General features: G+C 71.2%; 49 protein-coding genes, 1 tRNA gene, 2 pseudogenes and 1 riboswitch (2 of these 53 only partly in view). Of the genes and pseudogenes, 42 read left to right on the top strand and 10 right to left on the bottom strand.

Annotation, left to right across the window (positions count from 1 at the left end; genetic code table 11):
- The 10 genes from AB4Y78_RS01065 to proB form a co-directional block, all read left to right on the top strand.
- Positions 1–1,364: the end of an FAD-binding and (Fe-S)-binding domain-containing protein gene (locus AB4Y78_RS01065; protein ID WP_306514443.1), read on the top strand. 1,492 nt of this gene lie to the left of the window's left edge; only the last 1,364 of its 2,856 coding nucleotides appear in the window; its start codon lies beyond the left edge, outside the window; its stop codon occupies positions 1,362–1,364.
- Positions 1,365–1,375: 11 nt separating this feature from the next.
- A complete protein-coding gene (locus AB4Y78_RS01070; protein ID WP_441713788.1) occupies positions 1,376–2,107 on the top strand; it encodes a TIGR03936 family radical SAM-associated protein in 732 nt (243 codons plus the stop codon).
- A 162-nt stretch (positions 2,108–2,269) separates the two neighbouring features.
- The gene (locus tag AB4Y78_RS01075; RefSeq protein WP_441713787.1) at positions 2,270–5,089 is read left to right on the top strand and encodes an Rne/Rng family ribonuclease; all 2,820 of its coding nucleotides are present in this window, start codon (positions 2,270–2,272) and stop codon (positions 5,087–5,089) included.
- Between the two features lie 104 nt (positions 5,090–5,193).
- Positions 5,194–6,681: a WXG100 family type VII secretion target gene (locus tag AB4Y78_RS01080; RefSeq protein ID WP_441713786.1), complete on the top strand. Its 1,488-nt coding sequence runs from the start codon at positions 5,194–5,196 to the stop codon at positions 6,679–6,681.
- Between the two features lie 10 nt (positions 6,682–6,691).
- Positions 6,692–7,279 carry a hypothetical protein gene (locus AB4Y78_RS01085; RefSeq protein WP_441713785.1) on the top strand — a complete coding sequence of 196 codons (588 nt, stop codon included), beginning with the start codon at positions 6,692–6,694 and terminating at the stop codon, positions 7,277–7,279.
- Positions 7,276–7,854: a hypothetical protein gene (locus AB4Y78_RS01090; protein WP_441713784.1), complete on the top strand. Its 579-nt coding sequence runs from the start codon at positions 7,276–7,278 to the stop codon at positions 7,852–7,854. The genes AB4Y78_RS01085 and AB4Y78_RS01090 overlap by 4 nt, the downstream gene beginning before the upstream one ends.
- 149 nt (positions 7,855–8,003) lie before the next feature.
- The gene (rplU, locus tag AB4Y78_RS01095; RefSeq protein WP_007925089.1) at positions 8,004–8,312 is read left to right on the top strand and encodes a 50S ribosomal protein L21; all 309 of its coding nucleotides are present in this window, start codon (positions 8,004–8,006) and stop codon (positions 8,310–8,312) included.
- 30 nt (positions 8,313–8,342) lie between these two features.
- Complete coding sequence (gene rpmA / locus AB4Y78_RS01100; protein WP_040880683.1) at positions 8,343–8,606, top strand: 50S ribosomal protein L27; 264 nt, start codon at positions 8,343–8,345, stop codon at positions 8,604–8,606.
- A 93-nt stretch (positions 8,607–8,699) separates the two neighbouring features.
- Entirely contained in the window at positions 8,700–10,208 is a 1,509-nt protein-coding gene (gene obgE / locus AB4Y78_RS01105) for a GTPase ObgE (RefSeq protein ID WP_282069940.1), read from the top strand.
- A complete protein-coding gene (gene proB, locus AB4Y78_RS01110) occupies positions 10,208–11,326 on the top strand; it encodes a glutamate 5-kinase (protein WP_282069942.1) in 1,119 nt (372 codons plus the stop codon). The genes obgE and proB overlap by 1 nt, the downstream gene beginning before the upstream one ends.
- Positions 11,327–11,366: 40 nt before the next feature.
- Here the strand turns inward: proB and pdxY are convergent, their stop codons facing one another.
- Positions 11,367–12,221 carry a pyridoxal kinase PdxY gene (pdxY, locus tag AB4Y78_RS01115; RefSeq protein ID WP_441713783.1) on the bottom strand — a complete coding sequence of 285 codons (855 nt, stop codon included), beginning with the start codon at positions 12,219–12,221 and terminating at the stop codon, positions 11,367–11,369.
- Between the two features lie 20 nt (positions 12,222–12,241).
- Here pdxY and AB4Y78_RS01120 point away from each other — a divergent pair.
- The 8 genes and pseudogenes from AB4Y78_RS01120 to AB4Y78_RS01155 all read left to right on the top strand — a co-directional run.
- Positions 12,242–13,540 (top strand): annotated as a pseudogene (locus tag AB4Y78_RS01120) (glutamate-5-semialdehyde dehydrogenase); the annotation flags it as partial.
- 442 nt (positions 13,541–13,982) lie between these two features.
- A complete protein-coding gene (locus tag AB4Y78_RS01125) occupies positions 13,983–14,195 on the top strand; it encodes a hypothetical protein (RefSeq protein ID WP_259909009.1) in 213 nt (70 codons plus the stop codon).
- A 14-nt stretch (positions 14,196–14,209) separates the two neighbouring features.
- The gene (gene nadD / locus AB4Y78_RS01130; protein ID WP_259909008.1) at positions 14,210–14,785 is read left to right on the top strand and encodes a nicotinate-nucleotide adenylyltransferase; all 576 of its coding nucleotides are present in this window, start codon (positions 14,210–14,212) and stop codon (positions 14,783–14,785) included.
- The gene (gene rsfS, locus AB4Y78_RS01135; protein WP_441713782.1) at positions 14,782–15,183 is read left to right on the top strand and encodes a ribosome silencing factor; all 402 of its coding nucleotides are present in this window, start codon (positions 14,782–14,784) and stop codon (positions 15,181–15,183) included. The genes nadD and rsfS overlap by 4 nt, the downstream gene beginning before the upstream one ends.
- On the top strand, positions 15,180–15,854 hold the full coding sequence (locus AB4Y78_RS01140; RefSeq protein WP_441713781.1) for a histidine phosphatase family protein: 675 nt from the start codon (positions 15,180–15,182) through the stop codon (positions 15,852–15,854). Before rsfS ends, AB4Y78_RS01140 begins: the two co-directional genes overlap by 4 nt.
- A gap of 80 nt (positions 15,855–15,934) precedes the next feature.
- Positions 15,935–16,010: transfer RNA gene (locus tag AB4Y78_RS01145), tRNA-Ala, on the top strand.
- A gap of 62 nt (positions 16,011–16,072) precedes the next feature.
- Positions 16,073–16,904 (top strand): annotated as a pseudogene (locus tag AB4Y78_RS01150) (benzoate/H(+) symporter BenE family transporter).
- Positions 16,905–16,911: 7 nt separating this feature from the next.
- Positions 16,912–17,460 (top strand): DUF488 domain-containing protein, encoded by a 549-nt coding sequence (locus AB4Y78_RS01155; protein WP_007925414.1) that lies wholly within the window; start codon positions 16,912–16,914, stop codon positions 17,458–17,460.
- 3 nt (positions 17,461–17,463) lie between these two features.
- On the opposite strand, the gene AB4Y78_RS01160 is transcribed toward AB4Y78_RS01155, so the two are convergent.
- Complete coding sequence (locus AB4Y78_RS01160; RefSeq protein WP_441713780.1) at positions 17,464–17,661, bottom strand: hypothetical protein; 198 nt, start codon at positions 17,659–17,661, stop codon at positions 17,464–17,466.
- A gap of 67 nt (positions 17,662–17,728) precedes the next feature.
- Between AB4Y78_RS01160 and AB4Y78_RS01165 the strand changes: the two genes are divergently transcribed.
- Positions 17,729–18,061 (top strand): cupin domain-containing protein, encoded by a 333-nt coding sequence (locus tag AB4Y78_RS01165; protein WP_441713779.1) that lies wholly within the window; start codon positions 17,729–17,731, stop codon positions 18,059–18,061.
- Positions 18,058–18,489: a hypothetical protein gene (locus AB4Y78_RS01170; RefSeq protein WP_007925411.1), complete on the top strand. Its 432-nt coding sequence runs from the start codon at positions 18,058–18,060 to the stop codon at positions 18,487–18,489. Before AB4Y78_RS01165 ends, AB4Y78_RS01170 begins: the two co-directional genes overlap by 4 nt.
- Positions 18,490–18,507: 18 nt before the next feature.
- Here AB4Y78_RS01170 and AB4Y78_RS01175 read toward each other — a convergent pair whose 3' ends face one another.
- Positions 18,508–19,353 carry an amidohydrolase family protein gene (locus AB4Y78_RS01175; RefSeq protein ID WP_441713778.1) on the bottom strand — a complete coding sequence of 282 codons (846 nt, stop codon included), beginning with the start codon at positions 19,351–19,353 and terminating at the stop codon, positions 18,508–18,510.
- A 29-nt stretch (positions 19,354–19,382) separates the two neighbouring features.
- Between AB4Y78_RS01175 and AB4Y78_RS01180 the strand changes: the two genes are divergently transcribed.
- From AB4Y78_RS01180 to AB4Y78_RS01200, 5 genes are all read left to right on the top strand, one after another.
- A complete protein-coding gene (locus AB4Y78_RS01180; protein WP_282069959.1) occupies positions 19,383–20,060 on the top strand; it encodes a SanA/YdcF family protein in 678 nt (225 codons plus the stop codon).
- Positions 20,061–20,099: 39 nt separating this feature from the next.
- Positions 20,100–22,994: a leucine--tRNA ligase gene (leuS, locus tag AB4Y78_RS01185; RefSeq protein ID WP_441713777.1), complete on the top strand. Its 2,895-nt coding sequence runs from the start codon at positions 20,100–20,102 to the stop codon at positions 22,992–22,994.
- Between the two features lie 35 nt (positions 22,995–23,029).
- Positions 23,030–23,884: a DegV family protein gene (locus tag AB4Y78_RS01190; RefSeq protein WP_441713776.1), complete on the top strand. Its 855-nt coding sequence runs from the start codon at positions 23,030–23,032 to the stop codon at positions 23,882–23,884.
- A gap of 119 nt (positions 23,885–24,003) precedes the next feature.
- Complete coding sequence (locus AB4Y78_RS01195) at positions 24,004–24,834, top strand: helix-hairpin-helix domain-containing protein (RefSeq protein WP_441713775.1); 831 nt, start codon at positions 24,004–24,006, stop codon at positions 24,832–24,834.
- Complete coding sequence (locus AB4Y78_RS01200) at positions 24,831–27,305, top strand: ComEC/Rec2 family competence protein (RefSeq protein ID WP_441713774.1); 2,475 nt, start codon at positions 24,831–24,833, stop codon at positions 27,303–27,305. The genes AB4Y78_RS01195 and AB4Y78_RS01200 overlap by 4 nt, the downstream gene beginning before the upstream one ends.
- Before the next feature lie 39 nt (positions 27,306–27,344).
- Here the strand turns inward: AB4Y78_RS01200 and AB4Y78_RS01205 are convergent, their stop codons facing one another.
- A complete protein-coding gene (locus AB4Y78_RS01205) occupies positions 27,345–28,268 on the bottom strand; it encodes a LysR family transcriptional regulator (RefSeq protein WP_282069968.1) in 924 nt (307 codons plus the stop codon).
- A 46-nt stretch (positions 28,269–28,314) separates the two neighbouring features.
- On the opposite strand from AB4Y78_RS01205, the gene AB4Y78_RS01210 reads away from it, so the two are divergent.
- Complete coding sequence (locus tag AB4Y78_RS01210; protein ID WP_441713773.1) at positions 28,315–29,160, top strand: NAD-dependent protein deacetylase; 846 nt, start codon at positions 28,315–28,317, stop codon at positions 29,158–29,160.
- Here AB4Y78_RS01210 and lexA read toward each other — a convergent pair.
- Positions 29,135–29,890, bottom strand: coding sequence for a transcriptional repressor LexA (gene lexA / locus AB4Y78_RS01215; protein WP_282069970.1), 756 nt, complete (start codon positions 29,888–29,890; stop codon positions 29,135–29,137). The genes AB4Y78_RS01210 and lexA overlap by 26 nt on opposite strands.
- A 220-nt stretch (positions 29,891–30,110) precedes the next feature.
- On the opposite strand from lexA, the gene AB4Y78_RS01220 reads away from it, so the two are divergent.
- The 3 genes from AB4Y78_RS01220 to AB4Y78_RS01230 all read left to right on the top strand — a co-directional run bounded on the left by AB4Y78_RS01220 (position 30,111) and on the right by AB4Y78_RS01230 (position 34,277).
- Entirely contained in the window at positions 30,111–30,485 is a 375-nt protein-coding gene (locus tag AB4Y78_RS01220) for a LysM peptidoglycan-binding domain-containing protein (protein WP_441713772.1), read from the top strand.
- 306 nt (positions 30,486–30,791) lie between these two features.
- The gene (gene nrdR, locus AB4Y78_RS01225; RefSeq protein ID WP_282069974.1) at positions 30,792–31,256 is read left to right on the top strand and encodes a transcriptional regulator NrdR; all 465 of its coding nucleotides are present in this window, start codon (positions 30,792–30,794) and stop codon (positions 31,254–31,256) included.
- A gap of 111 nt (positions 31,257–31,367) precedes the next feature.
- Positions 31,368–34,277: a vitamin B12-dependent ribonucleotide reductase gene (locus AB4Y78_RS01230; RefSeq protein WP_441713771.1), complete on the top strand. Its 2,910-nt coding sequence runs from the start codon at positions 31,368–31,370 to the stop codon at positions 34,275–34,277.
- An 83-nt stretch (positions 34,278–34,360) separates the two neighbouring features.
- On the opposite strand, the gene AB4Y78_RS01235 is transcribed toward AB4Y78_RS01230, so the two are convergent.
- Both AB4Y78_RS01235 and AB4Y78_RS01240 read right to left on the bottom strand, forming a co-directional pair.
- Positions 34,361–37,294 (bottom strand): DEAD/DEAH box helicase, encoded by a 2,934-nt coding sequence (locus AB4Y78_RS01235; RefSeq protein ID WP_441713770.1) that lies wholly within the window; start codon positions 37,292–37,294, stop codon positions 34,361–34,363.
- 98 nt (positions 37,295–37,392) lie between these two features.
- Positions 37,393–37,788, bottom strand: coding sequence for a (deoxy)nucleoside triphosphate pyrophosphohydrolase (locus AB4Y78_RS01240; protein ID WP_441713769.1), 396 nt, complete (start codon positions 37,786–37,788; stop codon positions 37,393–37,395).
- 132 nt (positions 37,789–37,920) lie between these two features.
- Here AB4Y78_RS01240 and AB4Y78_RS01245 point away from each other — a divergent pair, with 132 nt between their 5' ends.
- The 4 genes from AB4Y78_RS01245 to AB4Y78_RS01260 all read left to right on the top strand — a co-directional run bounded on the left by AB4Y78_RS01245 (position 37,921) and on the right by AB4Y78_RS01260 (position 43,387).
- On the top strand, positions 37,921–39,594 hold the full coding sequence (locus AB4Y78_RS01245) for an HNH endonuclease signature motif containing protein (protein ID WP_441713768.1): 1,674 nt from the start codon (positions 37,921–37,923) through the stop codon (positions 39,592–39,594).
- Between the two features lie 67 nt (positions 39,595–39,661).
- Positions 39,662–41,356 (top strand): NERD domain-containing protein, encoded by a 1,695-nt coding sequence (locus AB4Y78_RS01250; RefSeq protein ID WP_441713767.1) that lies wholly within the window; start codon positions 39,662–39,664, stop codon positions 41,354–41,356.
- Positions 41,353–41,934 carry a DUF2510 domain-containing protein gene (locus AB4Y78_RS01255; RefSeq protein ID WP_282069983.1) on the top strand — a complete coding sequence of 194 codons (582 nt, stop codon included), beginning with the start codon at positions 41,353–41,355 and terminating at the stop codon, positions 41,932–41,934. Before AB4Y78_RS01250 ends, AB4Y78_RS01255 begins: the two co-directional genes overlap by 4 nt.
- A 109-nt stretch (positions 41,935–42,043) precedes the next feature.
- Complete coding sequence (locus AB4Y78_RS01260) at positions 42,044–43,387, top strand: DUF2510 domain-containing protein (protein WP_441713766.1); 1,344 nt, start codon at positions 42,044–42,046, stop codon at positions 43,385–43,387.
- Positions 43,388–43,459: 72 nt separating this feature from the next.
- On the opposite strand, the gene AB4Y78_RS01265 is transcribed toward AB4Y78_RS01260, so the two are convergent.
- Positions 43,460–44,833 (bottom strand): L-serine ammonia-lyase, encoded by a 1,374-nt coding sequence (locus AB4Y78_RS01265; RefSeq protein ID WP_441713765.1) that lies wholly within the window; start codon positions 44,831–44,833, stop codon positions 43,460–43,462.
- Positions 44,834–44,992: 159 nt separating this feature from the next.
- Between AB4Y78_RS01265 and AB4Y78_RS01270 the strand changes: the two genes are divergently transcribed.
- Positions 44,993–45,430, top strand: coding sequence for a hypothetical protein (locus AB4Y78_RS01270; RefSeq protein ID WP_265231606.1), 438 nt, complete (start codon positions 44,993–44,995; stop codon positions 45,428–45,430).
- A 16-nt stretch (positions 45,431–45,446) separates the two neighbouring features.
- On the opposite strand, the gene AB4Y78_RS01275 is transcribed toward AB4Y78_RS01270, so the two are convergent.
- Positions 45,447–46,931 carry a carboxyl transferase domain-containing protein gene (locus tag AB4Y78_RS01275; RefSeq protein WP_441713764.1) on the bottom strand — a complete coding sequence of 495 codons (1,485 nt, stop codon included), beginning with the start codon at positions 46,929–46,931 and terminating at the stop codon, positions 45,447–45,449.
- A 42-nt stretch (positions 46,932–46,973) separates the two neighbouring features.
- Here AB4Y78_RS01275 and AB4Y78_RS01280 point away from each other — a divergent pair, with 42 nt between their 5' ends.
- The 8 genes from AB4Y78_RS01280 (at position 46,974) to AB4Y78_RS01315 (ending at position 57,122) form a co-directional block, all read left to right on the top strand.
- Positions 46,974–47,342, top strand: a complete 369-nt coding sequence (locus tag AB4Y78_RS01280) for a hypothetical protein (RefSeq protein WP_040880715.1) — start codon at positions 46,974–46,976, stop codon at positions 47,340–47,342.
- Entirely contained in the window at positions 47,329–47,730 is a 402-nt protein-coding gene (locus tag AB4Y78_RS01285) for a hypothetical protein (protein ID WP_007925370.1), read from the top strand. Before AB4Y78_RS01280 ends, AB4Y78_RS01285 begins: the two co-directional genes overlap by 14 nt.
- Before the next feature lie 48 nt (positions 47,731–47,778).
- Positions 47,779–47,891: riboswitch (SAM riboswitch) on the top strand.
- Between the two features lie 15 nt (positions 47,892–47,906).
- Positions 47,907–49,223, top strand: coding sequence for a bifunctional o-acetylhomoserine/o-acetylserine sulfhydrylase (locus tag AB4Y78_RS01290; protein ID WP_259908988.1), 1,317 nt, complete (start codon positions 47,907–47,909; stop codon positions 49,221–49,223).
- A 169-nt stretch (positions 49,224–49,392) separates the two neighbouring features.
- Positions 49,393–49,695, top strand: a complete 303-nt coding sequence (locus tag AB4Y78_RS01295; RefSeq protein WP_128276843.1) for a hypothetical protein — start codon at positions 49,393–49,395, stop codon at positions 49,693–49,695.
- Positions 49,695–50,945, top strand: a complete 1,251-nt coding sequence (locus tag AB4Y78_RS01300; RefSeq protein WP_441713763.1) for a hypothetical protein — start codon at positions 49,695–49,697, stop codon at positions 50,943–50,945. Before AB4Y78_RS01295 ends, AB4Y78_RS01300 begins: the two co-directional genes overlap by 1 nt.
- 55 nt (positions 50,946–51,000) lie before the next feature.
- Positions 51,001–52,269, top strand: a complete 1,269-nt coding sequence (locus AB4Y78_RS01305; RefSeq protein ID WP_441713762.1) for a GNAT family N-acetyltransferase — start codon at positions 51,001–51,003, stop codon at positions 52,267–52,269.
- Between the two features lie 91 nt (positions 52,270–52,360).
- Complete coding sequence (gene hrpA / locus AB4Y78_RS01310; protein ID WP_441713761.1) at positions 52,361–56,143, top strand: ATP-dependent RNA helicase HrpA; 3,783 nt, start codon at positions 52,361–52,363, stop codon at positions 56,141–56,143.
- Between the two features lie 67 nt (positions 56,144–56,210).
- Positions 56,211–57,122: a proteasome assembly chaperone family protein gene (locus AB4Y78_RS01315; protein ID WP_007925347.1), complete on the top strand. Its 912-nt coding sequence runs from the start codon at positions 56,211–56,213 to the stop codon at positions 57,120–57,122.
- A gap of 4 nt (positions 57,123–57,126) precedes the next feature.
- Here the strand turns inward: AB4Y78_RS01315 and AB4Y78_RS01320 are convergent, their stop codons facing one another.
- A protein-coding gene (locus AB4Y78_RS01320) for a DNA polymerase (RefSeq protein WP_441713760.1) crosses the window boundary here: on the bottom strand, positions 57,127–57,671 show its 3' portion. It continues 1,129 nt past the right edge of the window; 545 of the gene's 1,674 nt are visible here — the last part of the coding sequence; the start codon falls outside the window, past its right edge; it ends in the stop codon at positions 57,127–57,129.

The following is a 57,671-nucleotide window of genomic DNA, read 5'->3' on the forward strand; positions in this document are numbered from 1 at the left end:
TGCTCAACCCGGGTGTCCTCGTCGACGCTGCGCCCGTCGACGCCGACATCCGCATCCCCGCAGCCCGCAAGGTGAGCCTGCCGCTTGCCTTCGCCTACCCCGAGGACGACGGCGACTTCAGCCAGGCCGTCCACCGCTGCACCGGCGTCGGCAAGTGCCGGGCCGCTGGCACGTCGAGCACCGTCATGTGCCCGAGCTATCTCGCGACGGGGGAGGAAAAGGACTCCACCCGAGGCCGCGCCCGCGCGCTGCAGGAGATGCTCAACGGGTCGACGATCACCGATGGCTGGCGCTCGCCCGAGGTGCACGACGCCCTCGACCTGTGCCTGTCGTGCAAGGGCTGCGCCAGCGACTGCCCCACGGGCATCGACATGGCGACGTACAAGTCGGAGACCCTCCACCAGACGTACAAGGGCCGGGTGCGACCGCGCAGCCACTACTCGCTCGGCCGGCTGCCGCAGCTCGCCCGGGTCGCCGCCAGGCTGCCGCGGGTGACCAATGCGATGACCTCCCTGCCCGGCATCAAGCGGCTCACCCTGCCCGCGGCGGGCGTCGACCCGCGCCGGAGCATCCCGACCTTCGCCCGGCAGACCTTCCGCACCTGGGCGCAGGGCGAGGGGCTCGTCGCCTCCGCGGCCCAGGCCGCCGGCACCGCCCACCCAGTCGCGATCTTCGTCGACTCCTTCACCGACCACTTCTCGCCCCAGGTCGGCCGGTCGACCGTGGCGCTGCTGCAGCAGGCGGGGTTCACCCCCTTCGTCCCGGCGGAGGCGCTGTGCTGCGGGCTGACCTTCATCTCCACCGGTCAGCTCGACGCTGCGAAGAAGACCCTGACCGATGCCGCGCGCGTCCTCGCGCCGGTCGTCGCGGCGGGCATCCCCGTCGTCGGCATGGAGCCGAGCTGCACCGCCGCGCTGCGCCACGACCTGCCGCGGCTCGTCGACTCGCCGGCCGCCCGTGAGGTCGCCGGGGGAGTGCGCACGGTCGCCGAGGTGCTCACCACCGCCATCGACGCAGGGCGCTGGGCCGCCCCCGACCTCTCCGGCACCGAGATCGTGGCCCAGCCGCACTGCCACCACCACGCGGTGATGAGCTGGGCGGCCGACGAGGCGCTGCTCGCCCGCACGGGCGCGACGGTGACGCGGCTGGGCGGCTGCTGCGGGCTGGCGGGCAACTTCGGCGTCGAGCTCGGCCACTACGAGGTGTCGGTCAAGGTCGCCGAGCAGCAGCTGCTGCCGGCGATCGAGGGGGCCGGCCGCGACACGGTCGTCCTCGCCGACGGCTTCAGCTGCCAGACCCAGATCGCCGACCTCACCGAGCGGACCGGCGTGCACCTGGTCGAGCTGCTCGCGCGCGGCGCCTAGGCTTGACCCCCATGTCCTCGCAACGCACCCCCGACGGCCCGCCCCCACCCCCGGCGGTCCAGAAGTTGCGCATCCAGTACGCCCGCCGCGGGCGGCTGCGCTACTCCTCGACCCGTGACTTCGGCCGTGCGCTCGAGCGCGCGCTGCGACGCTCGGGGGTGCCGATGGCCTACTCGGCCGGCTTCCACCCGCACCCGAAGATCTCCTACGCCAACGGCGCTGCGACTGGGGCGGCGAGCGAAGCGGAGTACTTCGAGATCTCGGTGACCGAGCGGGTCGACCCCGATGCGCTGGCCACGGCCCTCGACGCGGCCCTGCCGGACGGGCTCGACATCGTCTCGGTCGTCGAGGCCCAGCCGGGTGCGCTGGCCGACCGCCTGCAGGCGAGCCGGTGGTTGCTGGAGTTCCCCGGTGTCGAGCTGGCCGACCTCGAGCAGGCCGTCGCCGGCTTCCTCGCGCAGGAGCGGGTGGAGGTCAGCAGGATGTTCAAGAAGGGCGTGAAGTCCTACGACGCGCGCGAGCCCGTCATCCGGGCGGAGACCGGTCTGTCGGACGAGGGCTGTGCGATACTGACGATGGTCGTGCGGCACACCACACCTGCCGTTCGCCCCGACGACGTCCTCAGCGCGATCACCGCTGCCACCTCGTTCGCGCCGCCGCGCTCGCCCAAGGCGACCCGACTGGCGCAGGGGATCTGGAGCAGCGAGACCGATAGCGTGGCCGATCCACTGGCCGCCGACTGAGACGCCGCCGGCCCCGACGGGGTGCCGCGCTGAGCGCGAGCCCGGCCGAGGCAACACGGACTCTTTCGCGGGCCAGGCGCCCGCCACGCCGCATGGCGGCCGGGTCGCACCCCTCTCAGGGGTGCCGGTGTCGGGACACGGCCGTGGTGCAGGAGGTGCCACATGGCCACCGACAACGACACGCCCGTCGACGAGTCGACGCAGGCAGCCCAGCCCGAGACGGACACGCCCGAGACGCAGGAGCCGCAGTCGGCGCCCGCAGCCGTCGTGCCGTCCTTCGGCCTCCTCTTCCAGCAGCCGACCCCGGTCGTCGCCCCGCCGCGCCGGCGCGAGCCGGAGCCGGAGGACGTCGCGGACGAGGACGACGAGAGCAGCGACCAGGACGAGTCGCGCGACGACTCCGGTGACGACGCCCAGGGCGAAGGGGGCGGCCGCCGCCGTCGTCGTCGCGGCGGGCGCGGTCGCAACAGCCGCTCCGGCGACGAGGGCGCCGACGAGTCGGGCGAGGCTCCCGCCGACTCCTCCGATGACGACACCTCGGACGACGACTCCTCGGACGACGACTCCTCCGGTGGTGGCCGCGGCCGCGGGCGCTCGCGCGGCCGGGGTGGCCGGCAGGCGCAGGGCGATGACGCATCCGACGACACCGACTCCTCGCACGACGGGTCCGACGACGACTCCGACGACTCGGGCTCGTCCGACGACTCCGGTGACGAGGGCTCCGGCAGCTCGCGTCGACGTCGCCGGCGCCGCCGTGGTGGTGGCGGTGGTGGTGGCAACGGTGGCCAGGAGGACCCGCCCGGCACCGTGACCAAGGTCCGCGAGTCGCGGCGCAACGAGCCGCAGGCGATCAAGGGCAGCACCCGTCTCGAGGCGAAGAAGCAGCGTCGCCGCGAGGGCCGTGAGGCCGGTCGTCGCCGCACGATCATCACCGAGGCGGAGTTCCTCGCCCGGCGCGAGAGCGTCGAGCGGGTCATGGTCGTGCGCCAGCACGGCGACCGCACCCAGATCGGCGTCCTCGAGGACGGCGTGCTCGCCGAGCACTACGTCTCCCGCGAGACGACGTCGACGCTCGTCGGCAACGTCTACCTCGGACGCGTGCAAAATGTGCTGCCGAGCATGGAGGCCGCCTTCATCGACATCGGCAAGGGCCGCAACGCGGTGCTCTACGCCGGTGAGGTCAACTGGGAGGCGCAGGGCGTCGGCAACGGCCAGGCGCGCCGGATCGAAAATGCGCTCTCCTCGGGTGACTCGGTCCTCGTCCAGGTGACCAAGGACCCGGTGGGTCACAAGGGTGCGCGCCTCACCTCGCAGATCTCGCTGCCCGGCCGCTACGTCGTCTACGTGCCCGAGGGCAGCATGACGGGCATCTCGCGCAAGCTGCCCGACACCGAGCGCTCCCGCCTCAAGGGGATCCTCAAGCAGGTCGTCCCGGACAGCGCGGGCGTCATCGTCCGGACCGCTGCCGAGGGTGCCTCGGAGGCCGAGCTGACCGCCGATGTCGAGCGGCTCACCAAGGCCTGGGACAAGATCAGCTCCAAGGCCGAGGCCAAGAAGGGCAAGAAGGGATCCGCCGGCGGCGCCCCGGTCCTCCTGCACGCCGAGCCGGACATGACCGTGCGGGTCATCCGCGACATCTTCAACGAGGACTTCGCCAAGATGGTCGTCTCGGGCGACGACGCTTGGCGCGAGATCAAGGGCTACGTCGACGACGTCGCACCGGACCTCTCCGACCGCCTGGAGAAGTACGCGGGCGAGGGCGACGTCTTCGCCGCGCACCGGATCGACGAGGCGATCGCCAAGGCGATGGACCGCAAGGTCTGGCTGCCTTCCGGCGGCTCGCTCGTCATCGACCGCACCGAGGCGATGACGGTCGTCGACGTCAACACCGGCAAGTTCACCGGCTCCGGGGGCAACCTCGAGGAGACGGTGACGAAGAACAACCTCGAGGCGGCCGAGGAGATCGTGCGTCAGCTGCGGCTGCGCGACATCGGCGGCATCATCGTCGTCGACTTCATCGACATGGTCCTCGAGTCCAACCGGGACCTCGTCGTCCGCCGTCTGCTCGAGTGCCTGGGCCGTGACCGCACCAAGCACCAGGTCGCCGAGGTCACCTCGCTCGGCCTGGTGCAGATGACCCGCAAGCGGGTCGGTGCCGGTCTCATCGAGGTCTTCTCGCAGGAGTGCGAGCACTGCCAGGGTCGGGGCATCATCGTCCACAGCGAGCCCGTCGCCCACGACCCCGGCGGTCACGCCGGCGGCAACCACGGCGGCAACGGTGGCGGTGGCGGCGGCAAGTCCCGTCGTGGCCGGTCGAAGGGGGACAAGGACTCCTCGGCGCAGCGCCAGGAGCCGGGCGAGGAGCAGACCGACGCCAACGGCCGGACCGCGGCCCAGATCGCGGCGGCGGCCCACGCCGCGGCGATCAAGAACATCGCCGGCGAGGCGAGCGAGGACGACGTCGCCGACCTCGAGACCACCGACTCCGCCGCCGACGCGCCCGAGGTGACGTCGGAGCCGGCGCCGGTCGAGGAGCCGGCGCAGGAGGCGCCGAAGCGTCGTCGCGGCGGTCGCCGGGCGGCCTCCACCGCCGGTGCCCCGGTGGCGCTCGAGCCGGTCGACCTGACCGGCGCGGGCGAGGAGTCGACCCCGCCGGCCCCGGCCGAGTCGGAGCAGCTGGCGCTGGAGCCCGCGGCCGATGTCGTGCCCGAGCCCGTCGAGAGCGCTGTCGAGCCCGAGCCGCTGGAGGCGCCGAGGCGTCGCCGCGGTGGCCGCCGTGCCGCGTCGAGCGCGGGTGCCCCGGTGGCGCTCGAGGCCGTCGACCTCACCGCGCCGGCCGAGCCCGCAGCGGCACCCCTGACCAAGGTCGCCGGTGAGTCCGGCGAGGCCCCGACGACACCTGTCGCCGACCCGGAGCCGGCCGCCCCGGCGCGACGCAAGCGCAAGCGCGTCACCTCGGAGGCCGGCCCGCCGAAGGCCTGACGCACCGAGCCGTACCGACCGACGGCCCATGGGGGAGCGCTCCCCATGGGCCGTCGGCGTGCACGTGGCTAGCCTTCACCTGACCAGCAGGGGGAAGGGACACCGTGGACCAGCTGACGCACGGCGCCGACAGCGACCGACTGCGCGCCATCGGCGACGCACTCGTGACGCTGGCGGGGCGCACCCGGACCGTCGAGGGCGACGGCACCGCGCAGGCGATGCTCCTGGCGATGCACTGGACCGGCGACGACGCCGACCGATTCGGCCAGTCGTGGGCCACCGCCCGCACCCGGCTGGCCGAGGCGGCCGAGCTGCTCGACACCTACGGCGGCCGCGCCCGGAGCCAGGCGGCCGAGCAAGAGGCCGGTAGCGCGGGTGCCACGGGCGGGGTCCCCCCTTCGTCAGCCGGACCGAGGCTCCCCATGACGCCGCCGTTGGCGGCGGCCGACCTCTACGACGAGCTCGAGGACATGACGCCGCAGGAGCGGGCCGACTACCTCGAGAGCGACGAGTTCCGCGACCTCGCGGTCGCGGACCCGGAGGGGACCAAGGAGGCGCTCGACCGGGCCTTCGACGACGGGCTCTTTGCCGACGACCCGGTCGCCTACGCGGACTACCTCGAGCAGTACTGGATCGACCAGGCCCTGCAGCAGGCGGGCATCGACCCGGCGGAGTGGGACCCGAGCCAGGGCTTCGACGGCAACCGCGACATCGTCTCGGCGGTGTACGAGTACTACGGCGAGCTCTACCTCGCCAACCCCGATCTCGAGTGGGCCGCGATGGCCAACATGATCGGCCCGAGCTTCGCCGGCGGCTTCGCCGACCTCGACCTCGCCCGCGACGTCGCCCAGGGTGTCCTCGCCGGCTCACCCCTGCTGCCACCGCCGCACGCGGGCAACCTCGCGGTGCTTGCCTCGCTGAGCGACGCCGACCTCGCCTTCTACGAGTCGACCCTGCTGTCGATGCAGCAGGAGATCTTCTTCGACCAGGGGTCGATGCATCAGGCCTACGTCGACGGGGGCATCGCCGAGATCGAGCGGATGCACGCGGCCGGCGTCATCGACGACAACGCGATGCAGGCCTGGTACGGGATCGACTCCGGCGACCCCACCCGGGTCGACGACGGCAACCACCGGCTGCTGTGGCGGGAGCAGAACCAGATCATCGTCGACGACTACCAGACGATGTACAACCACTTCCCGACGGGCCCCGCGGTCACCTACGGCATCACCCTCATCGGTGAGCCGACGATCCCCGGTGCGCAAACCTTCGGCGAGGTCTTCCCGGTGACCTTCGACGTGGAGACCCCGGGGCCGCACAACATCCCCTTCACCGGCATCGACAACCCGCTGCAGGGGACCGTCACCGTGACGACCCCGCTGCCGGAGGGCAATGTCGCCGACCAGTCCTCCCGCTGGGCACTCATCGAGCAGGACACGTGGCCGGCCTTCGCCGACCTGACCGACGAGGAGATCCGCGCGATCGTCGAGTCGGACTTCGACACCCGCCTCGACGAGGCCCGACCCGTCAACAACGTCGACCGCATCGTCGCGCGGATCCTGTCCGGGTTCGACGCCGACGTCCGACAGTAGGGTGCTGGACATGACCGACCGCTCGACCTTCTCGGCAGCCGGGGTGGACCGCATCCACGCGACCGGACGTGCCGTGATCGACCTCGCTGCCGGCTGGCCGACCCGCGACACGGTGCTCGGCGGCGAGGCCGGGCCGGTCTGGGACGTCGACGCGCCGCTCGACCGACCGATCACCGTCGACGTCGTGGGCCCGCTCGGCGCGCTGCGCGTCGAGGCGACGACGATCCGACTGCTGGTCGGCGGTGACGAGCTCGTCTCCGTCGTCGGGCTGACCCGCTCCTTCGACGACGGGCAGCGAGCCGCCGACGAGCTGCGCCGGACGGCCGAGGTCGTCGGCCTCGCTCCCGAGCCGACCACCGCGCTCGTCGACCGGGTCGTCGACGGTCCGGTCGAGCGCCGTCGCCGGCACGGGCTGCACGGGGGGCAGGCCCTGGGCATCCGCGGGGGCGTCACCCTCCACCGCCTGCCCGCCCGCGGGCAGGCCCCCGCCCTCGAGGTCCTCGAGTGGTCCTTCACGCCTCTGGGTGACCAGGGCCCACCGGCCGAGGGGCCGGCGTCGGCGGACCCGTCCGCGCAGGACACGTGGCTGCGGCTGTGAGGCGTGGCGCCGTCGCCGGGCTGCTCGCGCTCGCCCTCGCGGGGTGCACGTTCACCCGAGGGTCGGCGGAGGGGCCGACGACCGGCTCGGGGGACAACTCGTCCTTCAGCGAGGCCGGGGTCGAGCACATCGAGACCGAGCGCCGCGCGCTCATCGACCTGTCCACGGCGCTCACCGCGGACGACCTGGGGGCCGACGGCGGCATCCTGCGCGACGTCGACGTGCGCGGTGAGGACCCGATCGAGGTCGTCGTGCGCGGCACGGGTGGCGAGGTCGTCGTCCAGGCCGACGTCATCCGGGTGCTCGTCGCCCCGGGCGACCGGCAGGTGCAGAGCATCGCCCTCTTCGAGTCGCCGGACGATGCCGATGCCCTGGCGACCCGCCTCGAGGAGGTCGGGGGACAGGTGGGCCTGGACCGGGCGGGGGTCGACTCCGCCGCCTCCTCCGCGCGGGGTGGCAGCGTCGACACCTGGCTCAATGGCGGTGACCTCCTCGGCTTCACCGTCGGGCTGCACCCGGTGCTCGGACCGGGGCAGGCGCCCGTCCTCGAGCACCAGCTGACGCCGCCGGGCTGACCTCCCGTCGCCGGTTTGTCCGCCAGCGGGTCTCGCCGGTAGTCTTGGTCCTCGGTGCGCCCACCGAGCGGACGCTTCATGCCCCGGCATGAGGACTGTTGGCCGGTCAGACAGAGCGAGTGCACCTGAAGCGAAAGTGAGTTCCACTGATGTACGCGATCGTTCGCGCGGGTGGCCGCCAGGAGAAGGTCTCCGTCGGCGACACCATCCTCATCAACTCGATCAAGGGCGAGGCCGGCGACAGCGTCGACCTGCAGCCGATCCTCCTCGTCGACGGGTCCACCGTGACCAGCGACGCCGACAAGCTGGCCAAGGCCAGCGTCACGGCCGAGGTCGTCGGTGCCGCCAAGGGCCCCAAGATCACGATCATGAAGTACAAGAACAAGACCGGCTACCGCAAGCGCCAGGGTCACCGCCAGCCGCTCACGCAGCTGAAGATCACCGACATCAAGGCCTGAGCCTCCTTCAACAGTTAGGAACCTACTGACATGTCTTCCAAGAAGGGTGTGTCCTCGTCCAAGAACGGACGCGACTCCAATGCCCAGCGCCTGGGTGTCAAGCGGTACGGCGGCGAGCTCGTCGGCACCGGTCAGATCATCGTCCGCCAGCGCGGCACCCACTTCCACCCGGGCGACAACGTCGGCCGCGGTGGCGACGACACGCTGTTCGCCCTCGCGGACGGCGCCGTCACCTTCGGCTCCAAGCGCGGCCGCAAGACCGTGAGCGTCCTGCCGGTGGACTCCGCCAGCTGACGCGACACCATGCGTGTGCGAAGGGGGCGGGTCCGCTGACCTGCCCCCTTCGTCGTACCCGCTCCACCCCACACACCAAGGAGAGGTGAGGTCGTGACGACCTTCGTCGATCGCGTCACCCTGCACGTCGAGGCCGGCAAGGGTGGTCACGGCGTCGCCTCCGTGCACCGCGAGAAGTTCAAGCCGCTCGGCGGCCCGGACGGCGGCAACGGTGGCCACGGCGGTGACGTCGTCCTCGTCGTCGACCCGCAGGTCACGACCCTCCTCGACTACCACCGCAGCCCGCACCGCCGGGCGACCAACGGTGCCCCCGGCGCCGGCGACGAGAAGAACGGCGCCAACGGCGACGACCTCGTCCTGCCCGTGCCCGCCGGCACGGTGATCACCGATGCCTCGGGCGACGTGCTCGCCGACCTCGTCGCACCCGGTGCGACCTTCGTCGCGGCCCAGGGCGGGCGCGGTGGCCTGGGCAACAAGGCCCTGTCGAGCCAGCGTCGCAAGGCGCCCGGCTTCGCGCTGCTCGGCGAGCCGGGGGAGAGCCGGGACATCGTCCTGGAGCTGAAGTCGCTTGCCGACGTCGCCCTCATCGGCTTCCCGAGTGCTGGCAAGTCCTCGCTCGTCTCCGTGCTCTCCGCGGCCCGGCCCAAGATCGCCGACTACCCCTTCACGACGCTCGTGCCCAACCTCGGCGTCGTCACCGCCGGCGACATGCGCTACACCGTCGCCGACGTGCCCGGCCTCATCCCCGGTGCCAGCGAAGGGCGTGGGCTCGGCCTGGAGTTCCTCCGGCACGTCGAGCGCTGCTCCGTGCTCGTCCACGTCATCGACTGCGCCACGCTCGAGCCGGGCCGTGACCCGATGACCGACCTCGACGTCATCGAGGCCGAGCTGGCCGCCTACGTCGCCGACGACACCCTCGGTGGCAAGCCGCTGTCGGAGCGCACCCGCATCGTCGTGCTCAACAAGGCCGACGTGCCCGACGCCCTCGACCTCGCCGAGATGGTCAAGGCCGACCTCGAGGAGCGCGGCCTGGAGGTCTTCGTCGTCTCCGCCGTCGCGCACACCGGGCTCAAGGAGCTGACCTTTGCGATGGCCCGCCACGTCCAGGCTGCGCGTGCCGAGACGGAGGTCGAGATCGCGCCGCAGCGGGTCGTCCTGCGCCCCAAGGCGGTCGACGACGCCGGCTTCGTCGTGCGTCGCGAGGTGACGTCCGACGGCGAGGTCTTCCACGTCCTCGGCGACAAGATCACCCGGTGGGTCTTCCAGACCGACTTCGCCAACGACGAGGCCGTCGGCTACCTCGCCGACCGGCTCAATCGGGCGGGTGTCGAGGAGGAGCTGACCAAGGCCGGCGCGGTCGCGGGCTCCACGGTGCTCATCGGCCCGGAGGACAATGCGGTCGTCTTCGACTGGGAGCCGACCCTCGTCGGCGGCGCCGAGCTCCTCGGCCACCGCGGTCAGGACCTGCGCTTCGAGGACAACACGCGGCGCACGACCAAGGAGCGCCGCGAGGAGTTCCACGCCCGCAAGGACGCCCAGACCGCGGCCCGCGAGGGGCTGTGGACCGAGCGCCAGGCCGGGCACTGGACCGAGGACGACTGATGGCCGATGCACGACGGGCCATCTCGCGTGCCCGGCGCATCGTCGTCAAGGTCGGCTCGTCGTCGCTGACCAGCGCGGCCGGGGGAGAGCTCGACATCGCCCGCCTCACCGCGCTCGTCAACGCGCTGTCCGGTCGGCGCAGCGAGGGCACCGAGATCGTCCTCGTCTCCTCGGGCGCCATTGCGGCCGGCATCGGCCCGCTCGGCATGAGCACGCGTCCGAGCGACCTCGCGCGCCAGCAGGCCGCGGCGAGCGTCGGCCAGGGCGTGCTGCTGTCGGCCTACGACCGGGCCTTCGGTCGGCACGGCCACACCATCGGGCTCGTCCTGCTCACCGTCGACGACGTCACCCGACGCACCAGCTACACCAATGCCAAGCGCACCTTCGACTCCCTCCTCGACCTCGGGGTCGTGCCGATCGTCAACGAAAACGACACCGTGGCCACCCACGAGGTCCGCTTCGGCGACAACGACCGGCTCGCCGCGCTCGTGGCCCAGCTCGTCGGCGCCGACGGGCTCGTCCTGCTCACCGACGTCGATGCCCTCTACACCGCCAAGCCCGGTACCCCCGGCGCCGAGCGGGTGGCGGTCGTCACCGAGCCCGCCGAGCTCGAGGCGATCTCCATCGGCGGCACCGGGTCGGCGGTCGGCTCCGGCGGCATGACGACGAAGGTCGAGGCGGCGACCATCGCGGGCGCCGCCGGGATCCCCACCGTGCTCACCTCGGCCGACCAGATCGCCGGAGCCCTCGCCGGCGAGGACGTCGGCACCGTCTTCCACCCCCAGCGGCGCAGGCGCGGGTCGCGCGCGCTCTGGCTGGCCCACGCGACGACCCCGCGCGGGTCGGTGCAGATCGACGAAGGTGCGGTCACCGCCCTTCGCGATCGTGGCCGCTCGCTCCTGCCGGCTGGCATCACCGGGGTGACCGGCTCCTTCGTCGACGGCGATCCCGTCGACGTCGTCGGGCCCGACGGCGCGGTCATCGCCCGCGGGCTCGTCAACTACACCTCCGGCGAGCTGCCGCACCTCATGGGGCGCAGCACCAAGGAGCTTGCGGCCGAGATCGGGCCGCAGTACGAGCGTGAGGTCATCCACCGGGACCACCTCGCCCTGCTCTGAGCCGGGCTCGATTCGCTCCTGCGGTGCTCCCGTCCCGGTGTCAGCGCACCTGCGTGACCTCGAACTGCATCCGCGGGTGGGCGTAGGCCTCCTGCGCCTGGACCAGCTGCAGCTCACGCCGACCCGAGTCGAGCGTGAGCTGCAGCAGGTCGAAGACGGACGAGGCGGTGCGTCCCAGCGACTCCTGCAGCGACTGCGTGCGCAGCCAGTGGCTCGTGAAGAGCGCGGCGGTCACGTCGCCCGAGCCGTTGGCCTTGAGCGGCAGGTGCGGGGTGCGCACGATCCACGCCTCGTCGTCGTGGCAGGCGAGCATCTCGATCGTCCCCTCGGGACGGTCGGGGCGCAGGACCGAGGTGACGAGCACGGTGCTCGGCCCGATCTCGCGGGCGGCGTCGACCGAGGCGAGCGTCTCCTCGAGCGTCTGCGGCTCGGTGTCGGTGAGGAAGCCGAGCTCGAACTGGTTGGGCGTGATGAGGTCGGCCTGCGGGACGACCTTTTCCCGCAGCAGCACGGGGATCGACTCGTGGACGAAGCAGCCGGACTTGGCATTGCCCATCACCGGGTCGCAGGCGTAGATCGCGGCCGGGTTGACCGCCTTGACCGCGGCGACGGCGTCGAGGATCGTCGCGCCGATGCCCTCACCACCCTGGTAGCCCGAGAGGACCGCGTCGATCTCGGCGAAGGCCTCGCGCTCGCCGATGCCCGTGACGACGTCGGCGACGTCGGCCGGGTCCATGAGCGGGCCGCGCCACGCGCCGTAGCCGGTGTGGTTGGAGAAGTTGACCGTGTGCACCGGCCACACCTCCACACCGAGGCGCTGCATGGGGAAGACGGACGCGGAGTTGCCGACGTGTCCGTAGGCGACGTGGGACTGGATGGACAGGATCGTGGTCACCTCAGCATCATCGCACTGCCCGCCCGTACCCTGTGCGCATGACCGACACCCTGACCCTCGAGCCCACCGCCGTGGTGCGTGACCTGGCCGAGCGTGCGCGGGTCGCCTCGCGGCGCCTGGCCCTGCTGACGCGGGCGGAGAAGGACGCGGCGCTGCTCGCCCTGGCCGATGCGGTCGCCGCCGCGACCGACGAGGTCGTCGCCGCCAATGCGGAGGACCTGCGGCGCGGGCGCGAAGGGGGCATGGCCGCCGGTCTGCTCGACCGGCTGGCGCTCGACGCGGACCGGGTCGCCGCGGTGGCGCAGGCGCTGCGCGACCTCGCCGCGCTGCCCGACCCGGTCGGGGAGGTCGTGCGCGGCTCGACCCTGGCCAACGGCCTGCAGATCCGGCAGGTGCGGGTGCCGATGGGCGTCGTCGGGATGATCTACGAGGCCCGCCCCAATGTCACCGTCGACGCGGCGGGGCTCGGGCTGAAGTCCGGCAACGCGATGATCCTGCGCGGCGGCTCGGCCGCCGCGAGCACCAACCGGGCGCTCGTGGGGGCGCTGCGGTCCGCCCTTCGCCAGCACGGGCTGCCGGAGGACGCCGTGCAGCTACTCGAGGGCGGCCACGACGCGGTCCAGGCCCTCATGACCGCCCGCGGTCTCGTCGACCTGCTCATCCCGCGGGGAGGAGCTTCCCTCATCCAGGCCGTGGTGCTCGAGTCGACGGTGCCCGTCATCGAGACCGGCGTGGGCAACTGCCACGTCTACGTCGACGTGGCCGCCGACCGGGGCAAGGCCCTGGCCATCGCGCTCAACGCCAAGACCCACCGGCCGAGCGTGTGCAATGCCGCGGAGTCGCTCCTCGTCCACCGCGACCTCGCCGCGGACTTCCTGCCCGAGGTGCTGCGGGCGCTCGCCGAGGCGGGCGTCGTCCTGCACGGTGACGAGGCGACCCGCGCGGCCGCCCCCGAGGGCGTGCAGGTGGAGCCGGCCACGGACGAGGACTTCGACTGCGAGTACCTCGCCCTGGAGATGTCGGTCGCGGTCGTCGACGACGTCGACGCCGCCATGGAGCACGTGCGCCGGCACGGGAGCGGCCACACCGAGGCGATCGTCACCGAGGACCGCGCCGCGGCCCGCCGGTGGACCACCGAGGTCGACGCGGCCGCCGTGCTCGTCAACGCGTCGACGCGGTTCACCGACGGCGGGGAGTTCGGCTTCGGCGCGGAGATCGGCATCTCGACGCAAAAGCTGCACGCTCGCGGGCCGATGGCCCTGCCCGAGTTGACGACGACCAAGTGGGTCGTCGAGGGGGACGGTCAGATCCGGCGCTGAGCCGGAGCGCGGCACCGCCCGAGGAGGGCATCGCCACGAGACAGGTCGAGGGCCCTCTCCGTCGGGAGGGGGCCCTCGACCGCTGTCCGTGACACGGCCCGGAGGCCCTGCGGCGACGGCAGCGCGGCGACGGGCACGCAGGCGCGTCGTCGCGGGGTCACGTGGACCAGGAGGCGCCGACGCCGCCGAGTCGCCGGTGACACCACGGTGGCGCCGTGGGTCGTGCGTGCGTCGTTATCCCTGTGGTCCGGACGGCCGTCATGCGGCCGCGGTGTGAGGACTGTTCTACGCGTACTCCGGTGCTCGCTGCAACGGGTGAGCGGTCGCATCGCCGAGCGGACATCACCCACAGCGGTGTCCACAGGCAGCGGGCGTCATCCTCGCACCTGCACACAGGCCTGTGGATGAAGCCGGTGGACAACGGGCGGGTAGCATGGGGCGCATGCTGAGCACTCTTGCCTCCCTCGCCGCCGAGGCCGAGCACCACACCGAGCTCCCGGTCCCGCCCGTCGTCTACGGTCTCTTCGCGCTGCTGATCTTCGCGATGATGCTGGGCGTCCTCTTCGCCTTCCGCCAGGCGGCGACCAAGATCCCGGCCGCGCACAACACCGTGGCCCACGACGACCACGAGACGGCCGCCGGGGAGCACCACTGAGCAAGCGGCTCGGCGTGATGGGTGGGACCTTCGACCCCATCCACCACGGTCACCTCGTCGCTGCGAGCGAGGCCGCCTCCCGCTTCGGTCTCGACGAGGTCGTCTTCGTGCCGACCGGCGAGCCGTGGCAGAAGGCGGACACGCAGGTCAGCCCCGCCGAGCACCGCTACCTCATGACGGTCGTCGCGACGGCGTCCAACCCGAGCTTCACCGTGAGCCGGGTCGACGTCGAGCGTGACGGGCCGACCTACACCATCGACACGCTGCGCGACCTGCACCGGCTGCGCCCCGATGACGAGCTCTTCTTCATCACCGGCGCCGACGCGCTCGCGCAGATCCTGTCGTGGAAGGACGTCGACGAGCTGTGGGACCTCGCCCACTTCATCGGCGTCACGCGCCCCGGGTACACCCTGAGCGAGTCGGGCCTGCCCGAGGACAAGGTGACCCTCCAGGAGGTGCCGGCCATGGCGATCTCCTCCACCGACTGCCGCCAGCGCGTCAGCGACGGCGAACCGGTCTGGTACCTCGTGCCGGACGGCGTCGTGCAGTACATCAACAAGTACGAGCTCTACACCGACGACCGGGAGTGACCCAGACCGTGGCAGCAACCCAGCAGGCCATCGACCTCGCGACCATCGCCGCACGCGCGGCGGCCGACAAGCTCGCGACGACCATCACCGGGCTCGACGTGTCCGGTCAGATGCCCCTCACCGACATCTTCCTCGTCGTCTCCGCGGACAACGAGCGCCAGGTCCAGGCGATGTCCGAGGCGATCGAGGACACCCTGCGCGAGGAGGCCGGCATCAAGACGCTGCGCCGCGAGGGCCACGGCCCCGGCCGCTGGGTCCTGCTCGACTTCGGTGACATCGTCGTGCACGCGCAGCACGACGAGGAAAAGGACTTCTACGACCTCGAGCGCCTGTGGCGCGACTGCCCGCACCTCGACCTCGGGGTCGTGGGCTCGCGCCAGGACGAGTCCGGGGCGTGACCGAGACGACCCGACGCCTGTCCGCCGAGGCCGACGGCGGGTCGAAGGGGGAGCCCCGTCGCCTCATCGTGCTCCGGCACGGTCAGACCGGCTCCAACCTCAAGGGCATCTGGCAGGGCCAGCTCGACCACGAGCTGACCGACCTGGGTCGTGAGCAGGCGCGCGCCGCCGCGGCCGCGATCGCCTCCCTTCGTCCCACCCGAGTGGTCTCCTCCGACCTCGTGCGCGCCCGGGACACCGCAGAGGAGGTCGCCGCCGCGAGCGGTGGCCTCCCCGTGAGCACCGACGAGCGGTGGCGCGAGATCCACGCGGGCGGCTGGCAGGGCCTCACAGCCGCGCAGGTGTACTCGCAGTACCCGCAGGACGCCGACAAGCTGATCAGCGGCGAGGACTTCAAGCGCGGCGGCCACGGCGAGTCCCTCGCCGACGTCGGCGCGCGCACCCGCGCGGCCCTCGACGATCTCCTGGCGTCGATGGACCCGGGGGAGTGCGTCGTCATCGCCACCCACGGCGTCACCGGGCGCTCGCTCGTCGCCGAGCTCGTCGGCCTGGACCAGAGCACCGCCTGGCGGGTGCTCGGCGGCTTCGGCAACTGCCACTGGGCCAGCCTCGAGGAGGGCCGCGCAGGGTGGCGGATCACCCAGTGGAATGCCTCCGCGGAAGGCCTGTGAGCGCAGGGCCGTCGCCGATTTGGTGATGGAGGGGGGCATGTGGGTATGCTTCCGCAGTCCCCTTCACGGGGAACCCACTCGGGGCTGTAGCGCAGTTGGTAGCGCACCTCCATGGCATGGAGGGGGTCAGGGGTTCGAATCCCCTCAGCTCCACCAGTGGTACACGAAGGCCCGGACCGGTAGGTCCGGGCCTTCGTCGCACCGTCTAGCGTGTGCGCATGCCGCAGGAGAGCAGCCGCCCGGTCGCGGCCGGAGTCGTCACGGCCCTCGTCGGCTTCACCAGCGCCTTCGTCGTCGTCCTGCAGGGCCTGACCGCCGTCGGCGCCACCCCCGCCCAGGCCTCCAGCGGGCTGCTGGCCGTCACGATCCTCATGGGGCTGGGCTCGATCGTGCTGTCCGTGACGACCCGCCGGCCGATCACCGTCGCCTGGTCCACGCCGGGCGCCGCGCTGCTCGCCTCGAGCGGTGCCGTCGACGGCGGGTGGCCGGCCGCCGTGGGTGCCTTCGTCGTCACCGGCGCGCTCGTCGTCGCCACCGGGCTCGTCCCCGCCCTCGGCGCGCTCATCACCCGGATCCCGGCCTCTGTGGCGCAGGCGATGCTCGCCGGCATCGTGCTGCAGCTGTGCCTCGGTCCGGTGACCGGCATGGCCGCCAACCCGTGGGCGGTCACGGCATCAACCTCGCGGCGATCAGTGCTGCTCTCGCGGCCGGTCCGGAGGCCGGGGAGGACACCTCGCGTCGCTGGATCGCCAGCGTGACCTCTGGCGTGCTCCTCGTCCCGATCGGCATCGCCTCCGCGGCCTTCGCCACCCTTGTCTCCCTGGCCCCGAGGGTGTCGTCCCGGCCGTCGCCGGGCTGGCTCTCGTGGGGACGCTCGCGGTCTCGCTCAGGGCAGCCCTCGCCGAGCCCGCGGACCACGTCCCGGCTGTTACCACCTTCGTCATGGCCGCCTCGGGGATTGCCATCGCCGGCATCAGCGCCGCCTTCTGGGCCATCGTCGCCGGCCTGGTCGTCAGGGGTGTCTTGCGCTCGCACCGCGCGCGTACATGATGAGGGGGTGAGCACCGTCCACACGATCGGTCACTCGACCCGCCCCATCGACGAGTTCATCGCGCGGCTGCGCGGGCTCGGCATCACGCGTGTCGTGGACATCCGCACCGTGCCCAAGTCGCGGCACAACCCGCAGTACTGGCACGACGCGCTCGAGGCGTCCCTGGCGCAGGCGGGTCTCGGCTACACGTACGTCAAGGAGCTGGGCGGACTGCGCAAGCGCCGACCGGACTCGGTCAACACGCAGTGGCGCAACGCATCCTTCCAGGGCTACGCCGACCACATGGGCACCGAGGAGTTCGAGCGGGGTCTGACCCGGCTGCTGGAGATCGCCGAGGAGGAGTCGCCGGTCATCATGTGTGCCGAGGCAGTGCCGTGGCGCTGCCACCGCTCGCTCGTCGGTGACGCGCTGCTCGTGCGGGGCGTCACCGTCCTGGACATCATCGGGGACGGCGCGCCCAAGGAGCACACGCTGACCTCCTTCGCCGTCGTCGACGGCACCCGTCTGACCTACCCGGGCACCGCCGACGAAGGAGTGAGCCTCGACGAGGAGTGAGGCTCAGCGGGCCTGCGAGTGGTACTCGTGGTTGGGGACCATGCCCAGAGCGCTCGAGACGCGGTTGGTCATGTTGAACATCCCGATCACCTGGACCGCCTCCAGGATCTCGCGGTCGTCCAGACCGGCCTCGCGCATCGGCTCCAGGTCGGCGGCCTCGGGGACACGGAGGAAGGAGATCGCACGCTGTTGTTGACCCATGACGGCAACGTACCGGCTCCGTGAGGGTGCACGATGGGAGGGCACACCCCCCGTCGAAGGAGTCGTCATGGAATCGCTGTCGTTGACCGAGCTGGCGCAGGAGCACCTGGGCAAGGCGCGAGAGGGGTCCGCGGGGCGCAGCGCCGTGACGGTCCACGGGCACCATGACTTCGTGCTGCGCCAGACGCTCATCGCCCTGCTGCAGGACAAGGCCCTCGCCGAGCACGACAGTCCGCGGGAGGCGACGCTGCAGGTCTTGCAGGGTCGGGTGCGGCTGACCGCCGGGGAGGAGGCCTGGGAGGGCGGCGCGGGCGAGCTGCTCATCATCCCGCCAGCCCGTCACGACCTGCTGGCACTGGAGGACGCCGTCGTGCTGCTGAGCGTCGGCACCGGGGCGTGACTCCTGCTCGCACGCTCGTCGCCCTCGGCGCGCTGGGTGTCGTCCTCGGTGGACTCGTCGCGGCCGTCACCGGGCCGATGGACTGGGCGAAGGGGAGCTGGGCTGCGGCCTATCTCGTACTCGTCGTCGGTGTGGCCCAGTACGTCATGGGTCGGTTGCGAGCGGTCGACGCCACGAGTGACCGGGTCGGTTGGGTGCAGGTGGCCGGGTGGAACCTCGGCAGCCTCCTGGTCATCGGCGGCACCCTCGTCACGACTCCGCTGCTCGTCGACCTCGGGTCGGTGCTGCTCGTCGTCGCCCTGGTCCTCGCACTGCGAGCACGAGTCGCACGAGTGCCGGCAGCGGCCGCGCTGGCCTACCGCGCGATGCTGCTGGTGCTCGCTGTGAGTATCCCCGTCGGCATCGTGCTGTCCCACCTGCGCAGCTGAGCGACGCGCGGCAGACCGTCAGCGGATCCCGAAGAGCCGAGCAGCATTGTCGTGCAACACCTTGCGCTTCCAGTCCTCGCCCAGGCCAAGCCGGCGGACCGCGTCCACCGCGTGCTCGTAAGGGTAGGGGATGTTGGGGAAGTCGCTGCCGAAGAGCACCCGGTCGCCGAGCGCGACGAGGTCGTCCATGCGCTCGCGGGGGAAGGGTGACGTGGCCTGGGTGAAGTCCGTGAAGGCCATCGTCGTGTCGAGGTGCACATCGGGGTGCTCGGCGCAGATGTCGAGGAAGTCGCCGTAGTCGGGCATGCCCATGTGGGCGATGACGAGCACGAGACCCGGGTGGCGCTGCAGCAGGTCCCGGACGGACTCCGGCCCCGTGAAGCGGCCGGGTGCCGGGCCGTTGCCCGCGTGCATGACGATCGGGGTGCGGCTGCGCTCCAGCACCGGCCACACGTCGTCCAGGAGCGGGTCGGCCAGCGAATAGTCACCGACCTGCACGTGCGCCTTGAAGATCCGCGCACCCGCCTCGATCGCGGCCGCCGTGTAGTCCGCGGCACCGGGCTCGGGGTAGAAGGTCGCGGAGTGCAGGACGTCGTCGTGCTTGGCCGCGAACTCGCTCGACCAGTCGTTGAGCCACTGCGCCATCGCGGGGCGGTGGGCGTAGTTCAGCGAGGTGAAGGCGCGCACACCCAGCGCCCGCAGGGCAGCCAGGCGGCCCCCTTCGTCCTCGCGGTAGGTGATCGGCCACGCCCGCCCGATGAGGGGCCCGGCCGAGTCGAAGTAGGCCCACACCTTGTCCAGCACCCGCTGGGGCATGAAGTGGGTGTGGATGTCGATGATCTCCGGGAGATCGGGCGCGCTCATGGCCACACCCTAGGCACTAGGTTGCGGGCATGGAGCTGAGGGGACGACGCGGGTGGTGGGCCCTGGGGGGCGTCGTGGCGCTCGCCGTTGTCGCGGTCGGGGCACCCAACGTCTGGGTCGCGCGCAGCGCGTCGGGGCAGGTCCACGGGCTCGCCGACGCACCCGACCGCTCGGTGGCGATAGTCCTCGGTGCCGGGCTGACCGATGAGGGCCGGCCCACCCCCTTCCTCGAGGGTCGGCTGGACATCGCTCGTCGGTTGTACGAGCAGGGCAGCGTCGACGCGATCCTCGTCAGCGGCGACAACCGGACGCACTCCTACGACGAGCCGACCGCCATGCGCGACCACCTCGTCGAGGCGGGTGTCCCGACCGACCGGGTCGTCATGGACTTCGCCGGGCGCGACACCTACGACACCTGCGTGCGGGCCAAGCGGATCTTCGAGGTCCCCGACGCGATCATCGTCTCGCAGAGCTACCACGTGCCCCGCGCGGTCGCGGTCTGCAACGCCATCGGCCTGGACACGGTCGGGGTGGGGGACGACAGCGCGCGCCGCTTCGCCGGCCCCTACCGCGCGGGCGAGCAGCGCGAGTACCTCGCCAACGTCAAGGCGGCGCTCGACGTGCTCAGCCGTCGCGACCCCGTCCTCGGGGACGTGGAGCCCGGCATCACCGATGCGCTGGCGCAGGCCCGGACGGACGACAAGTAGTCTGAAGCCCGATCGTCAACCCCGGGAGAAGCACCACAGATGAGCGAGACGCCCTACCGCTACACCGCGGAGATGGCCGGCCGGATCGAGACCGGCTGGCAGGACCGCTGGGAGGAGCTCGGCACCTTCCGCGCCCCCAACCCCGCCGGTCCGTGGGCCGAGCCGGAGCGGGTGCAGCAGCACGAGGGCCACCAGCTGATCCTCGACATGTTCCCCTACCCCTCGGGGGCGGGACTGCACGTCGGTCACCCCCTGGGCTACATCGCCACCGACGTCTACGCGCGCTACCAGCGGATGCTCGGCAAGAACGTGCTGCACTGCCTCGGCTACGACGCCTTCGGCCTGCCCGCCGAGCAGTTCGCCGTCCAGACCGGTCAGCACCCGCGGGTGACCACCGAGGCCAACATGGACACGATGCGCCGCCAGCTGCGTCGCCTCGGCCTGGGGCACGACGACCGGCGCGCCTTCGCGACGATCGACCCGGACTACTACCGCTGGACGCAGTGGATCTTCCTGCAGATCTTCAACGCCTGGTACGACGAGGACGCCGTGCGGCCCGACGGGGGCCGTGGCCGGGCCCGGCCCATCGCGGAGCTCGTCGAGTCCTTCGCCTCCGGTGAGCGACCCCTGCCGGAGGGGGAGACCCGCGCCTGGGCCGACCTGTCGCCCAAGGAGCGGTCCGACGTCCTCGACGGCTACCGCCTGGCCTACTCGGCGGAGGCCCCGGTCAACTGGGCTCCGGGCCTGGGCTCGGTCGTGGCCAACGAGGAGGTCACCTCCGACGGCCGGTCCGAGCGGGGCAACTTCCCCGTCTTCCGCACCAACCTGCGCCAGTGGATGATGCGGATCACCGCCTACGCCGACCGCCTCGCCGACGACCTCGACCGGGTCGAGTGGCCGGACAAGGTCAAGGCGATGCAGCGCAACTGGATCGGCCGCAGCGAGGGCGCCCAGGTGACCTTCACCGCGACCGGCACCGACGGCGCCGAGCACCCCATCGAGGTCTTCACGACCCGCCCGGACACCCTCTTCGGCGCGACCTTCATGGTGCTCGCCCCGGAGCACCCCCTCGTCGAGACGATCGTGCCGGAGGGCGGCTGGCCCGAGGGCACGCTGGACGCGTGGACGGGTGGGGCGGACACCCCCTTCGCCGCGGTGTCGGCCTACCGCGAGGAGGCCCGGCGCAAGAGCGACGTCGAGCGGCAGATCGAGACCAAGGACAAGACGGGCGTCTTCACCGGCGGGTGGGCGACCAACCCGGTGAGCGGTGCCCGCATCCCCGTCTTCGTCGCCGACTACGTCCTCATGGGGTACGGCACCGGCGCGATCATGGCCGTGCCGTCGGGTGACCAGCGCGACTTCGACTACGCGACCGCCTTCGGTCTCGACATCATCCCGACCGTGGCCGCCCCCGAGGGGCACGAGGGTGCCTGGAGCGGCGACGGCGAGATCATCAACTCCGTGAGCGACTCCATCTCGCTCGATGGTCTGACCGTCGCCGAGGGCAAGGCCGCGATCACCACCTGGCTCGAGGAGCACGGAGTCGGTCGCGGCACCGTCAACTACAAGCTGCGCGACTGGCTCTTCTCCCGTCAGCGCTACTGGGGCGAGCCCTTCCCGATCGTCTTCGACGACGACGGCGTCGCGCACGCCGTCCCCGAGTCGATGCTGCCCGTCGAGCTGCCCGAGGTCGACGACTACAGCCCGCGGACCTTCGACCCGGACGACGCGAGCAGCCAGCCCGAGCCGCCCCTGGGTCGGGCCACGGAGTGGGTGGAGGTCGAGCTCGACCTCGGCGACGGCCCGCGTCGCTACCGCCGTGAGACCAACACGATGCCCAACTGGGCCGGCTCCTGCTGGTACTACCTGCGCTACCTCGACCCGGCCAACGACGAGGCGCTCGTCGACCCGGCCAACGAGGCCTACTGGGTCGGGCCGCGCGAGACGCCGGTGCCCGGCGCGCCGGCCGGCACCCGCGACCCGGGTGGCGTCGACCTGTACATCGGCGGGGTCGAGCACGCGGTGCTGCACCTGCTCTACGCCCGCTTCTGGCACAAAATCCTCTTCGATCTCGGTCACGTGAGCAGCGAGGAGCCCTTCCGCCGGTACTTCTCGCAGGGCTACATCCAGGCGCACGCCTACCGCGACGACCGCGGGCAGCCGGTGCCGGCGGCCGAGGTCGTCGAGGACGCGAGCGCGCCGACGGGATTCACCTGGCAGGGCCAGCCGGTCACCCAGGAGTACGGCAAGATCGGCAAGTCGCTGAAAAACGCGGTGAGTCCGGACGAGATGTACGAGCAGTATGGTGCCGACACCTTCCGCGTCTACGAGATGTCGCTCGGCCCGCTCGAGCAGTCGAAGCCGTGGGAGACCCGGGCCGTCGTCGGCAGCCAGCGCTTCCTGCAGCGGCTGTGGCGCAATGTCGTCGACGAGGAGACCGGCGAGGTCCGCGTCACCGACGGTGCGCTCGACGCGCAGACCGAGCGACTGCTCCACCAGACGATCGCGGCGGTCGGCGCCGACTACGCGTCGCTGGGCTTCAACACCGCCATCGCGCGGTTGATTGAGCTCAACAATGCGCTGACCAAGCTGGGGGAGGTGCCGCGTGCCGCCGTCGAGCCGCTCGTGCTCATGGTGGCGCCCATCGCGCCGCACCTCGCCGAGGAGCTGTGGTCGCGGCTGGGTCACGAGCACTCGCTGAGCGCCGAGCCCTTCCCCGTCGCCGACGAGAGCAAGATGGTCGAGGCGAGCGTCACCTGCGTCATCCAGATCAAGGGCAAGGTCCGCGACCGCGTCGAGGTGCCGAGCGACATCGGTGAGGACGAGCTGCGCGAGCTGGCCCTGGGCCGAGACAAGATCAAGGCGGCGACCGAGGGCGGCATCCGCACGGTCATCGTCCGGGCGCCCAAGCTCGTCAACGTCGTCCCGGCCTGAGGGTTCGCGCAGGTGAGCGACGCTACCCTCGGCGGGTGAGCACCGCCGTCGTCACCGACTCGACCACCTCGCTGAGCCCGCAGCTGCGCAGCGAGCACGGGATCACCGCCGTGCCCCTGCGCGTGGTCGTCAACGGCCGCGACCGCGCCGAGGACGATGCCGACATCGACTGGGTCGTCGACGGGCTGCGGCGCAAGGCCGACATCAGCACCTCACGTCCCTCGCCCCTCACCTTCCTGCGGGCCTACGAGCAAGCGGCGAAGGGGGGAGCTGACGCGATCGTCTCGGTGCACCTGAGCTCCTCCCTGTCGGGGACCGTCGACTCGGCCAGCTCGGCGGCGCTGGAGTCCCCGGTGCCGGTCCACGTCGTCGACTCGCGCACCATCGGCATGGCGGTGGGGCTGGCCGCGATCTCGGCGAGCCGCGATGCGGCCGCTGGCCGTGACGTGGCGGAGATCGTCGAGCGGCTGGAGCGACGGGTCGGCGCCTCGTCGGTGCGCCTGCTCGTGCACAGCCTCGACCGGCTGCGTCGTGGTGGCCGGATCGGGGGCGCCCAGGCGCTGCTCGGGTCGGCGCTGGCGGTCAAGCCGGTGCTCCACGTCGTCGACGGGCAGGTCGAGCCCCTCGAGCGGGTGCGCACCGCCGGCCGTGCGATCGCCCGGCTGCAGGCGCTGACCGAGGAGGCCTGTCGCGACCTGCCGGACTGGGCCGACGGGGTCGAGGTCGCGGTCCAGCACATCGACGGCGACGAGCGGGCCGCCGCACTGGGGAGTGCGCTGGCAGCCACCGTCGACGGTCACGTCGAGACGACGACGCTCAGCGCCGTCGTGGCCGCCCACGTGGGTCTGGGGACCATCGGCGTCGCCGTCGTGCCCCGCTGCCGCGACTGAGCCGACTGAGCAGAGCGGGGCGGGCCCGCTGGTGCACAGGTCCGGGCTGGGTCGGGCGCTCGTCCACACCGTCGCACTGACCCGGGTCGGCACGGCCCGACCTGCCTAGCGTCGCAGGCATGAGTCGTGCCAGTGAACCCTCCGCCCGGGTGGCCGAGATCCTCGAGGAGGACCGGCCACGTCGACCGCTCGAGCTGCCACCAACCCTCGCGACGGGGCGCTACGTCGTGGGGCGTCAGGCGGTGCTCGGGGTGGCCCTCGTCGTCGCGCTCGCCGTGGCGATGCTCGGCGGTCGATATCTGCTGGCGCGGGGCGACGCACAGCCGCAGGCCGTGGCTCCGCAGCCGGCGGCGACGTCGGGGACCGGGGACGTCGGAGCGGAGGGCGAGACGTCGGGGGCCTCGGCCGGCGGCTCTCCCTTCGCCTCGGGTGGCGCCACCTCCCCAGGTGCCGTGTCAGGGGTGGGGAGCCCGTCGAGCGCGGAGGTCACCGTGCACGTCGTCGGGCAGGTGGAGCGACCGGGTGTGGTGACGCTGCCGGCGGGCTCGCGTGTGGGCGCAGCGCTCGACGAGGCCGGTGGCACCACCTCGCGCGCCGACCTCACGGGGGTCAACCTCGCGCGACCACTCGTCGACGGCGAGCAGGTCGTCGTGCCCCGCCCGGGGGAGACCGTGACGGCGGCCCCGGGAGCACCCGACGCGTCGGGGGCTCCAGCGGCCGCACCCGGGGCAGGTGGTGGTGCAGCCCCGGGCACGGGCGGCCTCGTTGACCTCAACACCGCCGACCTGGCGACGCTCGAGACCCTGCCGGGCGTGGGACCGGTGCTCGCCCAGCGGATCCTCGACTGGCGCACCGAGCACGGACGCTTCACGGCGGTCGAGGAGCTCGGTGAGGTGAGCGGCATCGGCGACAAGATCTACGCGCAGCTCTCTCCCAAGGTCACGGTGTGAGTGGGGCGGCAGGGCAGCCCGAGACCGCGCAGCGGCCCCCGCCGGCTCTCGACCTGCGTCTGCTCGTGCCCTGCCTGAGTGCCTGGGCGCTCGGAGCCTGGGCGCTCTCGTGGCCGTGCTCGACCCGGGTCGTGGGGGCGGGTCTGGCCGCCGGGCTCGTCGGCCTGCTGTGGCTCGGGGGAGTGCGCTACCGGGGGCGGCACGCGGCACCCTCCTGGCGCCGGGACGGGCCGGCCGTGCTCGGACTGACCTGTGTCGCCAGCGTGCTCGTGCTCGGTGCCTCCGCGGCGCACGAGGCCACCCGCCACGTCGGCCCGATCGACGACCTCGTCGCGGAGAGGGCGATGGTCCGGGCCCAGGGGGTCGTGCTCACCGAGCCGATCGTGCGGGCCGGGCGGCCCTCCGGTGACGAAGGGAGCGCCGCCGCGCCCCGCGTGCTGCTGCGGGTGCGGCTGGAGTCGGTCACCGCGCGAGGAGTGACGACCCGGGTCCGCGCACCGGTCTTCGTCAGGGCGCAGCAGCCGTGGGACGAGGTCGGGTGGCACGATCGCATCGAGCTCACCGGGCGGTTGGCGCCGGCGGAGCCGCAGGACCCCGAGGTGGCCCTGCTCAGCCCGCGTGGGCCGCCGCAGCCGGTGGGGGAACGCTCGCCGGTGCGGGCCGCGGCGGAGCACCTGAGGGCGGGGATGCGCGAGGCGATGGAGCCGCTACCCGCCGACGCCCGGGGCCTGCTGCCGGCTCTCGTCATCGGGGACACCTCCATGACCCCGCAGGACCTCACCGACGACATGCTGCTCGTCGGCATGAGCCACCTCTCCGCGGTGAGCGGGTCCAACGTGGCCGTCGTCCTCGCCGCTCTCATCGGCGCCGCCCGGGTGAGTGGGCTGCCGCGACGGTGGCGGCCCTGGCTCGCGGGGGCGGGCCTGGCCTTCTTCGTCGTCCTCGCCCGACCCGAGCCGAGCGTCATCCGCGCCGCGACGATGGGGGCGATCGGCCTCCTCGGCATGAGCACCACTCGGCGCGGAGCCGGCACACCTGCCCTGTGCACCGCCGTCCTGGCGCTCCTCGCCTACGACCCCTGGCTGGCGCGCTCCTACGGCTTCGTGCTCTCGTCGCTCGCCACGCTCGGGCTGCTGCTGCTGGTGCGGCCGTGGTCGGATGCGATCAACGCGCGTCTGCCCAGACGCCTGCACCTGATCGGCCCCGCCGTCGCCATCCCGGTCGCCGCGCAGCTCGTGTGCGGGCCGGTCGTCGTCCTCCTGCAGGGCGATGTCAGCCTCATCGCCGTCGTCGCCAACCTGGCGGCGGCTCCCTTCGTCGCCCCGGCCACGGTCCTCGGGGTCAGCGCCGCCCTCGTCGCCGTCGTGAGCACCTCCCTGGCGAGCCTCGTCGGGTGGTGCGGCGCGCCCTTCGCCCTGGCGATCGCGTGGACGGCCCGGTTGGCCGCCGACGTGCCCGGGGGAGCGCTGCCGTGGCCCGACGGGCCACCGGGCGCGGTGCTGCTCACCGTCGTCACCGCCGTGCTCGTGCTGAGTGCGCCCTGGCTGGTGCAGCGGGCCCGGGGGAGTCCGCTCGTCGCGATCGCCCTCGCCGTCGTGCTCGCGATCGGTGCCCTGCCGACGCGGGTGTGGACGTGGCCGCCCGACGGGTGGCAGCTCGTCGCCTGCGACGTCGGGCAGGGTGACGGCCTCGTCCTCGCCTCCGGGCCCGGACGGGCCGTCCTCGTCGACGTCGGGCCGCAGGACGGTGGCATCGACGGGTGCCTGCGACGCCTGCAGGTGCGCACGCTGGACGCCGTGGTGCTCACGCACTTCCACGACGACCACGTCGGGGACCTCGAGGCCGCGATCGGTGACCGGCCGGTCGGGCGGGTGCTCGTCACCCCCGTCGAGGACCCCGCGTGGGCTGTGCGGCAGGTGCGACGGATCGCGGCCGAGCACGGTGCGCCCGTCCAGCCGCTCGTCGCCGGCGACCGTCTCGTCATCGGTGACGTCACCGCGTCGGTGTGGTGGCCGGCCCGGGCCGTGCCCGGGGGCTCGGCGGCCAACAACGCGAGCATCGTGCTGCACGTGCGCGTCGGTGGGACCGACGGGCCGGGTGACACCGACGGGGCAGGCGACACCGAAGGGTCGGGTGGCCTGAGCGCTCTCCTCCTCGGTGACATCGAGCGCGAGGCGGGCCATGCGATCCTCCTCGCGCTGCGACGCGACCCGGCGATGGCCGCGGCGGCCGACGACCTCGACGTCGTCAAGATGCCGCACCACGGGTCGAGCAACCTCGACGAGGACCTCATGGACGCCGTCGTCGCGCCGACCGCTGTCATCAGCGTCGGCGCGGACAACACCTACGGGCACCCGACCCCCACCGCGCTGCAGTGGGCTGCGCGCCACGGCACCCGCGTCGCGCGCACCGACGAGCACGGCGACATCGCGGTCCTCGACGCCGGGGATGTCGTGACGAGCCGTCGATGACGGCGGGCGCGCGCGCCCCGTCCGCGGGATGGCCCTCGGTCAGCTGACGACGGAGACGTCGACCGCCTGGGCCGAGACCGTGAGGGCCTCGAGCGTCGCGGCGACGGCCGGCACCTTGAGCAGGTCGTCGGTCGTCACGACGTGGATGCGGCGGCGGCTCTGCGGGTCGAGCGGGCGGATGCTCACGTCGGGGTTGGACGTTGCTGCCCGGATGAGGTCGGGGATGAGGGCCACCCCGAGACCGGCGGCGACGAAGCCCTGGACCGCGACGTAGTCCTCGGTCTCGAAGGCGACCTTGGGGGCGAAGCCGGCATCGTGGGCGATCGTCAGCAGGTGGCCGCGGCAGCGGGCGCACCCGGCGATCCACTCCTCGTCCGTCAGGTCGGTCATCGAGACCGTCTCCTTGGCGGCGAGCGGGTGGTCGCGGGGGAGCGCGACGCGCACCTCCTCGTCGAGGAGCGGATGGACGACGAAGCCCTCGAGGTCCTCCCCGCGACCGAGGTCGCTGCCGTCGTAGCTGAAGGCCACCGCGAGATCGACCTCGCCGGCACGCAGGGCGGCAAGCGACTCGGGCGGCTCGGCCTCGGTGAACTGCACGGACAGGTCCGGGTGCGCCGCTCGCACGGCGGCGAGGGCCCGGGGGACGAGGGTCACGGACGAGGACGGGAAGGCCATGAGGCGCACCCGTCCGGAGCGCAGACCGGCGATCGCGGCGACCTCTTCCTCGGCGGCGTCGAGCGCGGCGAGCACCGGCGCGGCGTGGCGGGCGAGGACGGCGCCGGCCTCGGTGAGCCGCACGGAGCGGCCGACCTTTTCGACGAGGACGGTCCCGGTGCGTTGCTCCAGACGCTTGACCATCTGGGAGACGGCGGGCTGGGAGTACCCGAGCGCGAGCGCGGCAGCGGTGAAGCTGCCCTCCTCGGCGATGGCCCGCATCACGCGCAGCCCTGCGGCGTCGATCATGAGGCCCATCGTAGGTCGGCCCGGAGCGGCCGCCCATACTGGTCGGGTGATCGACGCCATCGCGGCGGCTCTGTCCGTCGGCCCCGCCCTCGTGCTGACGGGCGCGGGCATGTCGACGGACTCGGGGATACCCGACTACCGGGGACCGGACGGCACCCGACGAGTGACCCCGATGCACTACGGGGAGTTCGTCGGCAGCAGCCAAGCGCGCCAGCGGTACTGGGCGCGCAGCTACGTCGGGTGGCGCCGATTTCACGCCGCGCGGCCCAACGCGGCGCACCACCTCGTCACGCGGTTGCAGGATCTCGGTGCGGTGGGCCCGGTCATCACGCAAAACGTCGACGGTCTCCACCAGGCAGCCGGGACGCGAGACGTGGTCGAGCTGCACGGCAGCCTCGTCGACGTCGTCTGCCTCACGTGCGAGGCGCACGAGGACCGGCGCACGCTCGATGCGCGGATGGCCCGGGACAACCCCGGCTTCGACGTCGACAGCGACGAGATCAGGCCCGATGGTGACGTGCGCCTGGAGAGCGTCGACGTCGAACGCTTCGTCGCACCGCGCTGCCTTGTGTGCGGCGAGGACACGCTGAAGCCGGACGTCGTCTTCTTCGGTGGGTCCGTGGCCAAGCCGCTGGTCCAGCACTGCTACGACCTCGTCGACGCGGCGCCGAGCCTGCTCGTGCTCGGCAGCTCGCTCCAGGTGATGTCGGGGCTGCGCTTCGTGCGTCACGCGGCGAAGCGGGGGATCCCCGTCTCGCTCATCACCCGGGGCCCCACCCGCGGCGACGACCTCGTCGACCACCGGGTCGATGGCGAGCTCGCGCCGTCGCTCCGGCACCTGGTCGGCGCCGTCGAGGACCTCGCGGTCAGAGGCGGCGCAGCACGGCGGTGACCTTGCCGAGGATCGTCGCGTGGTTGCCGTCGATCGGGTCGAAGGCCGGGTTGTGGGGGAGCAGCCAGACGTTGCCGTCGGTCCGCTTGAAGGTCTTGACGGTCGCCTCGTTGTCGAGCATGGCCGCGACGATGTCGCCGTTGTCGGCATTGGGCTGCTGGCGCACGACGACCCAGTCGCCGTCGCAGATGGCCGCGTCGATCATCGAGTCGCCGACGACCTTGAGCAGGAAGAGCGAGCCTTCGCCGACGATCTGCTTGGGCAGCGGGAAGACGTCGTCGACGACCTCCTCCGCGGTGATCGGCACACCGGCCGCGATCTGACCGAGCACGGGCACGTAGCTCGCCTCGGGGCGCTCGTCGCCGGAGCCGGTCGGGTCGACGACCTCGTCGTGGGTGCTCGCGCCACCGCGCATGCCCTCGGTGAGGTCGGTGACCTCGGCCGCGACCGCGGGGGTGGAGTCGTCGGGGGAGATGACCTCGATGGCGCGGGGCCGGTTGGGGTCGCGACGCAGGTAGCCCTTGCGCTCGAGGGAGGAGAGCTGGTGGGCCACCGAGCTCGGGCTCGTCAGGCCGACGAGCTCGCCGATCTCGCGCAGGCTCGGCGGGTAGCCCCGGCTGGCGACGGCATTGCGGATCACCTCGAGCACCTTGCGCTGCCGGGCGGTCAGCCCGTCCCCGGTGTCCCGCTCGGGCAACTGGTGGATGTTGTCCTCGCCCTTGCCGCTCATGGTCTCGACCCCTTCGTCCGTGTCCGGTCCCGAGCTCGCGGCCTTCCGTTGTCGGTGGTCGCTGGTCAACTTCTCGGTGAGACCGACCCTAGGCCGATCGAACACGCATTTCAAACACGTGTTCGAGCGTGTTGTTGATTTTCTTCGAACACCCGTGCTAGACATCGTACAGACGTTCTATCGAACACCGGTTCGACGGAGCCGCCACGAGGAGGACCGCATGACTGCTCTCACCGCCACCCCGATCCGCATCGACGCGCCGGCACGCACGCGCCACCTCATCTCCGTGCCGACCGGTGACGCCGTCGTCGAGCGCCCGGCCTCGCGCACCCGCCTGACCCGTCGCGGCCGCCTGGTGATCACCCTGACGACGGTCGCCGTGGCGAGCGTCGCAGGCGCGAGCCTCGCCTTCGGTGGCACGCCGGCGGCGACGCAGGAGGTCACCGTCGAGCCGGGGCAGACGCTCAGCGAGATCGCCACGACCGAGCTCGCCGGTCTCCCCACCGCGGAGGCGGTGACCCGCATCCAGGTCGCCAACAACCTCTCGACCTCGCACGTCCACGCCGGGCAGACCCTGACGATCCCGGGGCACTGACCCCCTTCGTCACCACCATCCCCCCGAGCCACTCGACCCGGCCCGGGTAGGCCATCGGCCGTCTCCACGCACCGTGGGGGCGGCCGATGTGCCGTTCACGGACTGTTTTTCCGGGGGACTTGCGTCACGTCCGCCAGAGGCGTCTAATGGTCACTACATCTAGTGGTTACACGGTTGTCATTCGTCCACATCTAGTGCACAGGCTGAGACCGTTTCTCCACAGGCGAGCGGGGTTCGTCCCCAGTTTCGTCCACCGCGCCATCCACAAGCAGCACCACATCGCACGTCCAGCGAAGGGAGATCACCGTGCACTGCCCGTTCTGCCGGCACACCGACTCCCGGGTCATCGACAGCCGGACGACCGATGACGGCAGCGCCATCCGGCGTCGTCGCCAGTGCCCGGAGTGCAGCCGCCGCTTCACGACCCTCGAGAGCGCGAGCCTCACGGTGACGAAGCGGTCCGGTGCCGCCGAGCCCTTCAGCCGGGCCAAGGTGCTCGCCGGCGTCCGCAAGGCCTGCCAAGGTCGACCGGTCAGCGAGGACCAGCTCGCCCTCCTGGCCCAGCGGGTCGAGGAGAGCATCCGCTCCCAGGGCAGCGCGGAGATCGACGCCCACGAGGTGGGCATGGCGATCCTGCCGCCGCTGCGTGATCTCGACGAGGTGGCGTACCTGCGCTTCGCCTCCGTCTACCAGTCCTTCGACTCGCTCGAGGACTTCGAGTCGGCGATCGCCACGCTCCGCGAGGAGCACGCCGCCGTCACCACCCCCTAGACCCCCGGGGCCGGCACGCCGTTGGGCTGTCGGTACCCGGTGACACCTTTGAAGAACGACCGCAGCACAGCTGAAGCAGACCGCCACCACACGGACCGAGGAGAGAGCAGCATGACCGAGACCGCCGGCAAGTCCAGCGCACGTCGCGGGTCCCGCACCAAGGGCCTGACGATCACCCGCATCCACACCACGGAGGGTGTCCACCCCTACGACGAGGTCGTGTGGGAGAAGCGCGACGTCGTCCAGCAGAACTGGAAGACCGGCGAGACGATCTTCGAGCAGCGCGGCGTCGAGTTCCCCGACTTCTGGTCGGTCAACGCCTCCACGATCGTCACGACGAAGTACTTCCGTGGTGCGGTCGGCTCGCCGCAGCGCGAGTCGGGTCTCAAGCAGCTCATCGACCGGGTCGTCCTCACCTACGTCAAGGCGGGCAAGGAGCACGGCTACTTCGCGACGGACGCGGACGCCGAGATCTTCGAGCACGAGCTGACCTACGCGCTGCTGCACCAGATCTTCAGCTTCAACTCGCCCGTGTGGTTCAACGTCGGCACGCAGAGCCCGCAGCAGGTCAGCGCCTGCTTCATCCTCTCGGTCGACGACTCGATGGACTCGATCCTCAACTGGTACAAGGAGGAGGGCTTCATCTTCAAGGGCGGCTCCGGCGCCGGTCTGAACCTCTCCCGCATCCGCTCCTCCAAGGAGCTGCTCTCCTCCGGTGGCACCGCCTCCGGCCCGGTCTCCTTCATGCGCGGTGCGGACGCCTCCGCGGGCACCATCAAGTCCGGTGGCGCGACGCGGCGCGCGGCGAAGATGGTCGTCCTGGACGTGGACCACCCGGACATCGAGGAGTTCGTCGAGACCAAGGCGCGCGAGGAGGACAAGATCCGCGCGCTGCGTGACGCCGGCTTCGACATGGACCTCGGTGGCGCCGACATCACCTCGGTGCAGTACCAGAACGCCAACAACTCCGTGCGCGTCACGGATGAGTTCATGCGCGCGGTCGACGAGGGCACCGACTTCGGCCTGACCTCCCGCAAGGATGGCTCGGTCATCGAGACCGTCGACGCCCGTGAGCTCATGGGCAAGATCGCCAAGGCCGCGTGGGAGTGCGCCGACCCGGGCATCCAGTACGACGGCACGATCAACGACTGGCACACCAACCCGGAAACCGGCCGCATCACCGCCTCCAACCCGTGCAGCGAGTACATGTCCCTGGACAACTCCTCCTGCAACCTGGCCTCGCTCAACCTGCTGAAGTTCCTGGGGGACGACGACACCTTCGACGCCGCCCGCTTCCAGGCGGTCGCCGAGCTGGTCATCACCGCGATGGACATCTCGATCTGCTTCGCGGACTTCCCGACGGAGTCGATCGGCCAGACCACCCGCGACTACCGCCAGCTGGGCATCGGCTACGCCAACCTCGGCGCGCTGCTCATGGCGACCGGTCACGGCTACGACTCCGACGGCGGCCGGGCGCTCGCCGCGGCGATCACCTCGCTGCTCACGGGTGCGTCCTACAAGCGCTCGGCGGAGCTGGCCGGCATCGTCGGCTCGTACAACGGCTACGCCCGCAACGCGGACGCCCACAAGCGCGTCATGCGCAAGCACCAGGCGGCCAACGACCAGATCCGCACGATGCACACGATGGACAAGGACATCCACGCCTACGCCACCAAGGCGTGGGACGCGGTCGTCAAGACCGGTGAGAAGAACGGCTACCGCAACGCCCAGGCGTCGGTGCTCGCCCCCACCGGGACCATCGGCTTCATGATGGACTGCGACACCACCGGCATCGAGCCGGACTTCTCGCTCGTGAAGTTCAAGAAGCTCGTCGGTGGCGGCTCGATGCAGATCGTCAACCTGACGATCCCGCGCGCGCTGAAGAAGCTCGGCTACGCCGAGGAGACCATCGAGGCGATCGTCGAGTACATCGCCGACAAGGGTCACGTCATCGACGCCCCGGGCCTGAAGCCGGAGCACTACGAGATCTTCGACACCGCCATGGGCGCGCGGGCCATCGCCCCGATGGGCCACGTGCGGATGATGGCTGCGGTGCAGCCCTTCCTCTCCGGTGCGATCTCCAAGACGGTCAACCTGCCCGAGAGCGCCACGGTCGAGGAGATCGAGGACGTCTACATGCAGGGCTGGAAGCTCGGCCTCAAGGCGCTCGCGGTCTACCGCGACAACTGCAAGGTCGGCCAGCCGCTGTCCGACGGTGGGTCCACCGCCAAGGACGCCAAGGCTGGTGCCGAGGCCGCTGCTGCCGAGACGGAGAAGGTCGTCGAGTACCGCCCGCTGCGTCGCCGCCTCCCCAAGCGCCGCACCTCGCAGACGACGAGCTTCGCCGTCGGTGGGGCCGAGGGTTACCTGACCGCCGGCACCTACGAGGACGGCGAGCTCGGCGAGATCTTCCTGAAGTTCGGCAAGCAGGGCTCGACCTTGGCCGGTCTGATGGACGCCTTCTCCATCGCGATCTCGATCGCCCTGCAGCACGGTGTGCCGCTGGAGACCTACGTCGAGAAGTTCACCAACCTGCGCTTCGAGCCGGCCGGCATGACGGACGACCCGGACGTGCGGATGGCGCAGTCGATCATGGACTACGTCTTCCGTCGCTTGGCGCTGGACTACCTGGACTTCGACACCCGGTCGTTCATGGGCATCCACACTGCCGAGGAGCGCGCGCGTCAGCTCGAGACCGGCTCGTACGAGGCCTCCACCTCGGACGACGACGAGAGCTACGACGACGACAGCTACTCGCAAGGCGTGCCCACCGCCGAGGCGAAGGAGGCCAAGGCTTCGCCGGCCAAGGACGAGGAGGCCGACGTCACCGTCCAGTCCGGTGCCGGCGCCGCCTCGGCCCGCGAGGTCGACGCCACGGTCCACTCCTCGGCCGAGCTGCTCGAGAAGTTCCAGGGCAAGACCGCCGACGCCCCGATGTGCATGACCTGCGGCACCAAGATGCGTCCCGCCGGCTCCTGCTACGTCTGCGAGGGCTGCGGCTCGACCAGCGGCTGCAGCTGATCTGCAGTAGTTGACGAAGGGGGCCAACCGGTGATCCGGTTGGCCCCCTTCGGCGTGCGCGGGAGTAGGTACGTGGACGGGCGCTACGTGCCGGTTACTACGGGGTGGAAATAGTCGTACAGGGAAGAGGGGATGTCTTGCCGGAACGTGAGCTTCATCCGCACCACAGGTAGGGCGGCACCGTCCTTGCCGGGCATGGTGGTTTGTTCTGCATCGCTGGCGGTGGCCTGGCCCAGGTAGTAGAAGTCAGTGCCTTCGGCATCGTCCTTCTTGACGAAGACGTGGAGGTCGACTTCGTTCGCGACGATGGTTGCAACCTCGGCGCTCTGCAGTGTGCGACGGCTCCGCGTAAACCACACCATCGTGCGTTGGTCCACCAACGCGTCTTCATACGCCGTGCTCGACGAGACTTCTTCGGACTTGTGCAGAGTGACAAAGATGGGGCATGCCGACGTAGGGCCGTCGACGCGGTATCCGTAGATGGTGGGCGTCCACTTCCGGGGCCAGGTGAGCAGCCGTGCCGTTTCCTTGCGACCGTACTGACGGCCGACGGTGAAGGTACGGTCCTGGCGGTAGCGCTCCGTGACGATATGGAGGGCCGTCTTCACCAGGTCGTCTACCGCATGCCGGAACTCGTGATCGCTCTCATACCCGTGGAGGACTGCGTCGGTCAGGCGCACGTGGCCATCCTCTTCATGGGCCAGCGGCACCTTGTACCTGTTCAGGTCAGCTTCGGCATGTTGCGCCAGCGTCAGGGTGTCGACGGCGCTCTGGGCGATTCGAGGAGTCGTGGTGAAGCCCTGCTCGGCCAGGTAGTGCTGGATTTCGTCGATGGTGGCCGACGGGTGCCCTAGGAGGAACCGCACGAGTGCTGCCTCGTGTGGCCGCTTGGCCGTGAGCACCTCGGCCGAGAGCAGGGTGAGGGCCCGCAACTGCACCGGGGTGAGTGACCACTGCACCTTGAGCGCCCTGGATAGGAGCGTTGGGAAGTTGTCCGAGGCAGTGCCGAGGACGACGGGATCGACGGACTCAAACCGGACGAAATCCCACAGGTCGGGTGTGCGTCCCACGCGATTTCGCATGTCGTGCAGGGCCATCTTCAGGTGACGCATGCTGTCAAGCTTGACGGCGGATACCGCGCTCAGGACGCGGGTATGTGCGATGCGGTCGAACTGAATGCTGGAGAGTCCAGCGATTGCTCCACGCTCTTCGGCAGCGATGAGATTGCGGCGGAGCGACTCCTTGTTCAAAGAGTCGTCGCCGAACAGTGCGATCGGGATCATGTAATTGTTGGTGTAGTTGCCGATGAAGTCGATGACGACGAGGTACTCCTTGCCGTCTGCCCTTCGGAGACCGCGGCCGAGTTGTTGGACGAAGACGATGGCCGACTGGGTCTGCCGGAGCATGATGATCTGGTTGACGGATGGGATGTCGACGCCCTCGTTGAAGACATCCACCGTGATGATGTAGTCGATCTGCCCGGCTTCCAGCTGGCGAACGGCCGCTTCCCTGTGATGCACGGAGTCGCTCCCCGTCAGAGCGACGGTGCGCAGAGGGCGCCCGCGTAGCGAACTTCGGTTCAGTTCCTCTGACAGGCGAGCGGCTTCGTCGAGACGGCTAGCGAAAATCAGGCCCCGCGGCGGGACTCCGGCCTGGCCGTACATGGCCATGGCCTTGAGCAGGTGGTCAACGCGTGCCTCGGATGCCAGCAGGCGCAGGTCGGTCACGTCCGAAACCGTGGACCCATCGTCGAAGGTCACGTCCGTGACACCGTAGTAGTGGAAGGGGCTGAGCATCTCGGCTTCAAGAGCGTCGTTGAGCCGGATCTCGTAGGGCACGTTGTAGTCGAACAGCTCAAAGACGTTGAAGCCGTCCATCCGCTCGGGTGTAGCGGTCATCCCGAGCAGGAACGCAGGCTCGAAGTGGTTCATCACTCGACGGTGGCTCGCGGCAGCGGCTCGGTGTGCTTCGTCGATGACGATGTAGTCGAACTCTTCGGGCGGAAACTCATTCAGGACGTGGGGCTGCGACAGCGTCTGCACGGTCGCAAACAGGTATCGAGCGGAGGTTTGGCGGCGGGAGCCCGAGAGCTTCCCAAAGTCGGTGGGAGCCCCGCCAAGAACCCTGCGGTACTCCTGGATGGTGCGGTCGACGATCTGCTCCCGATGAACGACGAAGAGCGTCCGACGAGGCTCGGCGGCCTTGACGGCCAGGGCGGACAGGATCGTCTTCCCGGTGCCGGTCGCTGAGATGATCACGGCCCGACTCTCACCGGCGCGCCGCAGCGCTTCGATCTCGCGCAGGGCTTCTCGCTGCATCCGGTTGGGCAGCAGCAGAGGCGGGTTCACGGGTACATCCCGCAGGGGCGGCTGACCTGCTGGCGCACTGTCGGGGCCTGGCGCCGGAGCGAGCGCCGCAGGGGCGGTCGCCTCGAACGTCGTGGCGTCCGACGGATCGGAGCCTGGGTCGGGGCTGGTCGCGGGGGAAGGGCCGGTGATGACGCGGTTCAGCGGTCGCGGCGCGGGTGCCTGATACGTCTCCGCGTATCCCGCAAGCCATTCGGCGGTGATGGGCTCTGACTCGAGAACTTGCTCTCGCACAAGGTCACGCAGCTGTCTGGCCAGATCGCCGGACGCCGACGTCGTCACGAGGAGGTTCCACTCGTGGTTGCGGACCAGGGCGCTCGCCGTCAGGTTGGCGCTTCCCACCATCGCCGACACGGAGTGCTCGTGATCGAAGATGTACCCCTTCGGGTGAAAGGCCGCGGCCGAGTGGATGCGTACGTCGAAGCCCTTCTCCTGGAGGATCAGGAGCTCGGCAAAGGCCTGTGGCGAGTTGAAGGCGAGGTAGTCAGAGGTGACGATCCGTCCCTTCCCGCGAAACTCCAGCAGGTCTGTCTTGAGCATGGCGATGGCGCTCGGGGCGACGAATGCCACGGAGAAGGTGAAGGAGCGGCACCGCCGGATCTCCTCCTTGAGCACCCTCAGGACGGAGGCCTCGTGAGTGTTGATCACCACGCGTGGATGGTGTTGGCGAGGTCCAGAGACGTCATCGCTCAGGTAGCCGAACTGGACATCGCGAGCGAGTGAGTCCTCCCAGCGGAAGTCTGAGCTCGTCATGCGAACGCGGCTTCAACCAGCTCAACGGCTGGAATGTCGGCGGGTGCCCAGTCCAGTAAGCGCAGGCCGCTGGGTTCAAGCCATCGAACGGCGGAGTGTTCAGTAAGTACAGGCGATCCAGCGGCGAGATCGCACCAGAAGGTACTCAGGTTGATCACGGCGAAGTCGTAGCTGTGACGAGTCGTCGTGATGTGGTCCCCGACTTTGACGTCGCACTGGAGCTCTTCGACGATTTCGCGTTCGAGTGCTGCACGTGGTGTTTCACCAGATTCGATCTTGCCTCCGGGGAACTCCCACAGGCCACCGAGCTGCCCCTGCGGACCGCGTTGCGCACACAGGATCTTGCCGTCGTCGACGATGACGGCTCCCACGACGTCGATGGTCTTCTTCAACGCGTCCCCTCCAGATCGACAGCGATGCTGGCGTGAGCTTACGGCCCCAGGGGTGACATCGGAGGTCCAGCTGGAGCGGAAATGACCGCCGCCAACCCCACCGTTGTCACACCCCACTGCCACCATGAACACATGTTCGAAGACGAGCTGGCCAGGGTGGAGGAGTCCTTTCGGGGACTGGGGCAGATCCGCGAGCGCGCGGCGGCGCAGGCGGGCAGGGCCGACGAGCAGACGCTGACGCGGATGCTCCAGGCGACCGAGCGCCTCAGACGGGCAGCCGATGCGCTCGAGCTGACTTTGCTGGGCCATGCGTCCCGGTTCGGTGAAGAGGTCGGCGAGGACCACGTCTACCGTCCGGTCCACCTGCCGGAGGGCGAGGTCGCCGAGTTCGCCGTCGACGCGCTCGGCCTCGCCCTCGGGGCAGGTGCGGGGGAGGCGGGGCGACGGTGCGACCTGTCGGCTCGCGCCATCACCGACCTGCGGCGCCTCGCCGACCTGGTGGCGGCTGGGCGCATGCGGGAGCGGTCCCTCGAGGTCGTCGCCAAGGAGACCCGCGAGGCGGGTCCCGACGCGGTGGCAGCGGTCGTGGACCACCTGCTCGACCCCCTTCGTGGTCGGCCTGGTAGTACCCGCGCCACGGACCTCGACGAGCGGGAGCTGCGCAAGGCGACTCGCCGCATCCTCCAGCGGGTCGAGCCGGAGCTCCTCGCCGACCGGGCCCGGCGCAACCGGCGCAATGCGCTGTACGTCGCCTTCAGTGAAGGCCCCATCGGTTGCACCGACCTGCACGCCACCCTCCCTGCCGAGACCGCACTCGCGCTCAAGGAGGCGATCGACGCGGTCGCCAAGCAGCTGCGCCGGGCCGACCCCACCCTCACCGCCGGTGCGTCCCGGGCCCAGGGCCTGGCCGATCTCGCCCTTCGCGGCGTCGAGGTCACCGCGCACGTCCGCCTCGGGCTGCCGATCATCACCTCGGCCGCGTCGCGGCTCTCGTTCGCCCCCTACGCAGGGGGCGAAGGTCGACCGGCTGCCGGCGACGCCGCCCACGCCCTCCACGGACCGACCGCCGTCGAAGGGCGCTTCGTCACCGGCGAAGGACCTGACGCCGTGGACGTCGTACCGGAGGAGTGGGCCGGCGACGCGATCACCGCGCAGGTGGCCGCCGGCCCCGGGCCGGACGGCCAGCGGACGTGGGTCAGCGGCTGCGACATCCCGGGGGTCGGCTTCATCCCCGCCGACGTCGTCGCCGCGCTCACCACGCACCTCGACACCACCGTCTCCCGGGCGCTCGTCGACGCCCGCACCGGCGTCCTCGTCGAGACCTCCGACCCCCGCTACGTCGTGCCACGCGCGATGCGTGACTTCGTCACCACCCGCGACGGCACCTGTCGCATGTGGGGCTGCACCCGCCGCGTCGCCCGCGGCGCCGAGCAGGCGGCCGACCTCGACCACGCCCTCCCCTACCCGCAGGGGGCCACCAGCCCCGCCAACCTTTCCGGGCTCTGCCGGCACCACCACCGGGTCAAGCACTCACCGCGCTGGACCCACACCCTCCACGAGGACGGCCGGGCCGAGTGGACGAGCCCGGCGGGGGTGCCCGCCAGCACCTTCCCCGCCCACTGGGTGCATTCCCTCGACGAAGGGGAGGTGCAAGTCAGCGCGTGGGCGGCCGGTGAGCCGACGCTCGGCCCTGATGACGGGGGTCAGCTCGTCGTTGCACCGGCTTCGCCCCCCGTGGAGGGGGCGACGGGGGGAGGGGAGGAGCTGGTGGCGCCAGCGGTGGAGTGCGGCCCGGTGCCCTTCTGAGAGAGACGAGATCGGTTACGAGCCCGAGCCAGCCCACCTCGACCCGGCACGACGCTACGTTGACCCCATGCCACGGCTGATCCCCGAAGACCCGCCCTTCACGACGGACTCCGAGCGGCACGTGTGGGAGGGGCTGCGCGACTCCCTTCGTCCCCAGGACGTGCTCCTCGCCAACTACCGCCTCACCGACCTCACCAAGGACCACGAGGCCGACCTCGTGGTCGTCATGCCCGACGTCGGTGTCGTCGTCGTGGAGGTCAAGGGCAACGGGACCCGCATCGACGACGGCCAGTGGACGATCAAGCGCCGCGGCGCACGACGACCCATCGACCCGGTCGGGCAGGTCCGGGACACGAAGTACGCCATCCGCCAGTACGTCGAGACCGACCCCCGCTGGGCCGACTCGTCCCGACGACGGATCCGCTTCGCCCACGCCGTCGTCACCCCCTTCGTCAGCCTCGGGCTGGACTTCGACCTGCCGGACTGCCCGCGCTGGATGATCCACGACCGTGGCGACATGGCGACCCTCGCCGAGCGCCTCGCCGACATCCCGCTCGGCTTCGAGACCCACACCGCCGTGCCGAGCCTCGACGACTGCGAGGTGATCGTCGATATCCTCACCGCGCGGGGCAGGGGCGTTGCCCCGACGGTCGTCGACGAGGCCGACGAACGCCAGGCGCGGGCCGACCACCTCACCCAGGAGCAGTCCCTCGTCCTCGACGTCACCCGCCTGCTGCGCCGCATCGAGATCCGCGGCGGCGCCGGCAGCGGCAAGACCGTGCTCGCCCTCACCCAGGCCAAGCAGCTGTCCGCAGGTCAGCGAGGCCGCACACCCGAGAGGGTCGCCCTCCTGTGCTACTCCATCGGCCTCGCGACGTACTTCAAGCGCGAGGTCGCGACGTGGCCCCGCCGCCAGCGGCCCTCCTTCGTCGGCACCTTCGAAGAGCTCGGCAACCTCTGGGGCGTGCCCTCCGGGACCCGCGACGACCCGGACTACTGGGAGGAGACCTTCCCCCGACTCATGGCCGACCGGGCCGCCGAGCTGCCGCCGGGGGAGCGGTACGACAGCTTCGTCGTCGACGAGGCGCAGGACTTCGCCGAGTCGTGGTGGCGGCCGATCATCGGAGCGCTCACCGACGAGAGCGACGGCGGGCTCTTCCTCTACTCCGACGAAAACCAGCGCCTCTTCAACCGCTTCGGCCGACCTCCGGTCCCGCTCGTGCCGCTCGTCCTCGACCACAACCTGCGCAACACCAAGCAGATCGCCGCCGCCTTCCGACCACTGGCGCCGCTGCGGATGCGTCTCGAGGGCGGCGACGGCCCGCAGGTCGAGCTCGTCCACGCGACCTCGAGGGAGGCCCTGACCCTCGCCGACGACCAGGTCGACGTCCTGCTCGACGAAGGGTGGGACCCCCAGCACGTCGCCCTGCTCACCACCGGCGCACGGCACCCCGTGCAGGCGGAGCGGCAGGAGGAGTACGGGCAGCGCGGGTACTGGGACACCTTCTGGGACAACGACGACGTCTTCTACGGGCACGTGCTCGGGGCGAAGGGGATGGAACGTCGCGCCGTCGTCCTGTGCATCAACGAGGCGGGGACCCGCGAGCGTTTTCGCGAGCGCCTCTACGTCGGGCTGTCGCGCGCGACCGACCGACTCGTCGTCGTCGGGGACCTCGATGTGATCCGGCTCGCGGGCGAGGAGGTGGCTCGGGCGCTCGCCGACGCAGGTAGCATCTCCGGCGAGACACGGGGGGCATCATGACCGAACACGCGCCGGGCTGGTACGAGCACGACGGCGAGCGACGCTACTGGGACGGCACCCGGTGGACGCACTCGACGTCTGCGCCGCCGCCGACGTCGACACCGTCGCCCACCTCCGCGTCCGCGTCGCCGACGACCGGTGCCGCGACCCCGGCCAGCCCGCCGCCCCCGCCGAGCAGTCAGGTGGTGCCCTACACCGCATCCACCCACGGGCAGGCACCTCCTCCCGGTGCGGGGCAGGCCCCCTTCGGCCAGCAGTCCTACTCGCAGCAGCCCTACCCCCAGCCGCCGCACGTCGGCCCGGCCGGCGCGATGCCCGCGCCCCGCAAGGACCCGGCGATCTCGCTGATCCTGTCCCTCTTCATCCCCGGCGTCGGGTCGATGGTCAACGGCGACATCGGCGCAGGCGTGGGGTTCCTCGGCCTCTACATCTTCGGGCTCGTCCTGGTCATCTGCCTCGGCTGGATCCTCATCGGCTTCATCGGGCTGCCGCTCATGGTGGTCGCCTGGGGCTGGGGCATGTACCACGCGTACCAGGGCGCGGTGGAGCTCAATCGCCGCAACGGATACCAATCCTGAGTCCGAAGAGCAACAACTGGGGAGTTCTCCCCATGTCCACAGGTTTGAGCGCAGGTACGCTGGGCTCGCACACAGAGATCGCATACGAGAGATACGGAGAGGGCCTGCGATGAGCAACTGGGCTGCCGGTTGGTATCAGGACCCTGACAATCAGGGGCAGATTCGTTATTGGGACGGCAATGGCTGGACCGAGCACCGTCAGGCGACGCCCGACGGCTTCGCTGCCGACCAGCCGGGTCCCGACTCCTCGGGCACGGGGACGCGTCAGGACACCGTCGGGTCCACGAGCGAGGTCGACGAGGCCACGCGTGTGCGTCCCAACGCCGACCGGTCCTCCGAGACCGAGGCGATCTCCACCGACAGCACCAGCTACGGTGCCGCCGCGGGTGCCGCCGGCGGCTACGGGGCCTCCTCCTACGGTCAGGACCAGGGCTACGGCCAGTCCTCCTACGGTCAGGACCAGACCGGCTACGGCCAGCAGGGCGGGTACGACCAGTCCTCCGCCTACGGGCAGCAGCAGGGCTACGGCCAGCAGGGCGGGTACGACCAGTCCTCCGCCTATGGCCAGCAGCAGGGCTACGGCCAGCAGCAGTACGGCCAGGGCGGTGCGCCGGGCTCCAAGAGCAAGGTGCCACTGATCGCCGGCCTCGGTGTCGTCGGTCTGATCCTCCTGCTCGTCCTGGGTTTCCTCGGCTTCAAGCTCATCGGTGGCGGCGACGACGAGCCCACCGCGCAGCCGTCGACGACCTCCCAGCCGACCGACTCGACCCCCACGGACTCCTCGTCCACGGACTCGACGCCGACCGACTCCTCGTCGAGCGACTCGTCGACGACCGACTCGACGCCGACCGACTCGTCCTCGAGCGACTCGGGTCCGGTCTCCAGCGTGACCAAGGGCCGTGCCGCCAAGTGGGGCACCACCTACAAGGGCAGCGGCCACAGCGTCGTCAACGTCCCCGGTGGCGACGGCGCCGGCCTCATGGAGTTCACCTACGACGGTCAGAAGTACGACAGCCTGAGCATCAAGGGCCTGGACTTCAACGACAAGAACTCCGAGTACATCCTCACGTCGACCGACGCGGCCAAGGGCACGGTGGCGTACAACCTCACCGGCTACAACACGAGCACGACGAAGATCGAGATGGACACCAAGGGCTCGTGGACCGTGAAGTTCACGAAGATCGACAAGGCCCCGACCTTCGGCTCGACCGAGAAGGGTGACGGCTCCAAGGTCTTCAAGTGGGACGGCAAGAAGTCCGACATCGCGGTCAAGTACACGCAGCCGAAGGACTCCTTCATCGGCAACATCAAGGTCGAGGCCGTCGGTGCCTCCGACTACCCGGACCGCCTGATCAGCGAGTACGACAGCTACGACGGCACCACCACAGTCCAGGAGGGCACGAAGTACATCGTCGTCCAGGCCGCGGGTGACTGGGAGATCAAGAAGAAGTAGGTCCCCCGCCGCACGCACGAAGGCGCCGCTCCCGATGGGGGCGGCGCCTTCGTCGTGTCGAAGGGGGAGGCCTCAGCACTCGATGACGTTGACGGCCAGACCGCCGCGAGCGGTCTCCTTGTACTTGACCTTCATGTCCCGACCGGTCTCGCGCATCGTCTTGACGACCTTGTCGAGCGAGACGACGTGCGAGCCGTCGCCGCGCAGCGCGGTGCGGGCCGCGGTGATCGCCTTGACCGAGGCGACGGCATTGCGCTCGATGCACGGGATCTGCACGAGCCCGCCCACGGGGTCGCAGGTCAGGCCGAGGTTGTGCTCCATGCCGATCTCCGCGGCGTTTTCGACCTGGGCGGGGGAGCCGCCGAGAACCGCGGCCATCGCGCCGGCCGCCATCGAGCAGGCCGAGCCGACCTCGCCCTGGCAGCCGACCTCGGCGCCCGAGATCGAGGCATTTTCCTTGTAGATGACGCCGATCGCCGCCGCGGTGAGCAGGAAGCGACAGATGCCGTCCTCGTCCGCGCCCGGCACGAAGTCGACGTAGTAGCGCAGCACGGCCGGGATGATGCCGGCCGCTCCGTTGGTCGGTGCGGTGACGACCCGGCCGCCAGCGGCATTTTCCTCGTTGACGGCCAGGGCGTAGAGGCACAGCCAGTCCATGCCGCGCAGCGGGTCGCTGCTGCTGCCCTCGGCCCGCAGCCGCTGGTGGAGCTGGGGCGCGCGCCGGCGCACCTTGAGGCCGCCGGGCAGGACCCCTTCGGTGCGGGTGCCGTTGTCGATGCACTCCTGCATGACCGACCAGATGTGCAGCAGCTCCTGGCGCACCTCGTCCTCGGTGCGCCACGACAGCTCGTTGTCGAGCATGACCTGGGCGATCGACAGGCCGGTCTCCCGGCAGATCGCGAGCAGCTGGTCGCCGGTGGTGAAGGGGTGGGCGACGGGCGTCGTGTCGGCGACGATCTTCGTCGAGCCCGAGGCGTCCTCGCCGACGACGAAGCCGCCGCCGACGGAGTAGTAGGTGTGCGCGCTGATCGGCTCCTCCGCGTCGCCCCACGCCGTGAAGGTCATGCCGTTGGGGTGCAGGGGCAGCGCCTTGCGCCGGTGCAGCACGAGGTCGTCGTCCTCATGGAAGTCGATCTCGTGCTCGCCGAGCAGGCTCACCCGGTGCGAGGAGCGGATCTGCTGCAGCCGACCGGCCACCGAGCGGGGGTCGCAGACCTCCGGGCGCTCACCGGACAGGCCGAGCAGGACCGCGGTGTTGGAGCCGTGCCCGTGACCGGTCGCTCCGAGCGAACCGAAGAGCTCGGCCTTGACCCGACGCACCTGCGGTAGGACCCCTTCGTCACGCAGACCCTCGACGAACATCACGGCGGCCCGCATCGGGCCGACGGTGTGGGAGCTCGACGGGCCGATGCCGATCGAAAACAGGTCGAAGACGCTCAGTGCCACGGGTGGCTCTCCTGGGGTGCTCGTGGGTGGGGCACGGACGGCTCGACGCGGGGGGGTGGGGCGCGGTGCCGTGGCTCACACTACCCACCGCGTCGACTGCGCCGGGCCGTTGTGGAAAACCTCGCGGCGGGCTGCGCCGACCCGGCCACACTGCAGGGCATGAGCTTCGACGACCTGCCCAGTGACTGGCCCACCCGACCCCTGACCGACCCGACGATCGCCCGCGACGTCGTCGACCTCGTCGTGCGCGAGAGCGACCGCGAGAGCGGCTCGCTGACGATCCTGCTGTGCGACGAGACCTGCCGCATGATCCAGCCGATCACGATCGGCGAGCTCGGCGGTACCGACCTGCCGGCGAGCGAGCGGCGCCGCCCCTTCGACCTCGTCGTCGGTGGCCTCGTCGAGCGTCTCGGCGGCCTCGTCGTCGCGATCGGCCGGCCCCACGGCCTCGAGCCCGACGACGAGGCACGGGCCTGGCACGAGGCGGCGATCGCCTCCTGCCGCGAGCTCGACGTCCCACTGCTCGCGACCTACCTCGCGACCGATCGCGCCGTCGTCGAGATGCCGGTGTGGGACGGGCTGGCGATCGCCGGTTGATCGACCCGACGCCGCCTCACTCGTGCGCGGACCGACCGAGCAGCTCGTCGACCTGGGCGGCCACCTCCGCGCCGATCGCCCGGGTGAAGCCCTCCGGGTCCTCGTGGGCCGCGGGGGACTCCTCGACGATGACGTCGACGAGCCCGTCCTCGAGCATGTGTCGGGCGCCGACCCGCTGGCGGGCGGCGAGCAGAGCGGCGTGCTCGGTGTCCTTGAAGACGATGGCGCTCGCCCCCTCCGGCGGCAGCGGCGAGAGCCAGGCATTGCCGGCGGCGACGACCCGCTGCGCGGGCAGCAGCGCCAGCGCGCCCCCGCCGGTGCCCTCGCCGAGCAGCACGGACACGCTCGGCACGTCGAGCGCCGTCATGTCGGCGATGCACCGGGCGATCTCCCCGGCGAGAGCGCCCTCCTCCGCCCGGGGGGAGAGGTCGGCGCCGGGGGTGTCGATGACGGTCACGAGGGGCAGGCCGAGCTCGCGGGCCATCCGCATGCCGCGACGGGCCTCGCGCAGCGCGGCCGGGCCCATCGACTCGGCGACCTGGTAGCGGCGGTCCTGGCCGACGAGCACGCACGGCCGCGAGCCGAAGGAGGCCAGAGCGAGCATGACCCCCTTGTCCGACTCGCCGTAGCCCGTGCCGTTGAGCGGGATGACGTCGTCTGCGGCGTGCCGCAGCAGCTCCCGCACACCGGGGCGGTCCCCCCTTCGGGTCGTCTCGATGGCCCCCCAGACCGCGGCGACCTCCTCCTCGTCGGGCTCCGGCCGCGAGACGAAGGGAGCGATCCGCCACGTCGGGTGCTCGGTCGGGTCGGCGTGCCGGTGGGTCGTCGCCGACAGCATCGTCAGGGCGCGCGCCGCGATGCCGGCCAGCTCCTCGAGGGGGACGACGGCGTCGACGATGCCCTTGTCCACGAGGTTTTCGGCGACTTGGACGCCCTCCGGGAAGGGGACGCCGTTGACCGTCTCGTAGACGACCGGGCCGAGGAAGCCGATGAGCGCCCCGGGCTCGGCGATCGTCATGTGAGCCAGCGACCCCCACGAGGCGAAGACGCCGCCGGTCGTCGGGTGCCGCAGGTAGGCGAGGTAGGGCAGGCCGGCCGCCTTGTGCGCCACGACCGCGGCCGAGATGTCGACCATCGTCATGAAGGCCGGGGTGCCCTCCTGCATCCGCGTACCACCGCTGGCGGTCGCCGCGATGAGTGGCAGCCGCTCGGTCGTCGCACGCCGGACCGCCGAGACGATCCGGCCCGCGGCCGCCCGTCCGATCGACCCGCCGAGGAAGCGGAACTCGCCGACGATGAGGGCGACGTCGTGACCCTGGATCCGGGCCCGCCCGGTGAGGATCGACTCGTCGGTGCCGGCGCGCTCGGCCGCGGCCGCCATCGCCGACCGGTAGGTGTCGTCGAGGCCGGAGGTGTCGATCGGCTCGTCCCACGTGACGAAGCTGTCCGGGTCGACGACCGCGTCGATGAGCTGCTGGGCACCAGGGCGCTGGGGACTCATGGCAGTGATGGTGCCACCCACGAGGGTGGGTAACCTTGCCCGGTGCTTGTGCCCCTGACCACTGCCGTGATGGTCGCCGTCGCCGCCCTCGGGCTCGTGGCCCTGATCTACCTCGCGCTCGACCGCCCCGTCGACGACGGGCTCCTGCTCGTCGCGGCGCTCGTCGAGCTGGGTCTGCTCGTGCTCGCGGTGACGACGGCGGTCGTCCACGGCCGCGTCACCGGGACGGGGGAGGGCGCGACGATGCTCGCCTACGCCCTGACCCTCCCGATCATCCCGCCGGTCGTCGTCTTCATCGCCCTCAAGGAAAAGACCCGCTGGGCCATGGGCGTCGTCATCGCCGGTGCCTTCACCGTCGGGGTCATGACCTACCGCATCCTCCAGATCTGGCAGACCAGTGGCCCCGCCTGAGGTCAGCACCGGGACCGGGCCGGGCCGGGTCGTCGTCGCCGTCTACGGAGTGCTCGCGCTCGCCGCGACCGGGCGCTCGATCCTGCAGATCACCCAGTACTTCGACCGGGCCCCGCTCGCCTACGTGCTGTCGGCGTGCGCCGCCCTCATCTACGTCGTCGCGACCATCGCCCTGGCGAAGGGGGGACCCTCCGGTGCCCGCGTGGCCACCGGCGCGATCCTCGTCGAAGCGGTCGGCGTCGTCACCGTCGGGACCCTGTCCTTCGTGCGGCCCGAGCTCTTCCCCGACAAGACCGTCTGGTCCCACTACGGGTCCGGCTACGGCTACCTGCCGCTCGTCCTCCCCTTCGTCGGGCTGTGGTGGCTCCACCGGGTGCGCGCCCGCTAGGTGAGACGGAGGCTGGTGCGCGCCAGCCCTTTTCCTATCATCGCAGCAGGTCTTGAGCGCCAGCGCGAAGCCCCGGCTCGCTGGCCGGCAACCCTCCTCCGCGGTGGGGTGCCCCGGGAGACGACCTGGTCCGCGACGTCCGTCGCGGTCAAGCGCGCACATCTCAAGGAGCAGACATGTCCGACCCCTCCACCTGGAGCTTCGAGACCCAGCAGATCCACGCCGGCCAGGCGCCCGACCCGACGACTGGTTCGCGGGCGCTGCCGATCCACGCGACGACCTCCTACGCCTTCAAGGACACCGAGCAGGCGGCGAACCTCTTCGCGCTCAAGGAGTTCGGCAACATCTACACGCGGATCATGAACCCCACCCAGGACGCGGTGGAGCAGAAGATCGCCGCGCTCGAGGGTGGCGTCGGTGCGCTGCTCACGGCGTCGGGCATGTCCGCGACGCACCTCGCCCTGGTCAACATCGCCGAGGCGGGTGACCACATCGTCGCCAGCGCCGCGCTCTACGGCGGCACGATCAACCTGCTGAAGTTCACCCTGCCGAAGTTCGGCATCGAGGTCTCCTTCGTCGAGGACCCGAGCGACCTCGAGCAGTGGCGCGCGGCGGTCAAGCCCAACACCAAGGCCTTCTTCGGCGAGACGATCGGCAACCCCAAGCCGGTCGTGCTCGACATCGCCGGCATCGCCGAGGTCGCCCACGAGGCCGGGGTGCCGCTCGTCGTCGACAACACGATCGCCACGCCCTACGTGCTGCGCCCCCTCGAGCACGGTGCGGACGTCGTCGTCCACTCGGCGACGAAGTACCTCGGCGGCCACGGCACCGCGATCGCCGGCGTCATCGTCGACGGCGGGACCTTCGACTACGCGGCCGACCCGGAGAAGTTCCCCAACTACAACCAGCCCGACCCGAGCTACCACGGGCTGCGCTTCGGCCCCGACCTCGGCGTCAACGGCGCGCTCGGGGCCAACCTGTCCTTCATCCTCAAGGCACGCGTGCAGCTGCTGCGCGACATCGGCCCGGCGATCTCGCCCTTCAACGCCTTCCTCATCGGGCAGGGCATCGAGACGCTCAGCCTGCGCATCGAGCGGCACCTCGACAACACCCGCAAGGTCGTCGACTTCCTCTCCGGCCACGCGCAGGTCGAGGCGGTCAACTGGGCGTCCATCGAGGGCTCGGCGAGCTTCGAGCAGGCGCAGCGCTACACGCCGAAGGGGGCCGGTGCCGTCATCTCCTTCGAGATCGCCGGCGGCCTCGAGGCAGGCAAGAAGTTTGTCGAGGGGCTCACCCTGCACAGCCACCTGGCCAACATCGGTGACGTGCGCTCGCTCGTCATCCACCCGGCCTCGACGACCCACTCGCAGGGTCCGGAGGAGGACCGGCTCGCCGCCGGCGTCACCCCCGGCCTCGTCCGTCTGGCGGTCGGTCTCGAGAGCATCGAGGACATCGTCGCCGACCTCGAGCAGGGCTTCGCCGCCGCGAAGTGATCTTCGGTCCCTGAGGAGGCGAGGAACCTCGGTCCCTGAGGAGGCGAGGAACCTCGGTCCCTGAGGAGGTGAGGAACGAGCCGTCTCGAAGGGCCATCTCGAAGGGCGCACCGAGGGGCCTGTGGAGAACTCCACGGGCCCCTCGGCGTTTTTTCCTAGCGTGTGGGGCATGGGCGGACAACGCATCTCCATCGACAGCGAGGGCATCGCGGGGCTGGGTCGACAACTGACGGCGATCGCCGACTACCTCGAAGAGAAGGCGGCCAAGGCCAACAACGAGGCGGTCGAGACCTTCGGCTTCCCGAGCTGGACCGGCACCCAGGCCTACGAGGCGGCCATCGGTGACTACGAGCGCCGGCGCAAGCAGGCCTGCACGCAGCTGCGTGCGCTCGCGCGCCTCGCCCAGGACGCCGGGTCCTGGTACGTCGAGACCGAGGACCTCGTCGACGAGCGCAACCGGGGGGTCCTCTGATGGCGCTCGAGGACCCGGGGACGATCGAGGAGGGCGACCCCGCCGTCATCCGCGCCGAGGCCGACGAGCTCAAGACCGTCGCGGCCAACATCCACACCGTCGTCAACCTGCTGCGCACCGTCTCGACGAAAGGGGTGTGGGACTCGTGCTCGGGGACGATGTTCGAGCGGGAGGTCGGCACGACGCCGAGCGACCTCGTCGCCATCGCCAACCGGCTGAGCGGTGCCGAGCGGATCATCCGCCCCTACGCCGACCGGCTCGAGGAGAGCCAGGCGACCCTCAAGCGGCTCCGGGGGCGCTACGACACCAACACCGCCACCGCGCAGGCCCGCAAGGAGCGCCTGGCGACGATGACGCCGGAGGACCCGGAGTACGTGACGGTCGAGCGGGAGTACCGGGCCGCCGCCAACTCGCGGGAGATGAACCGGCGCGGCTTCGCCCGTGAGGCCGACGCCGCGGCGGCCGACGAGCACGCCGTTGCCGCGAGCCTGTCCGTCGTGGGGTCGGACCTGTCGGACGAGCGGCTCTACAACACCTTCGAGCAGTCGAGCCGGGTCGGGACGAGCTCGCTCGCCACCAACCCGGTCTCAGGCTTCGTCAAGCCCATGGGCGTCCTGGCCGCGGGCGATCCGATCGGCAGGTTCGGCCGCCGGGCCGTGTACGGCGAGGGCAGCTACTCCGACGTCGGCAAGAGCACCTATCTCGCGGCCGTCGACACGATGATCCCGCTGAGCCGGCAGATCAAGACCGGGCGGCGCATCAAGGCCGCCGACCGGGCGGCGGAGCTGCGCAGCATCCGGGCCGCCGACAAGTCGACCAACCCCATCGCCCACCGGCGCATCGGAGCGGATGCCAAGAGCTGGGCGAAGCACAAGGCGGCCACGTCGAAGGTGCGGGGGAGGCACAAGGCGACCGACTGGGCCAGGGAGACCTCCGGCATCAACCTGGCCGACGACTTCGCGACCGACTGGACAGCCGTCGCCGGGTCGGGCCACGTCCGCAAGGGCGGCGTCATCGTCACCTACGGCGTCCGCAAGACCAACCACACCGTCTCCCGGGTCGAGTCGGGGATCTCCACCGGGCAGTCCATCGACGCCGCGGCCGACAAGGTGACCGAGTCCCCGTCGGAACGGCAGGAGCGGCAGGAACGTGAGGCGGCCGCCGAGCGAAGGGAGGAGGCGCAGAGGTCGCGACGGGCGGGGGCGACCGACGACCTCACCGGGTCGCCCCTGGTCTCACCGGTGCCGTAGGGGAGGATCAAAAAAGGCGTTGCCGCGCCCTTCGCCCCGGTGCGAGCGTGACCTCATGACGAGCGACATCGCGATCACCCGCATCGACCCTGCCGACGAGAGCCAGGTCGAGGCCCTGCTCGAGCTCGACACCCTCGTCTGGGCCGACAGCGCGCGCCGACCGCGCGAGGCACAGCTGCGCGACACCCCGCAGCGAGCGGGCTTCGTCGCCACCCGCGGGGGAGAGCCTGCGGGCACCGCCGGGTCCTGGGACGTCGAGGTCTCCGTGCCGGCTGCGGGAGGCGAGGGGGCCTCCCTTCGTCCCGCGGAGGGGCTGACGTGGATCGGGGTGCACCCCGACCACCGGCGGCGCGGGGTGCTCACCGCCGTCATGGCCCACCACCTGCGGTGGACCCGCGACGAGCAGGGACGCTCGCTGTCCGTGCTCAAGGCGTCGGAGCACATGATCTACGGTCGCTTCGGCTACGGGGTGGCGAGCACGGTGCTGCGCTCGAGCTTCGGGCGGGGCACGAACTTCGCCGCGCCGCCGCAGGTGCGGGCGCTCGCCGATGCGACGACCCTGCAGACCACGACGGCGAGCCCTGACCAGGCGGACCGGTGGCACGACCTCGCCCGAGCGGCCGCCGCCACCGGTGCCGGGCAGGTCGTGCGCAGCCGCGAGGACTGCGCCCGCCTGCTCATCGACAGCCCCGAGAGCCGCGGCGACCGCGAGCCGGCACGCCTGCTGTGGGCCACCCGCGACGGCCAGGACGTGGGCGCCGCGTACTTCCACCGCACGCCGCGCTGGTCCGACGGACGACCCGAGGGGGAGGTCGGCGTCTTCTTCCTCCTCTCCACCGACGTCGGAGCCCGGCTGGCGCTCGCCGAGCGGCTCGTCGACCTCGACCTCATGGGCAGCACCGCCTATTGGGTGACCCTCGATGACCCGCTCGTCACGTGGCTGCCCTCGCCGCGCGCCCTCGGCGGAGGCGGACCGAGCGACTGCCTCTGGCTGCGCATCGTCGACCTGCCGACCGCCGTGACGGAACGCGGCCACGCCGCCGACCTCGACGTGGTCGTCGAGGTCGGCGACGCGGTCCTACCCGAGCAGGCCGGCCGCTGGCGCTGGACGGCCGCGCGCGGTGGCGTCGGGGCGCTCGAGCGCACGGAGGCAGCCGCCGACGTCACGCTCGACATCGGTGACCTCGGGGCCGTGTGGCTCGGCGGTCAGACCATCGCGGCCCGCGCCGCCGCCGGGTACGTCACCGGTGAACCGGCCGCGGTCGCCGCGCTCGACGCCGCGCTGCGCACCCCGGTCGGGCCGGTGACGACGATCGACTTCTGACCTTCGGGATGGCGCCCTTCGAGACGGTCGCCGGGCGACCGCCCACGCGGGGCGTGGGACCCACTCAGGGGCCGTGGATATCCTGACTGTCATGTCTGACTCCGCCCTGCGTGCACCCGTCGCGGCGGAGGACCTGCACTACAACGAGGAACTGCCGGTCGTCGCGCGCAAGGACGACATCGCCGAGGCGATGCGCGAGCACCAGGTCGTCATCGTCGCGGGGGAGACGGGGTCGGGCAAGACGACCCAGCTGCCCAAGATCGCCCTCGAGATCGGGCGCGGTCGTGCCGGCCAGATCGGCCACACCCAGCCGCGTCGGATCGCCGCGCGCTCGGTCGCCGAGCGGATCGCGCAGGAGATGCAGGTCGAGCTCGGCGGGCTCGTCGGCTACCAGGTCCGCTTCGCGGACCACAGCAGCGACGGCACGGCGGTCAAGGTGATGACCGACGGCATCCTGCTCAACGAGATGCAGCGCGACCGTGACCTGCGCCGCTACGACACGATCATCATCGACGAGGCCCACGAGCGCTCGCTCAACATCGACTTCATCCTTGGCTACCTCAAGCAGCTGCTGCCGCGTCGCCCCGACCTCAAGGTCGTCATCACCTCCGCGACGATCGACCCGGAGCGCTTCGCGGAGCACTTCAGCGACGAGCAGGGCGAGCCCGCACCGATCATCGAGGTCTCCGGCCGCACCTACCCCGTGGAGGTGCGCTACCGGCCCCTCGGCGAGGACGACGACGATGACGGCGACCAGGTGACCGGCATCTGCCGGGCCGTCGAGGAGCTGTGGACCGAGCCCGAGTCCGGCGGCCCGCGCGATGCCCTCGTCTTCCTCTCCGGCGAGCGCGAGATCCGCGACGCCCAGGAGGCCCTGTCGGGGATGCAGCTGCCCGACACCGAGATCATCCCGCTCTACGCACGCCTGTCCGCCGCCGAGCAGCACCGGGTCTTCGCGCCCCACTCCGGGCGACGGATCGTGCTGTCGACCAACGTCGCCGAGACCTCGCTGACCGTGCCCGGCATCCGCTACGTCATCGACACCGGCACCGCGCGCATCTCCCGGTACAGCCAGCGGACCAAGGTGCAGCGCCTGCCGATCGAGCGCATCTCGCAGGCCTCGGCCAACCAGCGCGCCGGTCGCTGCGGACGCGTCGCCGAGGGCGTGTGCATCCGCCTCTACAGCGAGGAGGACTTCGCGGCACGAGCGGAGTTCACCGACCCCGAGATCCTGCGCACCAACCTCGCCAGCGTCATCCTCCAGATGACCTCCCTCGGTCTGGGCGACATCGCGCGCTTCCCCTTCATCGAGCCGCCGGACTCCCGTCAGATCACCGACGGTGTCCGTCTGCTGCAGGAGCTGCAGGCCTTCGACACGGAGACCCGGGCGAAGGGGGCCCGTCGCCTCACCCCGACCGGCAAGACCCTCGCCCGCCTGCCCGTCGACCCACGCCTCGGGCGCATGCTCATCGAGGCCGACCGGCTCGGCTGCACCACCGAGGTCCTCGTCATCGTCGCCGCCATGTCGATCCAGGACCCCCGCGAGCGGCCCACCGAGCAGCGCGCGCAGGCCGACCAGCAGCACGCCCGATTTCGCCAGGAGGGGTCCGACTTCGCGAGCTGGTGGAACCTGTGGGTCTACCTCAAGGACCAGCAGAAGGCCCTGTCCGGCAGCGCCTTCCGCCGCATGTGCAAGCGGGAGTACATCCACTTCCTGCGCACCCGCGAGTGGCAGGACCTGCACAGCCAGCTCGTCCGCGCCGCCAAGCAGCACAAGATCGACACCCGGCAGCGCACGTCCGCGCCCGACGCCGAGCCGGACTGGGACCGGGTCCACCAGGCCCTGCTCACCGGGCTGCTCAGCCACATCGGCCTGCGCGACGAGGACAAGCGCGACTACCTCGGTGCCCGGGGTGCCCGCTTCTCGATCCAGCCGGGCACGACGAACTTCAAGCGGCAACCCCCCTTCGTCATGGCGGGGGAGCTCGTCGAGACCAGTCGGCTCTGGGCCCGCTCGTCGGCTCGCATCGACCCCGTGTGGGCCGAGCGCGCCGGCGCCCACCTCGTCAAGCGGACCTACTCGGAGCCGCGCTGGAGCAAGAAGGCCGCCTCCGTCCTGGCGACCGAGCGGGTCACCCTCTTCGGCGTGCCGCTCGTCGTCGGGCGCCCCGTCTCCTACGGCAAGATCGACCCCGTCGCCAGCCGTGAGCTCTTCATCCGGCACGCCCTCGTCGAGGGGGAGTGGGACGCCCACCACGACTTCCTCGCTGCCAACCGCAAGCTCGTCCGGCGCCTCGAGCAGCTCGAGGAGCGGGCCCGGCGACGTGACCTGCTCGTCGACGACGAGGACGTCGTCGCCTTCTACGACGAGCGGATCCCCGCCGACGTCGTCTCCGGCGCCCACTTCGACAGCTGGTGGAAGTCCGCCCGTCGTGAGCAGCCCGACCTGCTCACGCTGACCGAGGACCTGCTCACCCGCGACGACGCCGAGGCGGTGAGCGGTCGCGACTACCCGCGCCGCTGGCGCACCGACAGGCTCGAGCTCGCCGTGACCTACCAGTTCGAGCCCGGCTCCGAGGACGACGGCGTCACCGTCCACGTGCCCGTGCAGGTGCTCAACCGGCTGACCGCCGACGGCTTCGACTGGCAGGTCCCCGGGCTGCGGGCCGACCTCGTCACCGCGCTCATCAAGTCACTGCCCAAGGCGACCCGCCGCCACCTCGTCCCCGCCCCCGACCACGCGCGGGCCGCGCTCGCCGAGCTCGACCCCGATGCCGGCACGTCGATCACCGCACAGCTGTCGACCGTGCTCGGCCGCCGCGGCGGCATCCGCATCGACGAGGGGGAGTGGGACTGGACCAAGGTCCCCGACCACCTGCGCATCACCTTCGCCGTCGAGGACTCCCGGCGTCGCCGCCTCGGCCGCGGCAAGGACCTCGAGGCCCTGCGTGAGGAGCTCGCCGGCCACGTCCAGCACGGCATGTCCCGGGCCGGGGCCTCCATCGAGCGCCCCGGCCTGACGACCTGGGACCTCGGCGACCTGCCCGAGACCTTCACGACGACGTCCGGCAAGCACACCGTCGTCGGGTACCCCGCCCTCGTCGACGAAGGGAGCAGTGTCGCCGTCCGCGTCCTGCCCGACGAGCAGCAGGCGCTCGGTGCCCACCGCGCCGGCGTGCGCCGGCTCCTCCTGCTCGGGACGGCCCCGCCGTGGAAGCGGGTGCTCGCCCGCCTGACGAATGCGCAGAAGCTGGCGCTCGCCGACAACCCGCACGGCTCCGTCCCCGCCCTGCTCGACGACGCCCTCGCTGCCGCCGTCGACGACATCGTCACCCAGCACGTCACCGGCCCGGTCCGCTCGCGGGCAGCCTTCGACGAGGCGCTCGCCGCCACCCGCACCCACGTCGCCCAGCGGGTGCTCACGGTGGTTGCCGAGGTCGAGCCGGTGCTCGCGCAGCGCACCGAGGTCCTCGCCCTCCTCGACCGGATGACCGCGCCCGCGGTCGCGGTGACCGTCGCCGACGTGCGCGCCCAGCTCGACGGCCTCCTGCGACCGGGCTTCGTCGCCGACACCGGTCTGGCCCGCCTGCCCGACCTGCGGCGCTACCTGCGCGGGATCTCCCTTCGTCTGGAGCGGGCCGCGGACAACCCGCGCCGCGACGCCGGCCACCAGGAGAGCATCGACGCCGTCGAAGGCGCCTACGCCGACCTGCTCGACGCGCTGCCACCGCTGCGCCGCAGGTCCCCGGACGTCGTCGCCATCGGGTGGATGATCGAGGAGCTGCGCATCTCGCTCTTCGCGCAGTCGATCGGCACCGCGCAGTCGGTCTCCGCCAAGCGGGTGCGGGCGGCCATCGCGGCCGTGCCGACCTGAGGGGGGAATGGCCACGGCGGAAGCGTCGTTGCGACAATGAGTGCTTCACCGACCAGGAGGACCTGACGTGACCGAGCGCCTCTACCGCTACGAGGTCGACACCGACCCCGCCATGCTCCTGCCGGGGCCGTTGGTCGTCGCCTTCGACGGCTTCTTCGACGCCGGCATGGCCCAGCGACTCCTCGTCGAGCAGCTGCTCGAGGCGGGCGACGCGACCGTCGTCGCCTCCTTCGACGTCGACTCGCTCATCGACTACCGCAGCCGCCGCCCGGTCATCACCTTCGACGCCAACCGGTACGTCGACTACGACGACCCGGCTCTCCTGCTCTACCACCTCCTCGACCGCGACGGGCAGACCTACTACGTCCTCACGGGTCCGGAGCCGGACTACCGGTGGGAGGCGGTCATCGAGGCCATCACCGCGATCATGGACGACCTCGGCATCACTCTCGTCGCACACGCCCACGGCATCCCGATGGCCGTGCCGCACTCCCGACCGGTCGGCATGACGGTCCACGGCACCGACGAGCGCCTCATCGGCGAGCACAAGCCGGTCTTCGGCACCGTCCAAGTGCCCGCCTCTCTCGCCGCGCTGCTCGAGATGCGCCTCGGGGAGTCCTCGCGCGACGCCGTGGGCTTCAGCATCCACGTGCCGCACTACCTCGCGCAGTCGACCTTCCACGACGCCGCCCTCACCGCGCTCAACGCGATCGTCGACGTCACCGGGCTCAACCTGCCCAACGACGCCCTCGTCGAGGCCGCCCGGGAGGGGCGCATCCAGATCGAGCGCGAGGTCGAGGACAACGACGAGGTCCGCGAGGCCGTCCAGGCGCTCGAGCGCCAGTACGACGTGCACCTGCGTGGGCTGGAGCGCCCGAGCCTGCTCGCCGGCGAAGGGGAGGACCTGCCCTCCGCGGACGAGATCGGCGCCGACTTCGAGGACTTCCTGCGCACGGTCGACGAGACCGACAACCCCTGAGGCGCTACTTCGCCTCCGACCACCGCCGCACGACGGAGGTGTCGGCGACGAAGTGGACCTGGTCGCCACCGAGCCAGCGACGAGCGGCGTCGGTGAGCGAGCGGTCGACGAGGGCCGCGGCCTCCTCCGCGTGCTGCTGCGGCACGTGCACGAGCAGCTCGTCGTGCAGGCACAGCACGATCCGGCCGCCCAACGGCCGCACGGCCACCCGGACCGTCGCCGCCCACGCCTTGAAGAGCTCGGCGGCCGAGCCCTGGATCACCGCATTGCGGGCGAAACGACCACGGGCGCCCGCCACCCCCTCCCGACCGGCGTCGTCGAGGCCGTCGGCGCCGAAGTCGGTGCGCACCAACCGCCCGCCGTACGTCCGGACCGGCTCACCTCGTCGCCCGCGCTCCTGCGCGCGCTGCAGGTGTGCCATCGCCACGGGGTACTCGCGCTCCAGGCCCGCGAGAGCCTCGGCCGCCGGGCCGGAGCGCTGCCCGTACATGGCCGCGAGGACCGCGATCTTGGCGACCGGTCGCTCCACCCCGAGCCGTTGGGCGACCG

Origin of the sequence: Janibacter sp. RAF52 (genome assembly GCF_052114035.1) — a bacterium.
In the GTDB taxonomy this organism is placed as follows: domain Bacteria; phylum Actinomycetota; class Actinomycetes; order Actinomycetales; family Dermatophilaceae; genus Janibacter; species Janibacter hoylei.

Bases quoted from the DNA above. Each gene is read 5' to 3' on its own strand.
- AB4Y78_RS01205 (WP_282069968.1), bottom strand. From the start codon at position 28,268: ATGATCGACGCCGCAGGGCTGCGCGTGATGCGGGCCATCGCCGAGGAG.
- AB4Y78_RS01270 (WP_265231606.1), top strand. From the start codon at position 44,993: ATGAGCTTCGACGACCTGCCCAGTGACTGGCCCACCCGACCCCTGACC.
- AB4Y78_RS01275 (WP_441713764.1), bottom strand. From the start codon at position 46,931: ATGAGTCCCCAGCGCCCTGGTGCCCAGCAGCTCATCGACGCGGTCGTC.
- AB4Y78_RS01180 (WP_282069959.1), top strand. From the start codon at position 19,383: ATGGAGCTGAGGGGACGACGCGGGTGGTGGGCCCTGGGGGGCGTCGTG.
- AB4Y78_RS01220 (WP_441713772.1), top strand. From the start codon at position 30,111: ATGACTGCTCTCACCGCCACCCCGATCCGCATCGACGCGCCGGCACGC.
- proB (WP_282069942.1), top strand. From the start codon at position 10,208: ATGGCCGATGCACGACGGGCCATCTCGCGTGCCCGGCGCATCGTCGTC.
- AB4Y78_RS01290 (WP_259908988.1), top strand. From the start codon at position 47,907: ATGTCCGACCCCTCCACCTGGAGCTTCGAGACCCAGCAGATCCACGCC.
- AB4Y78_RS01255 (WP_282069983.1), top strand. From the start codon at position 41,353: ATGACCGAACACGCGCCGGGCTGGTACGAGCACGACGGCGAGCGACGC.
- AB4Y78_RS01300 (WP_441713763.1), top strand. From the start codon at position 49,695: ATGGCGCTCGAGGACCCGGGGACGATCGAGGAGGGCGACCCCGCCGTC.
- AB4Y78_RS01260 (WP_441713766.1), top strand. From the start codon at position 42,044: ATGAGCAACTGGGCTGCCGGTTGGTATCAGGACCCTGACAATCAGGGG.
- AB4Y78_RS01070 (WP_441713788.1), top strand. From the start codon at position 1,376: ATGTCCTCGCAACGCACCCCCGACGGCCCGCCCCCACCCCCGGCGGTC.
- rpmA (WP_040880683.1), top strand. From the start codon at position 8,343: ATGTCTTCCAAGAAGGGTGTGTCCTCGTCCAAGAACGGACGCGACTCC.
- AB4Y78_RS01230 (WP_441713771.1), top strand. From the start codon at position 31,368: ATGACCGAGACCGCCGGCAAGTCCAGCGCACGTCGCGGGTCCCGCACC.
- hrpA (WP_441713761.1), top strand. From the start codon at position 52,361: ATGTCTGACTCCGCCCTGCGTGCACCCGTCGCGGCGGAGGACCTGCAC.
- AB4Y78_RS01175 (WP_441713778.1), bottom strand. From the start codon at position 19,353: ATGAGCGCGCCCGATCTCCCGGAGATCATCGACATCCACACCCACTTC.
- AB4Y78_RS01295 (WP_128276843.1), top strand. From the start codon at position 49,393: ATGGGCGGACAACGCATCTCCATCGACAGCGAGGGCATCGCGGGGCTG.
- AB4Y78_RS01305 (WP_441713762.1), top strand. From the start codon at position 51,001: ATGACGAGCGACATCGCGATCACCCGCATCGACCCTGCCGACGAGAGC.
- AB4Y78_RS01075 (WP_441713787.1), top strand. From the start codon at position 2,270: ATGGCCACCGACAACGACACGCCCGTCGACGAGTCGACGCAGGCAGCC.
- AB4Y78_RS01250 (WP_441713767.1), top strand. From the start codon at position 39,662: ATGCCACGGCTGATCCCCGAAGACCCGCCCTTCACGACGGACTCCGAG.
- AB4Y78_RS01245 (WP_441713768.1), top strand. From the start codon at position 37,921: ATGTTCGAAGACGAGCTGGCCAGGGTGGAGGAGTCCTTTCGGGGACTG.
- rplU (WP_007925089.1), top strand. From the start codon at position 8,004: ATGTACGCGATCGTTCGCGCGGGTGGCCGCCAGGAGAAGGTCTCCGTC.
- lexA (WP_282069970.1), bottom strand. From the start codon at position 29,890: ATGAGCGGCAAGGGCGAGGACAACATCCACCAGTTGCCCGAGCGGGAC.
- AB4Y78_RS01125 (WP_259909009.1), top strand. From the start codon at position 13,983: ATGCTGAGCACTCTTGCCTCCCTCGCCGCCGAGGCCGAGCACCACACC.
- AB4Y78_RS01195 (WP_441713775.1), top strand. From the start codon at position 24,004: ATGAGTCGTGCCAGTGAACCCTCCGCCCGGGTGGCCGAGATCCTCGAG.
- leuS (WP_441713777.1), top strand. From the start codon at position 20,100: ATGAGCGAGACGCCCTACCGCTACACCGCGGAGATGGCCGGCCGGATC.
- AB4Y78_RS01085 (WP_441713785.1), top strand. From the start codon at position 6,692: ATGACCGACCGCTCGACCTTCTCGGCAGCCGGGGTGGACCGCATCCAC.
- AB4Y78_RS01160 (WP_441713780.1), bottom strand. From the start codon at position 17,661: ATGGGTCAACAACAGCGTGCGATCTCCTTCCTCCGTGTCCCCGAGGCC.
- AB4Y78_RS01165 (WP_441713779.1), top strand. From the start codon at position 17,729: ATGGAATCGCTGTCGTTGACCGAGCTGGCGCAGGAGCACCTGGGCAAG.